Origin of the sequence: Streptohalobacillus salinus (genome assembly GCF_003201605.1) — a bacterium.
Lineage (GTDB): Bacteria > Bacillota > Bacilli > Bacillales > Amphibacillaceae > Streptohalobacillus > Streptohalobacillus salinus.
Genome location: NZ_QJJR01000012.1, coordinates 1 through 57,671 on the forward strand (window position 1 = coordinate 1; position 57,671 = coordinate 57,671).

A 57,671-nucleotide genomic window follows, 5' to 3' on the forward strand; every position below is an offset into this window, starting at 1 on the left:
CAATATAATTGAAAGAGTCATAATAACTCTGGTTAAAGCACTAGCTTTACTTACTTGTTTTTCTTAACATACTGTGTGTTTTGTTCAGTTTTCAAAGATCAATGTGTTGTCACTTTTTCCGCGACAGCTTTTATATTATATAATAGCTGATCAGTAAATGTCAACAACTTTTTTAACTCGCTTCTATTAAGAAGGTCACTCACATTTTACAATGTATTTTTGCGACTTGATTAATATAACACGCTCACCAAATGAAATCAACTCTTTTCGCTAAAAAAAATCACACGTGCCACATTTAAATGGCACGTGTTTGTATAAGCGCGCTATATCCTATCTCTTAGTGAAAAATTAGTCGCGATTGCGCATTTGTGGAAATAGTAACACGTCTCGAATCGATGGCGCATTCGTTAGTAACATAACTAAACGATCGATTCCTATTCCTAATCCCCCTGTTGGTGGCATACCATATTCTAATGCTTCTAAGAAATCTTCATCCATTTCGTGCGCTTCATCATTACCTGCCTCTTTTTCCGCCACTTGCGCTTCAAAACGCTGGCGCTGATCAATCGGGTCATTTAATTCCGAAAATGCATTCGCGTGTTCACGACGCACAATAAATAACTCAAACCGGTCCGTAAATCGGCCATCTTCTTTATTTTTCTTTGCCAGTGGTGAAATTTCAACTGGATGGCCATAAACAAATGTCGGTTGAACAAGATGTTCCTCCACTTTCTGTTCAAAGAACTCATTTAAAATATGACCAAATGTCATTGATGGCTTCACATCCACACCATGTTCCTTAGCAAGCGCATGTGCTTCATCGTCCGTTAATGCTTCAAAGAAATTAACGCCCGTATATTCTTTAACAATATCAGCCATATGGACCCGCTTCCAGCGCGGCGCTAGATCAATCGCATCGTCCCCGTACTGTACGGTTGTTGAACCCGTTACATCTTTAGCAATAAATGCGACCATGTTTTCAACAAGATCCATCACGTCATCATAATCTGCGTATGCTTCATAGAGTTCTAACATCGTAAATTCTGGATTATGGCGTGTCGATACACCTTCATTCCTAAAGACACGACCGATTTCATAAACTTTCTCTAGACCGCCAACGATAAGGCGTTTTAAATGCAACTCAATCGCAATCCGCATAAACAACGGCATATCTAAAGCATTGTGATGTGTTGTGAAAGGGCGAGCCGCAGCCCCACCAGCGATGCTATGCATCATCGGCGTTTCGACCTCTAAGAATCCTTGACCATCAAGGTATCGACGCATTGCTTGAATAATCTTGCTCCGCATAATAAAAGTTTCTTTACTTGTTGGATTCGTAATTAGATCAAGGTAACGTTGACGATAACGCTGCTCTACATCCTTGAGACCATGAAATTTCTCTGGTAATGGGCGTAAGGCTTTTGTTAAAATTTCAAAACGATCTGCTTTCACTGATAATTCTCCAACATTTGTTTTAAAAACCGTACCACTTACACCGACGATATCTCCTAAGTCAGCCGAGTTAAATATTTCATAAGCCTCCTCACCGACACCATCTTTACGCACATAAAGTTGGATTTGGCCTGATAAGTCTTGGATATGAGAAAAACCCGCTTTTCCTTTCCCACGTTTAGTCATGATCCGACCCGCAACCGTTGCACGTATGCCCTCCGCTTCTAACTCCTCTTTTGTGAGTGCATCGTAGTTTGCTTTTAGTTCACTTGCCAAGTGTGTCCGCTCAAATTTAGCGCCGAATGGATCGATGCCTTGCTCCATCATATGATTCATCTTATCGAGACGCACCCGCATATGCTCATTTACTTCTTCTGACATTTGTTTCACTCCCGTATGTTTTAATAGTAGATTAATATAATCAATGATTTCTTTCACTTTGCTACTATAGCATAGTGAGCCAGTCTGTAAACTATCTTTTCTATTGTATACTTAACGATTGATTTGCTCAAGTTGCGTGACATAGTCGCTTAGTAATGCCTCTAATTCAAATCGAGTTTCTACTTCATTGATTTGTTTGCGAATTTTACCGTTACCTTTAAGTCCTTTTAAGTACCACGCTGCATGTTTTCGCATTTCCATAATCGCTACTTTTTCTGACTTAATTTTAGTCAACCGGTCTGCATGAAGTAAGCAGACTTTCACTTTTTCTTCAGGCGAAGGTTCATCAATTAAAATACCCTTCTCAATATATTGGGTAATTCGATACATGATCCACGGATTCCCGAGAGCTGCGCGACCAATCATCACCGCATCTACACCTGTTTCATCTAATCGTTTTTTAGCTATTTCGGGTGAGTCAATGTCACCGTTACCGATAATCGGAATATTCGCCTGTTGCTTCACGCGTTTTATGATATCCCAATCCGCTCTACCTTCATACATTTGCTCACGGGTTCGACCATGTAAAGCAAGTGCTTTCGCTCCCGCTTCTTCAGCAGCTTTCGCATTTTCAAGCGCAAAAATAGAATCATCATCCCAGCCAGAACGCATTTTTACGGTTACTGGTTTATCAACCGCTGCTGAAACAGCAGAAACGAGTTCATAAATCTTTTCAGGTTGGAGCAACCAACGTGAACCTGCATCACATTTTGTAATCTTCGGTACGGGACACCCCATATTGATATCAATAATATCTGCATTCGTGTGTTGGTCCACAAACTGCGCCGCTGTAATCATTGAATCCTTTTCTCCACCAAATATTTGTAGACTCATCGGTTTTTCCGCATCATCAATATACAACATGTCCATTGTTTTTTTATTCTTATTTACAATCCCTTTATCACTGACCATTTCTGCACATACAAGTCCAGCGCCGAATTCTTTCACCGTTAACCGAAATGCCCAGTTGCTAACACCCGCCATCGGTGCAAGTACAACTCGATTCGGAATTGTTATATCGCCAATCTGAAACATCTGCCTTCCCCTTTCGCCACACCCTATATTTTATCTATATGTTCTTATCATACCTTTGCATCAAATACCTCATGTCATTGCATCAACCAATTGACAGGCGTTTTACATCCAATCGGTCTTGTGCCGGCACAGCCGCCAATGCCTTCTCCACTGTTTGATCGACACCTGGAATGATAGCCCTCGGTGCAAGTTCCGAAAGAGGGACTAGCACAAATGCTCGTTCCTGCAAACGTGGGTGTGGCACCGTTAGCTGTTCGGTGTCAATGACTATTTCTTCAAACAGTAATATATCTAAGTCAATCGTCCGCGGACCCCATCGAATAGCTCTTTTTCGACCTAGCATTTGTTCAACGGCCTGCGTTGTCTCGAGTAACGCTTCAGGCATATAGTCGGTCTCGATTTGAATAACTTGATTTAAAAATTTTGATTGTTCTGTATAACCTACTGGTTCTGTTTCATAAATGGATGACCGAGCAATCACCTTCACTTGCGGATCTGCTTCGAGCTGTTTTATCGCCTCTGCTAAATAATCAACCCTCGGTTCAATGTTTGATCCCAGCGCAATATAAGCTTCCATTCGTCAACCTCGCTTCCGGTAAATACTAACCGCTACTGAGTCATAAATGCCGTTGATTGGTGGGTTTGGTTTTGTAACCTTAACGGTCAAGGATTCAATTTTTAAAAACCGGGTTAACAGCGCTGTACTGACGGCTTCTGCAACTGCTTCAATAAGTTGATAAGGTTTCCCTTCAACAATATGTTTGGTTTCATCGTAAACTTCACCGTAATGCACCGAGGCATCAAGTGCATCATTTCTTCCGGCTTTTGATAAATCAACGTCGAGCTCCAAGTCAACAACAAATCGTTGTCCCAATACATTTTCTTCTTTAATCGCACCATGGTAACCGTAGAACATTAGCCCGTTTAAATGAATTTTATCCGTCAAATCCCACACCTCTTCCCGCCAGTAGATCAGCCATTACACTGACGCGTTTATTCAATTTAACATTATGCACGCGAACAATTTGAATACCTTTCATTATGCCATCAACCGTCGTTGCTGCGGTTGCTTCATCGCGTTCATCCACACTTAAACCTGTCGCGTAACCAAGAAATGATTTTCGCGATGTCCCAAGTAGAAGTGGATACCCTAAACTGTTCAACTCATCTAAACGCCGAAGCACAGATAAATTATCTTGTTTCGATTTTTGAAAACCAATACCAGGATCTAAAATGATCTGTTCATCCTTCACACCCCGGGATTTTGCCATTTCAATACTTTCGATTAAATCACTTTTTATGTCTTGAATCAACTCTTTATACTCAGAATCTTTACGATTATGCATTAAAACGATTGGGCAAGCATAGTCAACGGCCACATCAAGAATCTCAGGATCGTCTTTTCCACCCCAGACATCATTAATCATATCTGCCCCCGCAGCGATCGCTTCCCGCGCTACCGCACTTTTATAGGTATCAACTGAAATTAATACCTCACTCTCTTTACGAATTGCCTTAATAACGGGTACAATTCGAGCAATTTCTTCCTCAATCGACACCGGTGTGAAACCGGGCCGGGTTGATTCTCCACCAATATCGATAATGTCTGCTCCATCACCAATCATTTGTCGCACTTGGGCAAGTGCTTGCTCAACCTCCATATAAGAACCCCCATCAGAAAATGAATCTGGGGTAACATTTAAAATTCCCATTATCAATGTTGTTGCTGTTTTATTTCCTCTTAGTTTGCTAATCTTCTCGATTGGCTTCACTTAACACTCATCCCCCTAAACACAATCATTTTATCACTATCATACCATGAATCGAATCATCGTTGTTTAGATAAATCCTTCAGCTACATAGAGAAAAAAACACGCACCTAAACGCTAGGTACGTGTTTCTAATATAAACGCTATTCAGCTTAAAGATTAGCTCTTATTCTTCATCAAAATGATACAACGGTGTTGATAGATAGCGTTCACCATTGCTTGGAATAACAGTTAAAACTTTTTTACCTTTACCTAGTTTTTTAGCAATTTCTTTCGCCGCATAAAGCGCTGCGCCAGATGAAACGCCACCAAGTAAACCTTCTAGACGTGCAGCTTCTCTTGCCGTTTCGTAGGCTTGATCATTTGTTACAGTAAAGATCTCATCATAGATTTCTGTATTCAATGTTCCCGGAATAAAGCCAGCGCCAATCCCTTGGATTTTATGCGGTCCTGGTTCATTACCTGATAACACCGCTGACCCTTCAGGTTCCAGAGCATAAATAGTAATGTTAGGGTAGTTCGCTTTTAAAACTTTCCCTGCGCCTGAAATCGTTCCACCTGTACCAATACCGGCAACAAAAGCATCGAGAGAATCGCCCATGGCTTCTACAATTTCTGGTCCGGTTGTCAATTCATGCACTTTTGGATTGGCTTGATTTTGGAACTGTTGCGGCATAAAATAACCATTTTGTTCAGCCAGTTCCCCTGCTTTCTTAATTGCACCCTTCATTCCTGCCGAACCAGGTGTTAAGATTAAGCGCGCGCCATAAGCACGCAATAAATTACGACGTTCTAAGCTCATCGTATCTGGCATAACCAACACAGCTTGATAGCCTTTAACGGCTGCAACCATAGCGATACCAATCCCTGTGTTACCACTGGTAGGTTCGACAATGGTGTCACCGGGTTTAATAACCCCATCTTTTTCTGCTTGTTCAATCATTGCCAGTGCAATGCGATCTTTAACTGAGCTACCTGGATTCATGTACTCTAATTTCGCGTAGACATCTGCATCATTCTCACCTGTTAAGCGTTGAAGTTTCACGATCGGGGTTTTACCAATTAAATCTGTTATTGTTTGTTCAACAGTCATTATTAAAACGCCTCCTAATTCCGAGTATTCTTATTTGAATTTATTACATTGTAGCGCAATTGGACGATTTTGTCAATAAATCCACTCAACATTTTGCTCATCCCATAAGCTTTTTCTATCCGGCATGTAAGTGAATGTTTCTAAGGCAATCTGACGCCTGATATGATCAGTTACTTCATCTTTCGCTAGTTGAATCGCCTCAATGTCACGGTGTAAGTACACCAATATATATTGACCATTCTCCGAAAAAGGCTCACTGTAGCTGTAAGGGGATAATGCTGTTACTTCACTGATATAATCATCTGACAAAAACGTTGATGAATCAGCATAGAAACCGAGATACCCTCCATTTTCTAGTGTTTCTTCATCTGTCGCATGCTCACGAGCTAACGCATTAAAATTAGCACCCTCTTCTAATTCTTGATAAATGGCCTGAGCAGTTTCTGCGTCACCCACACGAATCTCAGAGATTTCTAAGCGACGGTTAAAATCAAAGTCCCCATCATTTTCAATATAGTAGGCGTCGACTTCATTGTCATCTACCTCAACATCTCGCGCAAACAGTGCTTCAGTCAACAATCGCGACTTGATCTGTTCACGCCAAATCACTTCTTGTTTGGCTGCTTCCTCTTCGCTTAATTGTCCATGAATCGTGTGCATATGCGCAACCTCTAAATCAATCAATCGTGGTTCAATTGAAATGTTCTCTTCGTCACTAATTTCTTGCGCAACACGATCAGTAATCAAATCCTCTAGCGCAACCTTTCCATACTCATTCTCTAAATAACGCATCCAATCATCAAAGTGAACAGGTTCTTCATTAATTGTTGCTACTGGCTCTTCTCGGTCAACTGTTTCACTTTCTGGATAAGGCTGACTTGTTTGATCTTCCGCTGAACGGGCGAAAAAATATGTTAAACCATTAGTAATCAACAATAAACCAAGTATCACGAGTAATCGTTTTTTCATTATTGATAGTCTCCTGCCTGTTTTAGTTCTTTAAGATCTTCAACATTTAGATGATAGTGCTCATTACAAAAATGACATGTCGCATCTGCCCCACCGTCTTCTTCAATCATCATATCAATCTCTTCATCACCTAAACCGCGGACTGCATTTTTAATTCGCTCGCGTGAACATGAACAATGAAAGCGGACTGGCATATGCTGCAGAACATGTACATTTTCTTTACCAAAGAGACGATAAAGAATTTCTTCCGGCGATATGCCTTCTTGAATAAGCGATGATATCGGTGGAATGCTTGCTATATTTTGTTCAATGGTATCAATCATCTCTTCTGTAGCGCCTGGCATGATTTGAATAATAAAACCACCGGCAGCTAGAATGGAATGATCCGGATTCACAAGTACGCCTGCACCCACCGCAGAAGGAACTTGTTCTGAACGAGCAAAATAATAGGTAAAATCTTCACTTACTTCGCCTGAGACAATCGGTACTTGCCCAGTGAAATGCTCTTTTAAGCCGAGGTCTTTGACGACACTGAGAAAGCCTTCTGTCCCAACGGCGCGACGCACATCAAGCTTTCCTTGTTCACTTAACTCAAAGTCTACATGAGGGTTCGTAATATAACCTCTTACTTCACCTTTTGCGTTAGAGTCTGCAACAATTGGACCTGTCGGTCCATTACCTTCTAATTTTACCGTTAATTTATCGTCACCTTTTAACATCGTACCCATCATTGCTGATATCGTCATCATTCGACCTAATGCCGCTGATGCCGTTGCCCATGTATCATGACGACGTCTTGCTTCTTCTACCAACGCTGTCGATTGAATGGCATATGCTCTCACTGCCCCGTCATAGGCTGTTGCTTTCACTAAATAATCACTCACTCTAAAAACTCCTTTTATGTTTGTCTATTCATTTAACTTAGCTATTCCGCTAACGGCCTCACCGTTAAACGTGATCTATTGCTTACGGCTTAACAGATTGATAAATTTCCGCTAGCCCTTTTAAGGTTAAGACCGGATCAACCACATCAATTGTTGCTGATTCATCCGCAACTAGATCAGCCAGTCCACCGGTTGCAACAACCGTTGGTTCACTTTTACTTTCTACCTTAAATCGACGCACAACTTCATCGACTTGACCAACATAACCGAAGTATAAACCTGACTGCATCGCTTCAACCGTTGATTGACCAATGATATTCTCGGGGTGCTTGATTTCTACCTTTGGTAGTTTAGCGGCTTTGTTATACAAAGCATCCATCGAAATTTTAATACCAGGAATAATTGCACCTCCGACGTAACTTTCTGTTTCATCGATGTAGCAATAGGTCGTTGCCGTCCCAAAGTCTATTACGATTAGTGGTGCACCGTATGTTTTGATTGCACCGACTGCATTAACAATGCGATCTGCCCCAATCTCTTTCGGGACCGGGTATTTCATATTTAAATAAGATTCGATTGGCGCTTCTCCAACGACAATTGCTTGTTTATCAAAATATTTCAGTGCTAACTTCTCTAATGCATACATAATTGGCGGCACCACCGACGAAATAATAATATCGTCTACACAATCAAATGTTAACTCATGTTGAGCGAATAAAGCTGTCATTAACACAGCAAATTCATCTTCTGTTTTCTCACGGTCGGTCTTGATTCGCCATTGATAAATGATTTCTTTATCTTCTAGCAAGCCCATCACTGTATTTGTGTTCCCTACATCCAAAACAAATAACATATTTTCACCATCTTTTATTAAATTTACTTAGCCTTGTTCTATTTTACTGTTTTTTTAGCGGAACAACAAATTTGAATTACTCCACCTTAATTTCTTACGACATTTGAAGATGGAGATTCCTAAGAACACCGACCTAGCGGTCAGTTATGGGTTAGGCTATCTCCGAAGTCCCTTCGGTTAGAAGCCTTATAGCTTCGGCTTCACTATTTTTACTTGCGTTCAAATCCCTGTCGTGATGGGTAGGGCACGTTGGACATAGCCATTCACGCAAAGCAAGATGCTTAACACTTGTTTGTATAGCGATACTGTCCACTTCTTTGAGCCACTCGTATTCTTTTTTTAGCTTGGGAAGTTGAGAGGAGCAAGCGTAATCACTAAGCCCTTTGCCTGTTTTCTTGTAAGTATCATTCCCTACCGAAAGGAAATGATTAAACACAAAACGAGAACAGCCGATGGTCTTTGCAATCAGGGTTTCCTGTTCACTATTCGGATAGATGCGAAACTTATAGGCTTTATTCACCAACATTGAAATCCGCCTCCTTTACGACATGATGTACCTATTATATCGCATATTCAATATATTTTATCTATCATTTTAGATGGTTTTCATGGAAAAACAGTCCGTTGTATTAAGATTCTCAAAAACACTTTTGAATAGCATGGACAAAAACAAAGATGAAAAAGGGTTTGGCACTCGTACACAAGCTATTTTTCACCTAATACAAGTAGCCCTCGACAAGTCGGGCAATTAAGATGGAGAGGCCCCATCCCTTGCCCGAAGGCGATTCATCCCCCACTTACTCATTGGGATAAGCGCTTAACATTCCTTGAAGATGGGGGGTCTCGCCTAATTTAGATAAACGCTAGAAAGATTTTCAGAAAAGAAAAGACCAGCTTCCTCTTTAAGAAGTGGTTACCTCTTAAAGCATGACTGGTCTTTATCATTTATTCGTCGTTTTTCTTTTCTTCTGTTTCTTCTTCTTCAGCTTCAGCTGCTTCTTCAAAAGATGCAGGTTCTGCCTCAGTTTCTTCTTCAGTTGACGTCTCAGCCGTTTCTTCGCTAACAGGTGTTTCTTCACTCGCTTCTCCTGATTGCTCTGAAACAACTTCTTCTGGAAGCTCGCCATCTTCATATAATGATTTAATTTGAGCGGCATCGAGGGTTTCAACTTCAAGTAACGTCTGTGCGACTAACTCCAACTTATCACGTTTCTCAGTTAAGATATCTTTCGCACGTCTATAACAGAGATTGATAATGCTTTGCATTTCTTGATCAATGATATACGCGATTTGATCGCTGTAATTTGATTCATTCTGCATGTCACGACCTAAGAATACTTGACCGCTGCCATTACTAAATTGCAATGGACCAATCTTGTCACTCATGCCGTATTCTGTCACCATCTTACGTGCAATGCTTGTCGCACGCTGGAAGTCATTGTGTGCACCTGTTGATGCTTCACCAAAGATGACCTCTTCGGCAACACGTCCACCTAAGAGTCCAGTAATCTTATCTAAAAGTTCTGGTTTCGTCATAAAGTAACGGTCTTCACGCGGTAACATCACAGCATAACCACCGGCTTGTCCACGAGGGACAATCGTTACTTTGTGAACCATATCAGCTTCATCTAATACCATACCAATAATCGTATGACCACTCTCATGGTAGGCAACAATGTTGCGTTCTTTTTCTGAAATAACCCGACTCTTCTTAGCCGGACCAGCAATGACGCGATCAATCGCCTCATCAACATCTTCCATCTCAACCTTAGTTTTATCTGTACGGGCTGCAACGAGGGCTGCTTCATTCAGCAAGTTCTCTAAGTCCGCACCAGAAAAACCTGGTGTACGCATTGCGATTGTTTTAAGATCCACATCATCCGCTAACGGTTTATTACGCGCATGTACTTTCAAGACTTCTTCACGCCCTTTTAAATCGGGACGATCTACAGTAATTTGACGGTCAAAACGACCTGGACGTAATAACGCTGGATCTAAAATATCAGGGCGGTTAGTTGCCGCGATAATTATAATGCCTTCATTATCACCAAAACCATCCATTTCAACGAGTAATTGATTTAAGGTTTGCTCACGTTCATCGTGACCACCACCAACACCTGCGCCACGTTGACGACCGACAGCATCAATCTCATCAATAAAGATAATACACGGTGAGTTTTTCTTCGCATTTTCGAATAAATCACGAACACGCGACGCACCCACACCGACAAACATCTCAACAAAGTCTGAACCACTAATTGAGAAGAATGGCACACCTGCTTCACCAGCGACGGCACGTGCAAGTAATGTTTTACCTGTTCCTGGAGGTCCAACGAGCAAGACACCTTTAGGAATAGTTGCACCAATTGCAGTGAATTTTCGTGGGTCTTTTAAGAAATCGACCACTTCAACGAGTTCTTGTTTTTCCTCATCTGCACCTGCTACATCAGTAAAGCGTACTTTTTTCTTTTCTTCGGAGTACATCTTCGCCTTACTCTTACCGAAGTTCATCACTCGGTTTCCTCCACCTTGTGATTGGTTCATTAAGAATAAGAAAATAACGACCACGATTATAAACGGTGCGATTGCAGTAATAAAACTAAGAATCGCACTCGGTTGTTCTTCGGGTTGAACTTCTAAAATTTCTTGACTTGCACCTTGTCCTTCAACATAAGCAACAATTTCTGATTCTAAAGGAATGTGTGTAATGAAGCGTGTTTCTTCCTCATCTTTTAACACCCCAGTGACTTGCATGACACCATGCGCTGGGCGCATCAGCATTTCTTCTATTTCTTCATCTGATAATACCTCGATGAATTCATCGAGACGATATTCTTTTGTTTGATTTGTATTTCCAGTAATCAACTGCATCAATGAAAGCAATACGAGAAAGATTACGAAATAGAAAATCAAATTACGGGTTAAACGATTCATGACATTCCTCCTCCCAAACGAGAAAACTATAGTACATCTTATCATAAAAAAATCACTTATAGCAATTTATCCGACTCGATGTTTGATCGTTATCGTTTTGGTTAATTTTTTGTTTTTTTAATCATTCTATTCTAAATCGCCACCGTAAACATGCGGTTTCAATACACCGATGTAAGGCAGGTTACGATATTTTTCTTGATAATCTAACCCATAGCCTACGACAAACTCGTTTGGCACTTTAAACCCAACAACATCAGCAGAAATTTTCGCAGTCCGTCCTGACGGTTTATCTAATAAGGTTACAATTTTAATTGAACGTGCTTTGCGGTATTTGAATAAATCGACCAAATAGCTAAGGGTAAGACCGCTATCGATGATGTCCTCAATGATTAAGATATCGCGTCCTTCTACCTTCGTATTTAAATCCTTCTCAATTTTAACCTCTCCCGATGAGGTCATTCCTCCACCGTAACTTGATACATCCATGAAATCCATTTCTAAATATGTATCCATGTGTCGAAGAACATCAGACATGAATGGAAGTGCACCTTTTAAGACACCGACAGCAAGTGGGAAGCGATCACGGTATTCTTCTGCTAACTGTTGGCCTAGCTCCTTGCATTTTTCTTCAATTTCTTCTGTTGTCACTAATATCTTCTCGATGTCGTTATGCATCTTTGGTCCTCCTACTAAATCACAAATTATTTTTTTGATACGTTATCTTCACATACTGATTAGTATTCATTCGTTTATGCGCTTCACTTTTCGCTAACCCAATGACCCATAAAATTTCTTCGCCTTGGACAAGGATTGGCCATGTCTTCCGTAGCTCTTGATCGACTTTTTGATCAATAAAAATTCGACTAATTTTTTTATGCCCTTCTAACGAAGCTAAATAGATACGGTCTCCATCTTGCCGTGTCCGCACTGAAATGGGTTCACCCGTGTCAACGAGATAAACTTCCCACGGCGAGGCAGCTGTTGTTTGGGTTACTCGTTCACATAGCACGCGATCGCCACCAGGTAATCTTGTCACACCTGGGACTGAAAGTGTAACGTCAAAAGCGTCTTTAACCTGTTTAAACGTGAACGTGACGCCTCGGTAAACTTTACGCATCAGACCACCTTCAGGCAGGTTGAATGATTGCTGAGCGGTTTGTGCGTGAAGCAATGAATAAAATTGTTCTTCATGTTTGTAACTTAAATCAGTTGGAACGGTATCATACAGATAGTTTAATATTAGATGAAACAGCCTTCTTTGTAAAGCACGGGGCTGGTTTTTCACCGCTTCAATTTCAAAAGATATTTCGAAAGGGGCCGCATTAAAGCTGAGCACCTTTTTTTGCAACACTTCTGTTTGTTGCGCAAGATAACTTTCATCATCGCCAAGGTGTTCTCGTAGTACCGTTAAGGTTTGGTTAAGATTTGGATTCATTGCTTTTAACTTTGGCAAGACATGCAAACGAAGCGCATTTCTACGATAAGCATCTTCTTGATTCGATGCATCTTCACGAAAGGATAGCTGATGCGCTTTTAGATAGGTATAAATGGCTTCTTTTTCGATATCCATGAACGGACGAATAAGCTCACCACCAAAAAAGGCGCGCTTGATCGGCATCGCTAAAAGTGCTTCTGGCTCAGTTTGTCGCACAAGTCGCATAAGCAACGTTTCTGTTTGGTCATCTAGGTGATGCGCGAGAGCAACCTTGGTCGCACCAACAGCTTCCATGACTTCAGCTAATGCTTTGTAGCGTAACGTGCGTGCGGCAACCTGCGTACTGATCTTCTGTTCTTTTTTGTACGGGTACACATCTAATGTCACAGCTTTAAAGGTGAGCGCATGCTGCTTTGCATAAGCTTCTACAAACAAAACATCCGCTGCAGACGTTGCTCCACGGAGTCCATGATCAATCGAGCAGACCGTTAAATTTAACTGATACTGTTCCTGCAAGGCTTCTAAACAATGGAGTAATGCCATTGAATCAGCACCACCACTGACAGCAACTAAAACATGGTCGCCTTGTTCCAATAATTGATTCGCCGTAATTGTTGCCTTCACTTTTTCTAGCATGACAAACCCTACTTTACGTTTAATTTGACTGTTACATCGTACCAAAGATCAACGCACCATGACAACTATAACCCATCATTAAACTGAAACTTTCTTTTGAAAACTATTGACACAAGGGAATGGCTATTGTATTATATCACTTGTGACTTTCTTATGGCGGTGTAGCTCAGCTGGCTAGAGCGTACGGTTCATACCCGTGAGGTCGGGGGTTCGATCCCCTCCGCCGCTACCATTTCTAAATTTCAATAAACATTAGCTACTAATAAATAACCGAGGTGTCTCTACGAATAGAGACACCTCTTTTTTTGTTTTATCCATCACTGCATTAAGCGTTAATAAAAAAACGAGGATTAGCTACACGAGCAGTTTAGCTACTGCTGAAAAACAAAGACAACCACCATCAACATCAGGAGAAATAAAGAACCAAAGACGTCTTGCTTTTTCCACTTTAATTCCCGGTAGTGGCTTCGCTTTTGATTGGATTGATAACCTTTCACTTCAAGTACATCCGCCATATCTTCGGCTCGTTTCAATGAATTTTGAAATAAGGGCAGCACAAGGGGAACTAAAGCTTTCATTTGATTGATTAAGGACCCTTGGCCAAACACCATTCCTCTAGCTTTCTGAGCGTTCATCACTTTATCTGTTTCATCTAAAAGATTAGGAATAAATCGTAAAGCAATCGATAACATTAAACTTAAGTCTTCAATCGGTACCTTAATGTACTTCAACGGTTTCAATAGAAAATACAAGGCATCGGTGATTTCAACGGGTTTTGTTGTTAGGGTCAGCACCGTTGAAATAAAGATAATCATCACAAACCGTAAAAACGTCTGCAATCCTAACGTTAAACCGAACGAAGAAATCGCAAACGGACCATAGCGCAGATAGACATCTCCCCCACTTGTCGTCATTATCCGTAACGTTACCGCAAAAAGAATTAACCAAATTAACGGTTTTACACCCTTGACATAAATCGCTAGCTTTACCCCCGTTTGTTCCATTAATAATAAAGTCAGTACAAAAAACAATAAGTAATAGAAGGTCGATTCAAGAAAGAACAGTAAACCTACATAGATGAGGGCAAAAATTAATTTGAAGCGTGGGTCGAGGTGATGAATAAAAGAATCACCCGGAAAATACCGACCGAAAATAAGTTGATTCATACCCAGCCCTCCTCAATCATTGCTCTAGCCAACTCATCAACCGTCTTCGGGTGTGCACGTAATGGCTGACCTTTGGCCTGTTCAATTGTCTGCTTTAAGCGCAAGACTTCAGGTAATTCAAGTCGGTATCTTTTTAGTAAGGCTTCTTGATTGAATAACTCCGCAACCGACAAATGCGCTTTCACTTCACCTTTAGCCATCACAATCACATCATCTGCATAGTGGACCACATCATCCATGTCATGTGTCACCATTACCGTTGTTAAGCCTTTTCGTTGGTGCAAGTCTTTAAGCATATCAAAAATTGCACGCTTGCCCTCTGGGTCCAACCCAGCAGCCGGTTCATCTAACACTAAGATTTCTGGTTCTGTCGCAAGAACTCCAGCAATTGCAACACGGCGTTGCTGACCACCGGACAAATTAAAAGGTGAGCGCGTAAACAAGTGCCGCGCTAAGCCAACGGTCGCGCTCGCTTCTTCAACCAAGCGTTCAACCTCTACCTCAGTGAAACCAAAGTTGCGCGGACCGAAAGCAATATCGTCATAAACCGTCTCTGCGAACAATTGGTTTTCAGGAAATTGAAACACCATGCCGACATTTTTCCGAATGGCATTTAGCGTCTGTTTATCAACATTCTTTTCTAAGGTATACTCACCGACCTGCAGGTGTCCTTTCGTTGGTAACAATAACCCATTAACAAGTTTCAACACACTCGATTTCCCCGCGCCGGTTTCACCAATAACCGCCGTAAATGCACCTTGTTCAATCGAAAGGGAAAGCTCCGATAATACATTTGTCTTACGGAAAGGACCCACACTGTAGTCAGCACTTACCTCATTTAATTGGATTTGCATAGAAAATTCACCAACGCTTCTTCTGTTAAATAGCTTTCAGAAATACCTCGACCTCGCGCAGTAAGTGCACGATTTAATCGCTCGACCATCGGTGGCTCAAGGCTCTCATCTGCTGCAAAAATCTCTGTCAGGCTCCCGTCTCTAAAGACGGTTCCTTGTTTTAATTGAATAATGCGATCACTATAAACCAATGCTTCGCGTTCATGAGAAATCGATATGATCGTTAAGTGATGTTTTTCCTTCAAACGATGCAATAGCTCCAGCAGATCCCGTCGTGCTGCTGGATCAATCATCACAAATGCTTCATCAAAAATCATAATTTCAGGCTGTAAGGCCAAGAGACCTGCGATTTGTACCCGCTGTTTTTGCCCACCTGAAAGTTGCTGTGGATCGAGCTTACGCTCTTGCCACATCCCTACTTCTTGTAACGCCTCTTTAACCCGTCGCTTCATATCTGATCGTGTTAAATTTTGATTTTCCAAACTAAAAGCAACATCGTCTTCTACAGACGTTCCGATAAATTGATTATCCGGGTTTTGAAACACCATGCCAATCCGACGCCGGAATAGTGGGACGGTCTCTTCTGATAAATGAACACCATCCAACTGGATGATGCCTCGCTCTACTGGGTATAAGCCAATCATGACACGTGCTAATGTTGATTTACCTGATCCGTTGTCACCGATAACCGTCACCCATTCGCCTCGGTTAAAGTCTAGACTGATCTGATTTAACTGGTAATCGTTTGTTCTTAAGTCATAACGAAACGATAAGTCTTTAATAGTAAGCACTGCTTCTTTCAACATCTTTAACCTCCTCGATGATCTGTTTAGCTCACGTGCAGGTCTTCTTAGTTAATAATCAATGCAAGCAAAAAGCTTAAACTTACCGCACCATTAACAAGGACTAAGTTTTTAACCGAGACAACGAACGTTTCCGCTTTTTCTTGTTTACGATTAAAGAGACGTACCTGTTTAAAAACAGGATAACCCGCGAGTAGACTTAACAGCACAATAGAGGGCACAATTTCTGCAATGACACTCGCGATAATTGCGATAAAACTAATCACATAGAGGGCATTAAATAATTTAACAGCCACTCCTTTACCGATATAATACGGTAACGTATAACGATGGTTATAGATATCTTCTTCTAAGTCACAAATGTTATTGGCTAACATTAAATTCGCAATCGTCAAAACACTTGGTAGCGCAATTAAGAAAATTTCGAGTAACAAGAGTAAATTCGCTTCAAATATCAAAGTGGGGCCATCAAGCCCTAAATGGACAATCCCCTGATCATATGCATTAACATATACGGCCAGAAAAATAATGCCAAACCCCATCGTCATGCCAGAAAACACTTCGCCTAGTGGCATTCTAGAAAGTGGAATTGGACCAAATGTATAGAAGATTCCGATTGCGAAACAAATCACCCCTATTAATAAGACAAAAAAGTCGGTACGGAAACTTAAAACAACACCGATGCTAGAAGCCGTGACCAGCAAGGTAATAATTGTCACAAATACCGTTTTTGTTGAAATGTTTTCTTGTCCAATAATGTTTCGGGTCTTCCGGTACGTATCTGTACTCGCCTTTAAATAATCCATAAAATTATTGATTGCTGTTGTCGCTAAGTCGAACAGTAACATCGCCACAAAAAACAACAATGTATTCACTATGTTTAGCTCTTGGTAGCGCAACAAGACAAATAAAATACCAATCGTAAATGGAAACACACTCGCTATCTTTGTCTGAATTTCAACTAGTTTTAAAAACGATTTAATCGTCATTTCGATTACTCCTCTTCTATTATCGTAAATTGCTCATTTAACAATTCAAATTGATCGACTAAACCACTTGTTAGGATCACTTCTTGATCTTTCGTTACGAAAATAGCTTCTACTTCCTCAAGCGATTCAATGATTTCTTTTCCACCATTCACACCATTAGCAAAGACCGCCGTCGAGAGTGCATCACCTTGTACCGATGTTTCACTAACAATCGTTACGCCAGCAATCGTGTTATCGAAAGGATAACCCGTGTCTGGGTCTAGTAAGTGATGGTAGGTTTCACCATCCACTTCTAAATAACGCTCATAAATTCCTGAAGTGACGACCGATTTATCTACCGCTTCAATTCGTCCAATTAACTCACCGCGGCCTAAAAACGGATTCTGTACCCCAACCGTCCAAGGCGTACCTGTCGGGCGATTGCCTTTCACGTATATATTTCCACCTAAATCAATGATTGCTGTCGTCACACCAGCTTCATCAAATAGTTCATTAACCCTATCTGAGATATAACCTTTAGCAATAGCGCCAAGATCTAATTCCATGGCTTCCTCTGGTAAAAAAACCGTTTGGTTTTCTTCATCTAATACAATCGACTGATGATCGATGATGGCTAACACCTCTGTAATTTCTTCATCACTCGGTTTTCTCGCATCGTCATAACCAATCCGCCATAAATTCGTTAACGGACCAACGGTAATATCGAAGCCTCCATTTGATAGCTCGCCGTAATCAATGCTATCCTCGATCAATTGAAAGACTTCTTCGGAGACTTTAACGGGATTAATCCCTGCTTGTTGATTGATTTGGCTGACTTCTGATGTTTCAATTTCATCACTGAGTAACTGCTCATACTGATCAATCATCGCAATTGCCTCGTCCACTGTCGCTTCACTGTCTTTGTCATAAACCGTTAGGTTAACTACGGTACCTAATAAAAAAGACGTTTCTTTAACCGGTTGGCTTCTCAAATCGCTCTCTTCATCATTACACGCTGTTAAAACCAATAACAGACTTACTAAAATAACTATATACCCTAAACGTAAGTTTCTCACAAGACTCTTCCCCTTTTTGTATTATCGTTAGAGACACTAGAAAAGATAGCCCTCTTCGTCTTCATCTATTTTCGTGTGCATTTTTTCACATACTGATTTCGTAACGCATCATACCACGATTTAAAACGGTTGTCGATGATGATGGTTCTGGAAGCTCACTGTATATTTTAGACTTTTTTCTTCAAGATGTGAATACTTAGCTAACTTTTTTGTTTAAAAAAACAATTAAACATGCGTGTAACGCTAAACCACTCTTCCATTGTGACCCGGGATACGTCGCCCTCGAGTACTAAGTAGAGTCCGGTACATTATTCTGAGACCTCTATCTAAATGCGTCCTTTTATTCTTACAGACAATTCGAAGGCTGAGTCAAGAGCCTGTGTGGCCACTTCTATGGTTTTAATCTTTTTCCACGTTCAATTTAAACAACGAAAATTTATTCTTCTATTATAATATGAAGCAAACCGTTAATTGCTTTAAGCAAGGTGACCTTTTTACTGCGATTGATTTATTACCTGTTCCAAATATAGACATACCTACGTAAACTTGTATAAAGAATGACTATTTTTGTTAATAGAATGACCAGAATCAAAACTTTTTATATATTTTCTTATATAATCTTTAAAAAAGGCTAGACATCACCCGGTGTGAGCGTTAGAATATAGGATGGTTGTTCACAAATTCACAACAAGTCTCGAATTTGAACGATTTGTGAACATTTTATGAACATTTGCATTAATAAATTCTATTATAGGAGTGAAATTTTAATGGCTAATAAAGAAATCGTCATTATTGGTGCCGGCTACGCTGGTGTCCATGCCGCTAAGAAACTAGCGAAAAAATTTAAAAAAGACGATAGTGTAAACATTACGCTTATCGATCGTCATTCGTATCACACAATGATGACAGAATTACATGAAGTTGCTGCACACCGTGTAGAACCTGATGCAATTCAGTTTGACTTGCGTCGTCTTTTCAACCGTACAAAAGTGAATCTTGTCACAGACAATGTCACTAACGTTGATCACGATGCGAAGAAAGTAATCACTGAGCACGGATCATTCAACTTTGACTACCTTATCTTAGGTATGGGCGGGGAACCAAATGACTTTGGTACACCTGGCGTTAAAGAACATGGTTATACGCTATGGTCATGGGAAGATGCCGTTCGCATGCGTGAACGCATTGAAACACTTGTTGAACAAGCAGCACATGAGCATGATGAGAAAAAACGTCGTGCATTGTTAACCTTCACCATTTGTGGATCTGGTTTCACTGGTGTTGAACTTGCAGGTGAATTAATTGAATGGAAAGATCGTTTAGCTAAAGATCATAAACTAGATGTTGATGAAATTTCAATCTACGTGATTGAAGCTGCGCCTACAATCTTAAATATGTTAGAACGTCGTGATGCTGATAAAGCAGAAGCTTATATGCTTAAGCATGGCGTAAAAATCATGAAAGATTCACCAATTGTTGAAGTCCGTGAAAACGACATCGTACTAAAAAGTGGTGAAACCATCCCGACACACATGCTTGCTTGGACGGCTGGGGTTAAAGCAAATACAGATACAGATTCCTTTGATTTAGAACAAGCACGAGCAGGGCGCTTGAAAGTAAATAAACACATGGAATCTGAAACACACGAAAACGTTTATGTTGTCGGTGACCTTGCTTACTTTGAAGAAGAACCAGGTACACCAACACCTCAAATCGTTGAAGCAGCAGAACAAACGGGAACAACCGCTGCTAAAAACATTATTGCTGACATTAAAGGCACTGAAAAAGTTGCTTATGAAGGTAAATATCACGGGATTATGGTTTCAATCGGTGCACGTTATGGTGTTGCCGACTTAATGGGCTTACATTTAAGTGGTTGGTTTGCCAACTTCGTTAAGCACATGGTTAACTTGTATTACTTCTTTGGTATTAGCAGTGGTTACTACATGACGAAGTACATTGAGCATGAATTTTTCCACACGAAAGATAAGCGTAACATTTTCCGCGACTTCTTGACGCGTTATGGTAACGTCCTTTGGAGCGTACCACTTCGGATATTCGTTGGTGGGTTCTGGATTGTTGAAGGTGGCGCTAAGCTTTGGGGTTATGAGAAATGGGGAGAAGCAACATCAAGTCTTTCTAACATCGGCACCCTCTTCACTGGTATTGGCGAAGATTCATGGATTAAATCCGATACATTACAAATCAACTTCCACTGGTTGCAAGACCCTACAACAGCTGCAAGTGCTGAAGCAACGGAATGGGCAGAACCAATTCTTTCAGAAATGCCATTCTGGTTTGAGTGGATCATGCGTATCATGGTACCAACTGAAGGCATTGCCTTATTTGCTCAAAAAGCAATGGTATTTGTTGAAATCGGTATTGGTCTTGCTTTAATCGCTGGTCTCTTTACTTGGTTAGCATCTGCTGCAAGTGCCGCATTCTTAGTAATGTTTACCTTAACTGCTATGCTTGGTTGGGATAAAGTTTGGGCATTACCTGCTTCAATCGCTTTACTCAACGGCTCAGGTCGTACGTTCGGTTTAGATTACTGGGTGATTCCATTTATCCAAACTAAATTAAGTAAATGGTGGTACGGTGAACCGCAGGCAATATATAAAGATCATAAATAAACACCATGATTGCGATGGCTTTCTTAATGAAAGCCATCGCAATCTACTTTATATTGATTAATTTTCAGGTATAATGGACATGACAGTTCACATTTCCCGCGCTAACAGCTTCAACTTTTGATTATCATGAAAGGAAGTGAAGAAATGCAAGCATTCTTGCGTATCATAAAACCCGGTGACCTTTTGCTCATCGTTGTCTTATTGATTATTTCTTTTCTTCCTTTTGGGATATTCTATTTACAATCACAATCAGATGGAGACCGCATAGCGGTCATTTCTCTTGACGGGGAAAACATTGAAACTGTTAATTTATCAGCCCATCCTAATCATGATATATTTAATGTAGAAACGGCTTCTGGTGAAACAAATACCATTGCTGTTTCTGATGGTACGCTGCGCATTTCATCAGCAACCTGCCCTGATCAGGTCTGTGTTCGAACAGGCTTTATTGAACACGCTGGCGAAACCATTGTTTGTTTACCACACCGGCTGGTTATCGAAATCAAAGCTGAATCAGAAGATCCACCGCAAGATATTGACATTATCAGTTCATTCATACATTTTCATTAAAGGAGCGCTATTTCCATGACTAAAAACCAACGCCTCGTTTATATTGCCTTGTTAGCCAGTCAAGCGGTGGTGATTGGTCTCGTTGAGCGAGCAATCCCTTCACCGTTCTTTTTTGCTCCTGGGGCGAAACTCGGTCTTGCTAATATCATTACGGTAATGGCCCTTTATACACTCCCCACTAAAGACACAATTAAAGTTGTCGTCATTCGACTCTTATTACAAACATTACTTGGCGGTACTCTGTCGACTTTCTTTTATAGTGCTTCTGGTGCTGCCCTTAGTTTTATTGGGATGTGGTTCATTAAGTTGCTGCCTCAAAAAGCTGTTAGTTTAATTGGGGTGAGCGCAACCGGCGCCGTTCTACATAATGTCGGTCAGTTGCTGATTGCGAGCGTTATCGCTCAAACGTTTTCAGTTATGCTATACTTACCTGTCCTTTCACTGATCGGTATCTTAACAGGCATTGCCATCGGTATTACTGCCAATTATTTATTAACACATATCGAACGCTTGCATTACTACATGGACTTACGCACACTAAAGCGTGATCTTATATAAATCGAATTGATGAAAGAGGTTATTAACGTTATGGTAAGTACACATCCACTCTGGCATGATTACCCTAATCTGTCACAGAATCTAAACCAAGTTGAAGCTGTGATCAATCAGCATATTCGCATTAAAAATAAAAAAATAGAAGCACAAATTAGACGTGTGGCAGAAAATAGCGGCAAGATGCTGCGACCTGTCTATGCACTCTTATGCAGCCAAATCGGACCGGATTATGATGAAGAAAAAGCGATTGCCATCGCAGCAGCACTTGAAACCTTGCATATGGCAACACTTGTTCATGATGACGTGATTGATGAAGCTGATTTAAGGCGTGGACAAGAAACGTTACACGCAAAAAAAGATAATCGCTATGCTATATATGCAGGTGACTACCTCTTTTCAATTTGTTTTACTATCTTAGCTAATCATACCAACTCTGTCAGCATGCTTGAATACAATGCCCGCAGTATGGAAAAAGTTTTAATCGGGGAACTTGATCAGTTAGAGTCACGTTATACATCACCTAAAAGTATCAAACGTTATCTTGCGCGCATTTCAGGAAAAACTGCTCAACTTTTCGCCCTTAGCTGTTATACTGGTGCAGTTGAAAGTAACGCGTCAAAACGACAGACCCGACTCGCCTATAACGCAGGTCACTATATCGGAATGGCCTTTCAAATCATTGATGATATTTTAGATTATCAAGCAAACGATAACACTTTAGGCAAACCAGCCATGGCTGATGCAAAAAACGGCATTTATACTTTACCTTTAATTTATTCCTATCAAAACCATGCAACTGAAATTGATGCGCTCTTAACTAAACAATCGTTAACCAGTGAAGATCTGCATGACCTTCAAGCCCTAATTGATCAAGCTGATGGTTTAAGTAAAGCATTGCAATTGGCCAAACGTTACACTAAAAAAGCACTATCAACAATAGATAAATTACCGAACGGCGAATATAAAGCGATCCTAAAATCGATAACTGAGAAGATGTTAGCTCGCACTATGTAAGTAAAAGCAACCGACATGACTTATTAGGTCATGTCGGTTGCTTTCTTTTATAAGCGTAAAGTTAATTAATGCACTGCCATCAATTAAAAAAGCTTAGACCAGGTGGTCTAAGCTTTTAGCGCTTTATTCTTCGACTGATGTTTCGCCTTCAACTGTACCTTGAATATCACTTGACGCTTCATAGTCTGCGTTAGCAAATACGATATCACCTGTTACAGTTGCTGATTCATGTAATAAGAAACCATCTGCTTCTACATACACATCACCGTCAACAGTACCACCTTGGAAGTTTAAGTTTTCACTTTGAACAACAAGGCGTGGCATAGTTAGGGTCCACTGATCAATGATATTACGCTCATCATCTTGTGTATAAGCTGCAATTTTACGGTAAATATCGCCGTCTTCTTCGCCGCCATCACGGAATTCACCAGCAACAACAAGATCTTCTTCAAAAGTCATATCTTGTGTTGGAATAACAATCCATGTACCGTCTTCTGATGCCGCTTCGTGTAAGCCTTCTGCATCGTCTGCTTGTGACGCTGCTGTTACCGTATCTGTATCTTCATCTGCACCATTGTCATCTGAAGACGTGTCATCAGATCCACACGCAGCAAGTAATGCTACGGAAAGGATCATCGCTAAAAATAATTTGAATTTCATCTGAAATTCCCCCTGTATTTATATTGTTTGTACAAAACCGTACAACTCCTATTATAACATATCACTCTACTTTTTCTACCTTAAAGTTAAACAACTCACAAACTTTTCTTTCATGTCTTTTTCAACAGCTTCGTCCACTCAACGCGTAAGATCTGTAGCGCTACTGGATTTAAACGCAATAAGCAAAGCCATTCTTTGGCGCGCTAATCAAACCGACTAACTTTTTTAAGCCAGTTATCAATGATCATCACTCCCTCCTTTCAGGTTATTACCGTTGCCCTTTTATTAAATGCATGAATAAGAGTAAACGAAAAAACGACGTCAGTATACTGTACCACCTCACGATTAGATAAAACCTCATTCTTTCCATGGCGAATCTCTTTCTTCAACAAAAGCGCATCCGTTGACAGGTCTCTCAAACATCTTTATAATTGACTTGTCAACAGTTGATTAATCATACATGGAGGTTTCTTATGTGCCCAAGACAAAATTACAGTGAGCTGTTCTTCTTAATCAAACAAGTCGATTTGCAATTGACACAAGTATTTGAAAACAAACTTGATATTAGCGTGACCCGTTATGAAATGTTGCTGCACCTATTGAGTGCAACGGTCATGACCCAAACACAGTTACAGCAAAAAATGCGCATCAACCAAGCGGCAATTACCCGACATGTGAAAATTCTTGAGGACAAAGGGTTAGCGATACGCGCGCGTAATCCGAAAAATAATCGGGAAGTGCTTGTTCAAATCAGTTCTGCCGGAAAAACGTTGCTTACGCGCTGTGACGAAAAGAAACATGTCATTATTGAGCAATTGTTTGATCATTATAGCGAAGAACAAATGGCACTGTTTAAGGCATTTCTTACCGATGTAAATGAGCGATCAACAACACTGTTGAACGATCACACGATTTAGAGGAGGACTAACCATGAGCAATACATTTAAAGTAAACGATTTTTATAACCTATTAGACGGTCGTCGTTCCATCCGCGTCTATGACGAAACGATTAAGATTCCGCGCGAAGAAATGACCGAAATGCTTACAGAAGCAACGAAAGCACCGTCTTCCGTTAATATGCAACCGTGGCGCTTTGTTGTGGTTGAAAGTGATGAAGGAAAAGACAAGCTCCGTCCACTGATTCGTTTTAACACCCGCCAAAACGACACGTCATCAGCGATGCTTTTAATTTTTGGTGATTTAGAATGTTACACGTATGGTGAAGAAATATACAATAAAGCAGTTTCTGAAGGGAAAATGTCACCTGAAGTAAGAGATGAACAACTGAGCATGATCATCCCCTACTATAAAAGTTTTCCTAAACACGTGATGAGCGATATTGTTAAGATTGATAGTAGTTTAGTTGCCATGCAGCTCATGTTAGTAGCACGCGCTTACGGTTATGATACGAATCCAATCGGTGGCTTTGAAGCTGACCAACTTGCTGAAGCCTTTGATCTTGATCCAAAACGTTATGTTCCCGTAATGATTCTTTCAATCGGGAAAGCAAAAGAAGACGGCTACAATTCTGTGCGACTAGACGTGGACACGTTCACAAATTGGAAATAATCAATAGCCATGTCATTACTTAATATGCACACGTAAGCAGGGCCCCGGAATTAACAACAATACCGGCGCCCTGCTTATTCTTTTATGAAGACTCCATCTGCCTTAGAAGCTCATGTTTCTATTCCCTATGTGTCATCAGCATTACCGCTACGACTCTTTGTTTTCCGTGGAATCATTGTACTTCGTGCGCGTGTTCATTCAAAACGAATGACTTAAAATTGACTTTCCCCGAGCCTTTGTAGCAAAAATAAAGCGCCACTTCTTTATTTTTTAAGTCCACACTGCTTCTAAAATAGCTATATCTGTTACTTTTGTTTACCGAAATCTCCGCAATCGGTTCACTCGATAGCGCTGTTGACACGTACATCACACCCACACCTGTTGACTGCACCTGAACCGCTATTTCTTGTAAGTCTTCAATTAGGAAAGATTTAAACCCCGCTACCGCACCATCTCGCATATTAGCAATGTATTGAGTTGGATGATTTTCTCTGTCTTTACCGGTTTGAGTGAAGTACGGGTGCGTTCTAAATGTGAGCGCACCAAAGTATGTACCATATCTGCCAGCACCGTGCTTGGCCATCAAATGGCAAGCAATTGCCGCTTGATATTCTCCCTTTCCTACTAGCGGACCATTCGTTAAACCACTACTACTCATGCCCACTTGTGGAATCGTTCCATCTGCTTGTATATCAATCGGCTCTGCAAGACCTTGCCGCGAATAATGATGGCGGTTCGTTTGGCGATGATAGAAGACATACCATTGATTCTTTACACACACAATACTTCCGTGATTATTCCCAATATAATTATAAGCTTGACGGTCTTTAGAGCATCCATTAATGAATAAATCACCATTACTGATAATTGTTCCACGATAGGTAAAGCCGCCCGTCGGTCTTTGGCTTGTGGCATAACATAGTTCATGGCCATTAATCGAAGAATAAATGAAATAATATGTATCGGCTATTTTTCGAATCGAGCTGGCCTCAAAAAATTCATGACCTTCAAATCCTGTGCCTTCCGCTTCGCCTACCTTCGGGAAAATGCAAACAGGCTCAGTTTTTACTGTTTTCATATCGGACTCAAGCTCGATAACATAGCCACCTTTTGTGCTTCGCTTTTTCCAACCCGTTAAAAAGAATGGCACATCATTTTTAGGAGCAAACCCTGAGTATAAGTAAACACGTCCATCATCATCGACAAGAACACCCGGATCAAAGAGTAACGGATCCTTGTGATTATTCCAAAACAGCTTACCACTGGCATCGCTAAGGTAACCGTAAAACTGATAGTGTCCAGCTGGTGTGTCACTAACTGCAATAGCAATGACACTTTGAAAGGCTAACGTATAATACAAATAGTAGCGCCCATCTGAACCTTCAACCATATCCGGTGCGTACATTTGATAAAAACCTAAGCGATTCATCGGATCTTGATTCTTTTTGTAGATCACGCCTTCACATCGCCAATTACTTAAATCATCGACTGGTGCCGACCAGCAAACGTAATCATTTAAACAAAACAATTTACCATTAAATTTATCATGTGAACCATAAACATAAAGCCGGTCGCCAAACACATAGGGCTCTCCATCCGGAACGTATTCATAACTCGGTAAATACGGATTTTTCGCTTGTCGCTTCATCCTACCCCTTCTTTCTGCCCCTGTCCTTTGCTCTTTCTTATGTCTCGCTTTCCTTTACGAACATTAAGTGTTGTTGTTTCCTACGCTAACAAATCATCAACAGAAAAAAGTTACCCTCTTCAAAAGAAGAACGTAACTTTTATTTGTGTATCTTTACTTAAGGACTAAAGACTAACTAGCTTTTTTTAGCGCCTCGGCCACCACGTTTAGACTCGGTGTGCTTACGTAATGACGCTAAGCGATCTTCTGAATCTTTTAAGAATTGATTCATTTTCGATTCAAAGTTCTCTGGACGCTCAGGTTTGCGTTTTGGTTGACTTTGGCTCGGTTTACGACGATTAGGTGCCGGATTATCCTTGGCCTTTTTAATTGATAAACCAATTTTACCATCAGCCTCAACATTTAGTACTTTAACCGTTATCTCTTCGCCTACTTTTAAATGTTCGTTAATATCTTTGACATAGTTATCAGCAACCTCACTAATATGAACGAGTCCTGTTTTACCTTCTGGTAACTCTACGAACGCGCCAAAATTTGTGATCCCCGTTACCTTACCCTGCAGCTTGCTGCCTACTTCGATTGACATAAAAAAAATGCTCCTCCTTAAGAATGAAAAAAAGATATAATACCTACTACTCTATATTATAGCCAAGCTATAAAAACAATGTCAATAAGATGGTGTCTCTTCAGTAAGTTTGAAGACAATTTCACCTTCCTTTGTGAAGAAATAATTCGTTTTTGCTATCCGAAGCACATAATCCTCATCTTGAAGCAGCTGTATTTCTTCCTTGAGCGCTGTCTCTTCAGTTTCTAATGTGTTCATCTCTTCTTGTAACACCTCATACTCTGTTTGTTTTTGTGCATACAATTCTCGTTTTTCGAGGTACTGCATCGCAAAAAAGACCACAGTTATAAATGAGATAACCATAAAAACCATCAGACGACCGCGCAATAAACGTTTCCGCTTCTGTTGTCGTTCCATGTGAGCATCGTATTTATTCATGTATCTGGAATTAATACGTTTGACTTTATCTGTGCGAGTGTCCATCACGGCAAGCCTCCTTCATGATGTTTATGACTGATGTCTCTATTGTACTACAAAATAACAAAAAAAGAATGATTTCTGCGTGATGAAGTCAATTTCTTTTTTTGAGCGCATGCATTTTTAATAAAGCATCGTCATTCTCAAAGGTCATCAAATAAATTCCCTATTTTAACTGGATTAAAACATAGAAGCAGCCCTTCTGTATATGGAAGTGGCTGCTTAAGCTTAAAAATCAGTTGGTTCTTTCTTAACGGGTTCTTCGTTTAAAATGGTATACAGCGAAGCTGCTTCATCTTTTTTTACATTCTCTCGCAATGAATTAATTGTTAACGTTACTAGCTTTTGGCCAAACTTAATGACTAATTCATCTTCTGGCTTTACCGTTGTCGATGCCTTAGCTGTATGACCATTGACGGTAATACGTCCCTGGTCCGCTACTTCTTTTGCCAAGGTTCTTCGCTTAATTAATCGAGAAATCTTTAAAAACTTATCTAAACGCATCATGTCACTCCTCTATTTTTTTGAAAAGCTAACCGTTAGTTAGCCATTAGTCTGAATGCTTTATGACCTCATTTAAAGCGCCAGTTAAAGCAAGCTCTAGGTTTACTTTATCATAGCGCGCAAGCGTTAATGTTGCAACCAATAGCGCTCCGTAGCTTTGTGCTTTTTCTTCTTCGCTTGTCGCTCGTTGCAGGTGTTTAAGTTGTTGGTCTAGCTCTCTGATCACGATCTCTTTGTCAGGCAATTGTGCTTGTCCATCTAATATTTTGATAACTTCCTTACCTTTTAACAAAGCACTGCTTGATTTAGGAATCCGCGCAAAAGGCTGGTCCTGATCTTCTGCTTTGCCTTTTTCCGCTTGCTTAATTTTTTGCCAATTCACAATCACGTCTTCTTCTGAGTCCACTTCAACATCACCAAAAACATGCGGGTGACGCCGAATCATTTTCTCAGTCAAGCCTCGGATAACATCGTCGATGGTGAAATACCCTTCGTCTTCACCAATTTGACTGTGCAGCATGACTTGTAGCAACACATCGCCTAATTCCTCAACCATGTGATCGTCATCTAAGGCATCGATTGCATCAATCAGTTCATACGCTTCTTCTAACAAATGACCACGTAAAGATGTGTGCGTTTGCTTTTGATCCCACGGGCAACCACCGGGTGCGCGTAATTGATAGATGATATCTCGCAAGGCATCGAATTGATGATTGAGGTACTCAGGTGCTACTTTAGTAAGGTAAACACTCGTTAAATTCGATAATTCAACTGCCTGGTCTAATAAGGCAAGCTCCACCGTTTCCATTCGTTCCTCACTTGTCCCCACTGCTTCAACAATGGTCACTGGATAGTCACTTGGTAAATCCTCCAGAAGCGTTAATTTGAGCTCCGAGGCGATCATTTGGTCATAGACTTGACAAAATACTTGATGTTGATGATAGTTCAATTCTTGCCTAGAAAAAGCGGTGGCATCAATGAAACTAAAACCTTCAATTGGATCCAGCTTTAAGGCGGTGAACAAATCATCAAGGTAACTTTGACCACCTAAAATTTTCACCGTTACCGCTGTTTGTTCAAGTAGTAACTGGACCGTCCGCTCAGCCAACATCGGATGCCCTGGGACACAGTAAAGCACGTCTTCTTCTGAGGCAGCTGCTACTAATTGTTCCACAATCACCTGGTAAACATCCTCAAATTGGTCATGCGCTTCATAAACACGATCAAAGCTCTCAAAGCGCACGCTCTCTTCTTCTAAGGTGCGGATGACCGGATGATCTAATGTTCTTGTGAATATCTTTTGCTTCGTTTTCGTTAATGTACGATAGAGGCCGAGCGAGAGTTGTTCAATGTCTCCTGCGCCGAGCCCGATGATCTGAATGGTTTGCATAGGTTTCACCTTTTCATTTAAATATTTAAGCATTTATATAACCGATAGCAATCACGTTCCCCCTACCAGTTATATGCGATTAGCGTTTTCGGTCTTTTAACACCCGTTTGATGTCCGGATCTGTTTTACTAAGGACGTAAGCAAAACTTGCTGTCCCTACTGTAATGATAACGATGAGATAAAATAATTGATGACTGCGTACGCCAGTAAAGAATGATTGAAACAAGCCTTCAAATACGCTAACGCTAACGATGAGTGTGGCTAAACTATATAAAAGCGGACGAAACGAAAACCGCGATATCCGCACCTTTTTGAGATGCTCGGTTAATCGCTTCGCATGAAGTAAGAAAATCAAAAGACTAGCCAAGACTGTCGCTAACGCTGCACCATGTAATTCAAAGTGTGGAATCAATAAGAGATTAAACAAGGCTTTACTCAGGACACCTATAAAAACATAGCCTGCAGTTTTATACACGTCATTAAACCCTTGAAGAATGGTTGCTAGCGTCACGCTTAACGAACTAAAGACAATCGCAAACACAAAAATTTGCAAGCTCAATGTCCCTGCGGTGTCTTTAAATAAAAGCATGTTAACCTTAGGCATCAACAGCACCAAACCTGCTGTCGCAGCAACTGATAAATATAGCGATAATTTAAACGCATACCAAATCGAGTCGTTAAATTGTTGTTGGTTTTTATTCTTTCGTGCCGCAGTTACCCGGGGCACAAGACTTAAAGTAATTGATGAACTGGCAACCACACCTAATTGGCTTAGTGGTTGGGCGCGGTCTAGTACACCTTTTAGAAGTTGAGCATCACTTGTGCTATAGCCCACACGGTGTAATAAAGGAACAAGACTGACGACATCAACAGTTTGAAGCAACAACAAAATCATATGGTTAATCGCCATCACCATACCAAAAAGGACAATTTGGTTGAATAGCGTTGACATCGGTATCCGATTGGGCTCCCCTTCAAGCAGACTGTCGGACACTTGTTCATTTCCTTTCATGACAATACGCGCAACGATCACACCTAATACAGATGCCAAGACACTCAAACTCGCAATCCATTCAACAGATTGATTGAACTGAGTGATTAAGTAGGCACTACTAATGATGACCGAGACGCGAATCAGTTGCTCCGACAATTGTGACTTTGCTGTTGGCCCCATATTTCCACGCGCTTGATAAAGACCGCGTTTTAATGATAAGTTCGGCACTAATATAAATAACAACCCGCTTAACCGAATGGCAAGAACCAAGGACGGGGTACCCATTAACCTACTCAACGAGGGCGCGATGAGATACAACAAGGCTGCGATGCTTGCACCTAGGCCTAGCACAAGGCGGCGAATCTGGCGAGTAGTTGCTTGATTTATTTCACGTCCGGTAAAAAAGCGCGAGACGGCTTGCGGCATCCCGTACAGACCAAATATGGTGGCCATTCCAATCAAAGGATAGATTTGTTGATAGATAAAGAAACCGTAATCTCCGGTTATATTTTGCAGAGGAATACGGTACAAGGCACTGAGCACTTTGCTTAGAAGACCGGCATAAGTCAGCAACAAGGCCCCTTTAATAAATCGTTGCTCTGTCATTTGTGTTAATCCCTTTCTGCTTTAATGAACTTCACTTATTATAACATATTCATTCAGCGCGCTAGATATAAAAAAAGCCTCATCCATGGCAAGGATGAGGCAATCATAGCGTTGGTATACTAAATCGATCGAATAAATTGACTTACTTTAATTTAACAACATCAGCTTGGCCTTTATCGACGTTACCTGCAGTAACATCAACGGCTTTGCCTTCTTCTAAATTAGTAAAGATAATTGGCGTAATGGTAGAAGCGGCGTGCTCAGCAATGTAATCAAGGTCCATCTTCATAATGACGTCACCTTTTTTAACTTGTTGACCTTCTTCTAACACTTGTGTGAACCCTTTACCTTCTAATTTCACTGTATCAATACCGATATGGATTAAGATTTCTAAGCCATCTTCTGATTCAAGACCAATTGCGTGTTTAGTTGGGAAGATATTTAAAATCTTACCGTTTACAGGACTTACAACTTCGCCAACAGTTGGCTTGATGGCAAAACCATCACCCATCATTTTTTGTGAGAAGACTTGGTCAGGAACTTCAGTAATCGCCATCACTTCACCGGTCATTGGGCTTGCGATGTCAAGTGATTCAATGCGAACGTTCGGTGAGTTTTTTTCTGGCTCCACTTGTTTACGCGGTGCTTTTCCATCAATAATATCTTGCATTTGACCACGAATCGTATCAGATACGGGACCATAAATGGCTTGAATATTATTACCAACTTCCATCACACCAGATGCGCCTAATTCTTTCAGACGTTTCTTATCAACATGTTTAATGTCGTTAACACTTACACGTAAACGTGTAATACATGCATCAAGATTTGAGATGTTTTCTTCCCCACCCATAGCCGCTAATATTTCGTATGGACGGTCATCTTTACTTGCAGTAACATGCGCTTCATCCGCTTCATCATACTCTTCACGACCTGGCGTTGCTAAGTTAAACTTAGTGATCGCAAAGCGGAAACCAAAGTAATAAATAACTGCGAAAATTAAACCAATGATGATTACCCACCACCAGTCGGTACGGTTAGGCATAACACCAAAGAGAATAAAGTCAATCAGACCACCGGAGAACGTCATCCCGATTTTAACATCTAATAGATACATCGTCATAAATGATAAACCTGCAAAAATCGTGTGGATACCGAATAGAATTGGTGCCACGAATAGGAATGAGAATTCTAGTGGTTCAGTAATACCTGTTAGGAATGACGTTAAAGCTGCAGAAGCCATCAAACCACCCACAAGTTTTTTCTTTTCAGGGCGTGCAGTGTGGTAAATAGCAAGTGCTGCTGCTGGAAGACCAAACATCATGAATGGGAATTTACCCGTCATAAAGTTACCAGATGTAAAGTTAACACCATCACTTAATTGTGCAAAGAAGATGGTTTGGTCACCACGGACAACTTCGCCTGCTTGTGATACATATTCACCAAATTCAAACCAGAATGGTGAATAGAAAATGTGGTGTAAACCGAACGGAATAAGTGCACGTTCAATGACACCAAAGACAAACGTTGAAAGCGTGCGGTTTGTATCTAACATAAAGTGAGATAATGCATTTAATCCATCTTGTGCAAATGGCCATAAGTAAACCATCACAATACCAAGAAGTAATGACGTAAACGCTGTAATAATCGGTACAAAACGCTTACCAGCAAAGAATCCTAAGAATGGTGGCAATTCAATATTAAAGTATTTGTTGTACATCACCGAAGCAAGGACCCCGACGATAATCCCACCAAACACACCTGTTTGTAGGGTGTTGATGCCGAGCATTGATGTATAAGCAGGTTGACTGATCATCTCAGCATCAACGCCTGCAAAAACACCCATGGTTACGTTCATAATTAAGTAACCAATGATCGCCGCTAAACCAGCGACACCGTCACCTCTAGAGAGTCCAATCGCAACCCCAACAGCGAATAAGAGTGGCAAGTTTGCAAAGACAACCCCACCGGCTTCGTTCATCACCAATAGGATCAGTTGAACAGTTTCATTACCAAACCATGGAAAACGGTCAACCCAGCTTTCTTGGGCGAAACTCGCACCAAATGCTAACAAGATACCCGCCGCAGGTAATAACGCAACCGGTAACATCAACGCTTTACCAATTTTTTGTAGTGTTCCAAAGAAATTTGACATACTCATTTTTCCTCCTTTTTTTTGCCTTACAGAAAAAACTAAAACGCATACATTTTAACCACACGTGAATGACTCGATTATTTTAAAAGTGCTTAAATCTTAAAATAAGGGAATGAGAAAACAAAAAGGCATGAGTAAAAAAGCTTTTTTACGCACGTGGTGCGCAACAAAGAATCTTCTTTACTCATGCCTGATCGAATCAGTTACACGTGTTATATTTTATTGGTTAACCGTTGCAAATGAATCGTTAAATACAAGACTTCTGATTCATCAACGGTGCGGTTTAGTTGCTTCTGCATGACTTTAACTAGCTTCCAGGCTAAATTATAGCATGTTGGGTACGTCATTTTCAAGACTTTTTTTAAACTATTTTCTTCACCGAGTAAATTCCCCTGGTCAACACGGTCAATCGCACGATGTAAATGCTGTATTAAACGGTTATAGTTTACTTCATGCTTTTCTAAAGTGACGTCTAAATTTTCTTCGATTAAATCTACCATCTTAGTGATTAGTAGGTGGTGTTTATTCAAATCCCGAATTTGACGATTGGTAATCGCACTATGGATGTGCAAAGCAATAAAGCCAATCTCACCTGCAGGAAAGTCAACGGCTAATTTCCCCTTAATCTTTTCGACAATTTCTGTCGCAACTTGATATTCCTTTGGGTAAAGCGATTCAATTTCAAATAGAAAAGGGTTATTAAAATGAATCGCCGAGTCTGCTCGCTTAATCGCAAACGATAAGTGATCGGTTAACGCGACGTGAATGTGCTCGTTTAACGGTTTATCCATGCGTTGTTCAATATAAAAAATAATATCATTTAAAAATTCAATAAGTTCAGGTTGTGTATGCTTTAGTAAATACTGATATTGTTCCATTTCTTTTTTATCACTTAATAAAAATGTCTTTTCGGCGTCACTGGCTTCAATTGTATCTCCTTTTTTTCGGTTAAAACCAATACCTTTACCAATAAGGACAACTTCATCAAGAACAGGGTCCTGGGCTATGACGACATTATTATTAAGCGCTTTCGAAACAGTTAACACGTGAGTCACTGCTAAACCTCCAATCTCTTAGGGAATGCTATTACTATCCTAGCGGTATTTTACGCGTTTGACAAGTAAAAGCTTGCATTCGTGACCATTTGACGTGATTATACACAAAAAAGACCAGAACCATCGCAATTGACCGCATAATGGTTCTGGTATGTTTATAACTTGAATTGTGTTACTTCCTCTAAAAATCCACGCAAGTACTGATGCCGCTCTTTTTCTGAACGTTTATCAAATACAAAAGTAAAGATCACCTGGTCTTCACTAATTTTAAATTTCAACATGCGGCCATAGTCACTCACATAGCGTTGTAAGCGATCAAAAGCAATCGTTGGTGTCACGTGTTTGGACATCACCACTTGAATGCGCTGATTTGTTTCTTTGACCGCTTCAACACCTGCTTGTTTAGCCAATATGCGAAGGGTTGTCACATGTAATAAGTCACGCACTTCATCGGGATAATCACCAAAGCGATCAACCAATTCCTCTTTTATGTCCTCAAGCGTTTCTAAATCATCGGCGGCTCTAAAGCGCTTGTACATATTAATTTTTTGCTTACCATCATTGATATAGCTGTCTGGAATATAAGCATCCAGTACCAATTGTAGTTCTGGATTTATCGGTTGATTGACCTCATGATAGCCGTCTTTGCGACGCTCAACGGCTTCTCTTAACATTTCTGAATATAAATCAAAACCAACAGAATCGATAAAGCCGTGTTGTTGCGCGCCGAGGATGTTGCCTGCCCCACGAATCGATAAGTCGCGCATCGCTATTTTAAACCCAGAACCAAGTTCCGTAAATTCCTTAATGGCTTGTAAACGTTTCTCTGAGACTTCGGTTAACACTTTGTCTTTTTGATACGTGAAATAGGCATACGCGACGCGGTTACTTCGACCAACGCGTCCACGAAGTTGGTATAACTGGCTTAGCCCCATTCGATCGGCTTGATCAACAATTAAGGTATTCACGTTCGGAATATCTACGCCCGTCTCGATGATGGTTGTAGAGACTAAGACATCATATTCGCCGTTTAAGAAGGCTAACATTACATTTTCAAGCTCGGTTTCACTCATCTGACCATGCGCGACCGCTACGCGTACTCCCTCAACTAAACTTTGAATTTCTTGAGCTTTACGTTCAATTGTTTCAACGCGGTTATATAAGAAAAAGATTTGACCTCCGCGACTCATTTCTCGTTCAATCGCTTCCCGTAATAGGACTGGATTATATTCTAATACGTAGGTTTGAATCGGGAACCGATTCGCTGGTGGTGTTTCAATCACTGATAAATCTCTGACACCGAGCATCGACATATGCAAGGTCCGCGGGATTGGCGTTGCTGTTAGGGTTAACACATCAACATTGGTCTTCAATTCTTTGATCTTTTCTTTGTGTTTCACACCAAAGCGCTGTTCTTCATCGACCACTAATAAACCTAAATCTTTATAAACAACATCTTTTGATAATAGACGGTGTGTGCCGATAACTAAATCAACAACGCCCTCTTTCAGACGCTTTAATGTCTCGGTTTGCTGCTTGCGCGATCTAAACCGGCTTAACAAGCTAATCTCAACCGGATAATCTTGAAAACGATCGAGCGCTGTTTCAAAGTGTTGCTGCGCTAAAATGGTGGTGGGTACTAAAATCGCAACTTGCTTACCTTCAGCAATTGCTTTAAATGCTGCCCGCAGGGCTACCTCCGTTTTGCCGTAACCGACATCACCACAAAGCAAGCGGTCCATCGGACGCTTCTTCTGCATGTCTTGTTTAATCTCATCGATGCAACGTAATTGATCATCTGTTTCTTCATAGACGAATGCATCTTCAAACTCTCGTTGCATTAAGGTATCTTCGCCAAATTGATACCCGACTGACGCTTCTCTTGCAGCATAAAGTTTAATTAAATCATCGGCAATATCTTCTACTTTTGTTTGGACTTTGCGTTTGACTTTTTTCCACTCACTACCGCCAAGCTTATACAGTTTTGGCTCTTTTCCTTCGGCCCCAACATATTTTTGCACCAAATCAATTTGATCTATCGGTACAAATAATTTATCGTCACCTGTGTATTTAATTAACATAAAATCTTTATGAATACCCTGAACTTCTAGTGTTTCAACCCCAACAAAACGACCAATCCCGTGATTGACATGAACCACGTAATCGCCTATTTTTAGTTCTTGGTAACTTTTTATGCGTTCTGCATTTGACATTTTCTTTGGTTTTGCTTTGCGCTTGGTTGATTGTGACTTGAACAATTCCTGGTCAGTAATCACTGCCAACTTATACAGCGGTAGTTCAAAGCCCGTATCTAATTGTCCAATTAAAACAATGGGTTGTTTCGCTGGTAATGTCGTAGCTTCATCGCCAATGCCCGCGTCAATTTGATAATCAGAAAGGATCGCTCGGACTTTCTCGGCTCGTTCTGGTGTTGAAGTAAGAAAGACAACGGAATAGTCGCCTTTTTTATAACGTATCATTTCATTTTTTAGGATATGCATTTGTCCATGAAATTGTTGCATCATCCGTGCAGTAACATTAACAATATTTTCAGGTTGGATATCTTGTACCTGACGTAAAAACACTGAAAAATATATGCGTTGCTGGACCAGTTGTTCTTCAATGGCTTGCCAGTTATAAGAGACCTGCATATTAGGTAAGAAACGTTGGTTCATCAGTAACGATTCAATCCATTCTGTTTCTTCATGATCAAGTTGCTTCATTGACTCCAATATACGGCCCATCTCATCGAAAAAGACTAATCCGTCTTCTGGTAAATAGCTGAGTAAGCTCGCCGAATCCTCATAAAAATAGTGTGCGTATTTATAAAGATCTTCAAACGTATCGCCTGATTCCAACAACTCAATCTCATGTTCAATGGTAGCGCGTAATTCTAACTGATCACCACTACGACTAGCGACCGCTTCTGCCAGTGACGCTTTTAAGGTTCTCACTAAGTGCGCGCGATCAGCCTGGGTGAGCAACAGCTCTGTGACGGGTTGAATGCTTACCTGCGTCACCTTTTCTTTGGAACGCTGACTCTCCGGATCAAAATAGCGAATCGAATCGACTTCATCATCAAAAAGTTCAATCCGAATGGGATCCGCTTCAGTAATTGGATAAATATCTAGAATCCCCCCGCGCAGACTGAACTCTCCTGGTGATTGCACCATTTCTGTGCGTTCATAGCCCATTTGGACCAATTGTTTTATATCTTCTTCACGGTCGATATCCTTGCCTAAAGCAAACGTCAGCTCAAACATTTTCCAGTAATCCGCTGGAGGCAAGACCCGCTTTAAGGCAGCTACCGGAACAATCAGCACGCCTGACGTACTATCAATCCATTCGCTAAGTGCCTTGATGCGTTGACTTCTAAGTTCTGGACTTGATATCGCCATTTCCGCTGCAATCAATTCATTCACAGGATAGAGTTGGACACTTGCTTCATCAACAAGCTCAATAAAATCATCATAAATCTTTTGTGCTTGTGAGAGTTGATGCGTCACGATCAATGTTTTTTTGGAAGTTTTTTGCTTTACCGTGTTCATCCATACGCTCTTAAGTGAGCCCGACAAGCCCGTCGCCAGTTGTTCTTTTAGACCTTTCTCGACACCGTCAACTAACGATTCAATATCTGTAGCAGTTGATAAATATTGACTAAATATATGCATGTTATTCTCTCCCCCCTCATGCTTTATCTCTTAGGTGCAAAAACGCTTTGGCGGAAAACCAAAGCACTCATTTTTTATTTGATTTTACCTCTTCGAGGACACACAGCTAACCCTTTCTTCAGACCGCACTGACGGTAAGAAAGGGTTTATCATCAATTATGTTGATTCATCACTTCTTGGAACGTGTGCTTAAACCACGCTTCACACGCATCGGCTGCAAGCGTAATCGCTTGACTCATTTCAACTTTTTCCTCTTTGCTGAATTTGCCTAGCACATGATCAGTGACTGTCATACCCGGTTTAGGGCGATCAATGCCCACGCGGACACGGTTAAAGTTTTTTGTTCCAAGTTGATCAATAATAGATCGCATGCCATTATGACCACCATGACCACCATTTTGGCGCATCCGCACTTTACCGGTTGGTAAATCTAAATCGTCATAAATGACACAAACATCTTCTGGCTCAATCGAATAGAAATCCATTAACGGTTTAATGCTCTCGCCTGAGAGATTCATATAAGTCTGTGGTTCTAATAAGATGATTTGTTCCATTCCTAAATGCTCAATTGCATAATGCCCTTGAAACTTCTTCTTGTTTAAGCCCCAACCGTTGCGCCTCGCTACTTCTTCAATCACTAAAAACCCGACATTATGTCGGGTATCTTTATACTTCCTGCCTGGGTTACCCAGACCAGCAATTAACTTCATTTAAATTCACATCTTTCTATTTGACTTGTATAGCTTACATTCTACTTGTTTTCATCACAAAAATAAAGCTAAACAACCAAATGTTCTAAGCAAAAGCTACTATGTCCTAAGTGCTTGACATAGAAAAAGCGCTTAGGTAAGAACTTACCTAAGCGCTTGGTTTGAAAAAGTTTGTCTTACTCTTTATCTTCGCCCTCTTCTTCATCTTCTGCACCTTTTTGATCAACAAGTTCTGGTTCAACTTCTTCATCTGTCTCTTCTTCATCAAGAAGATCTTCAACATCATCTGGTGCTGTTACTGTTACAATAGTAGTATTTTCATCTTCTAAGATTTCATACTTCGCATCTGCTTTCAAATCTGAGACCATAATTGAGTCACCCACATCAAGACTAGAAACATCAATTAAAATTTCTTCTGGAATATCTGCAGGTTTCGCACGAACTTCCAACTCATAAAGTGGTTGTTGTAAGACGCCACCTTCTTTTTGTCCAACTGATTCGCCTTCTAAGTGGACATTAACCATAACATCCATCTCTTGTTTCATATCAACGACATAGAAGTCAGCATGAATTAACTGATCTTTAACCGGCTCCACTTGATAGTCATGTAGCATAACATCAACAGGTTCACCTTCAACATCTAAAGTGATAATCGCGTTACGTCCTTCATCACGAACGGTTTTTAGTAAATCAATACTATTTACTGCTACAGGTGTTGATTTTTTATCATGCCCGTAGACTACCGCCGGAATTGAACCTTCTTCACGAATTTGTTTCGTATTTGATTTCTTTAAATCTTCTCTTTTTACTGCTTTTAACTTAACTGCCATAAGTGTCAACCTCCAATAAATTTAACGCAAAAAGTAATAAAGCATTACCTTATGCATTTTCGTTTTTTATATAAACGATTCTAATGAAGTACTTTCCCTCTATCAGCTTTTGTTAAACCTAAATCTTTAAATTAATCAAATAAAACACTGACTGACAGCTGTTCGTGAACACGGATAATTGCCTCTGAAATCAGTGGTGCTACTGAGAGCGTAACAACTTTGTCTGTCTTCTTTTCTTTAGGTAAAACAATTGAATTGGTTACCACTAACTCTTTAATTGGTGACTCACCAATGCGTTCCATCGCTGGGCCAGAAAGAACGGGATGTGTACAACATGCATAAACGTCTTTGGCCCCATTTTCAATTAAAGCATTAGCTGCTAAGCTAATCGTACCGGCGGTATCAATCATATCATCAATCAGAATCGCTGTTTTTCCTTCTACTTTACCTACGATGTTCATAACTTCAGCCACGTTTGGTCGTGGACGACGCTTATCTATAATTGCAATCGGTGCCTTTAAGCGCTCTGCTAATTGACGGGCACGACTCACACCCCCATGGTCAGGTGAAACAATCACAATATCATCTAAGTTCTTTTCACTCCAGTAATCACCTAAGATAGGTACACCAACCAGTTGATCAACTGGGATATTAAAGAATCCTTGGATTTGTGGTGCATGCAGATCCAGTGTAATAACCCGATCAGCGCCAGCTACTTGGATAATGTCTGCCACAAGTTTAGCAGTAATTGGTTCACGTGCACGCGCTTTACGATCTTGTCTCGCATAGCCATAATACGGAATAACAACGTTAATCGTTGCTGCAGACGCACGCTTTAATGCATCAATCATAATTAACATTTCCATGATGTGCTGATTGACAGGCGCAGACGTTGATTGCACAACGTACACGTCACAACCACGAATACTTTCCTCAATATTAATTTGAATTTCACCATCGCTAAACGAAGATACTGAACACTTTCCAAGCGGTACGCCAATTTGCTCTGCAATTTCTTTTGCTAATTCTGGATTTGAATTTAGAGTGAACACCTTTAACGTACGATCTTGATACCCAACAGACATTTAGTCAAACCTCCATATATTTATAATTATATAATAGTTAGCTTACGCTAAACCGATACACTAAAAACCATGCTCTATTCGTTTAACAATTTATTAAAACGCTTGGCATATCCTTCTTTATTGACTTGTTTCGCTCGGGCGACTGATAACGCAATTTCTGGAACATCTTTCGTTATGGTTGACCCTGCTGCAACAAGTGCCCCACGCCCAATTGTAAGTGGCGCAATGAGATTCGTGTTACAGCCAATAAAAACATCATCTTCGATGATGGTCTTAAATTTATCTTTGCCATCATAGTTCACTGTGATCGAGCCACAACCAACATTCACATTTTTTCCAATCTCAGCATCGCCAATGTAACTTAAATGGGAGACCTTGCTGCCGGCGTCAATGTGTGACTTCTTCACTTCGACAAAATTTCCTATTTTTGCGTGATCTTCAATCGTAGTTGCTGGGCGAATATGCGTAAATGGTCCAATGTTTACTTGGTTTCCTACTTTGCTGTCATGGACGACACTTTGTTTAACAATCGTTCCTTCACCAATTTCAGCATCTTTAATTTCACTATTTGGACCAATGATTGCATCGGCCTTAATGTGTGATGCGCCTCTAATGGTGGTCCCCGGTTGAATCACAACATCTGCTTCGATTGTGACCGTCGGTGCAATATATGTTGTTAGTGGATCAATAATACTCACACCATTACGCATGTGCATGACATTTGTCCGTATTTTCATCAAACGTTCCGCTTCTGAAAGCGCAACACGGTCATTCACACCTAATATTTCATCGGCATCAGGCGTGTTAAAGGCCGCGACAGTCTCTCCTTGTTTTTGGGCAATTTCAATTACATCTGGTAAATAATACTCACCCTGTGCATTATCATTTGAAACATGACTCAACGCATCGAATAAGAAACGGTTATCAAAACAATACGTTCCTGCATTGATTTCTTTCACCTTACGTTCTTGTTCATTGGCATCTTTTTGTTCAACAATTTTTTCAACAGCTCCATGCTCATCACGAATAATGCGACCGTAGCCGGTTGGTTCACTTACAGATGTCGTTAAAACAGTAACTTTCGCCTGTTCACGCTCGTGATAATTAAATAGCGCTTCTAACGTTTCACCTGTTAATAACGGTGTATCACCACAAACGACAAGCGTGACACCTGCTTTATTCTTCAATAAGTCTTCTGCTTGTTGAACCGCATGACCTGTACCTAACTGTTCACTTTGTAAGACAAAACGCGTCACATCGCCAAGTTCTTGTTTCACTTTCTCGGCACCATGACCGACAATAGTGACAATTTCATCTAATTTCAACGTCTGCAACTGGTCCATCACATGTTGAACCATTGGTCGACCCATCACCGGATGAAGTACTTTATATAACTTAGATTTCATTCGCGTGCCTTGTCCTGCAGCTAATACTACAGCAAACCGTTTATTCATAACGAAACCTCCGCAAAAATATATTTTATATCACCTTATGTATATGTCTCTTAAAATTATACCACTAAAAAATATATCTTAAAAGGTACGGAAAAGCAATGGTGAAACAGCGATTTAATTAATTGTTTACTTTCGGCCACACAAAAAGCCTAATCAAACGATTAGGCTTTCTAAAATAATAAATAATTCAACTATGAGACCACACTTTCAGCTTCTGTTTGTTCAGCGTTTACTTCTTCATACTTCGCTAGAATAGCATCTTGAATGACTGCACGCATCTTGGCATGAATCGGATGAGCGATATCACGAAACTCACCATCTGGTGTTCGTTTTGACGGCATCGCCACAAACAAGCCATTATGACCGTCAATGACACGTATATCATGCACAACAAACGCCTCATCAAGTGTTATTGACGCGATTGCTTTCATCCGATTGTCACTATCAACACAACGTAGTCTTACATCTGTAACTTCCATTATGTTCACCACCTTAATTGTTTTAACTGCTTTAACATATGTTCAACAACCTACGGCTAAGTTCCTGCATAATTTCAACATTTTTGAAAAAATTAAAACAAAGGTTCACAATTTAGACAATTAGTTCACATAATCAAAGTAGTTACCTAGTGACACGTCAATTTTCGCGTTTTTTACATCAACATTTGATATTTGTAGTAATGATAAATAATCGGTAACGACCCGCTCATCTTCTTCATCCTCTGCTTCTGCTAATACACCAATCCCTTTAACTTCTGCATTAAATTCTTTCAATAAGCTTTTCATTCCATCTATGGTTCCGCCAGCCTTCATAAAGTCGTCAATAATACAGACCTTTGTCCCATTCTTCAAGCTACGCTTAGTGAGCACCATCGTTTGAATTTTCCGCGATGAACCCGATACATAATTAATACTTACCGTTGACCCTTCTGTAATCTTTGGGTCACGTCTGACAATAATGACCGGTACATTTAAGAAAGCAGCCACAGCATAGGCAATCGGAATCCCTTTTGTTGCGACCGTAACAACCGCTTCAATATCTAAATGACTAAAAGCCGTTGCAAATAAACGTCCTATATTTCTTACCGTTTTAGGTTCACCTAATAAATCGCTCATGAATAAGTAGCCCCCCGGCAAAATACGCGTAGGGTCTTCAAGACGATTTGCTAGTGTTTCTAGAAAGGTTAAGCTATGTTGGTCGTTATATTTCGGAATGTAACGCACACCACCAGCAGCCCCTGCAATTGATTCCAGATAGCCAATCCCTTCTTCTTTAAGCATATTATTCATAATCGTTAAGTCTTCACTGATCGATGACTTAGCTGCTTGATACCGCTCTGAAAAGAACGGTAAAGAAATAAGCTGCATCGGATGTTCCAGTACATATTCTGTCATACCAATTAACCGATCACTTCTTTTCATGCTTCCACCCCAAAACCGAATAATTTTAAGTAAATATAACATTTTATACGGTTTTTAGCAAGAGATTCCTAAATAAACATCCAAAATATTCATGGTTCTCCTTACCTTTTAAATGACCGACCACTTTAAAGAAGACACCACCGTGATGACGAATTATCACAGCTAAATTTAAGCAACAAAAAAAGCAGTAAAACGTGCTTACTGCTCACCAACTGCGACCATATTGTTTTCCTCGATGAAGTTTAACTCAACTGCTTCTGTTAAAACATCTGCATAGCTATACGAAACACGTTCAAATGCGTTCTCATCTTGATCTAATGCCACGATGAATACTGCATTGTAGGTTTCTTCAAGTGTACCATAACGTTCGACTGTCTTTTTTCTACCGCCATTAGCTATAAGCTGTAGACGTTTGCCAATCTGACCATCTAATCCACGTTTAATCTCAACTAAAGTTTTTGCCACTATACTCCACCTCATTTCTCTAAGTATAACACAAAAGCAAAGGTTACGTCAATAAAATATTTTATTATAACAGTATAGTATTTTCCTTGTCAACAAAATGTTTTCACCCTCTGTCAAAAACGTTGCTCTGCCTAGCAAAAAATAATAAGCTGCATAACACTTTTAGCCTCCCCATTTAGTCTTCGCTTGCTCCTTAGCCTATGCTCGTACAGAAACATCATAAGTAAAAGGCTGCTTCACCCCGTTAGGAAAAGCAGCCCTTAACGCTTTCACACCACAGTTATTCAAACGCATTTGCTAAGCGCGCAAATTCTTCCATCGTTAATGATTCTGCACGTCGACCCGGGTCAATATCCGCAGTAATAAAGCGCTGTTCAATCTCTGCTTTATCGTATTTATCAACAAAATAACGAACAAAATTATTCCGTAAGGTCTTGCGGCGTTGACCGAACGATGCTTGCACCATATCAAAGAAAAAGTGTTCGTTGTTTACTTGCACCGGTGGTTCATCTCTGAATGATAAATGCAGAACGGCTGAATCCACATTAGGTTGCGGCATGAAGACCGTTTTTGGGACGATTAGTGCCACATGCGCATTTGTGTAGTATTGTACAGCGATGGAGAGCGAACCGTAAGCTTTGCTATTAGGTGAGGCGCTCATTCGCTCAGCTACCTCTTTTTGAATCATGACGGTGATGCTATCTAGCGGTAAGTGATCCATTAATAATTTCATAATAATGGGTGTCGTTACATAGTAAGGGAGATTGGCGACCAGCTTAATTGGCTGTCCATCTTTGAACTGCTCTTGAATAATTGCTTGCATATCTGCTTTTAAAACATCTTGGAAGACCACATCAATGTTGTCATAATCTGATAATGTATCATTTAAAATCGTCTCTAACCGCTGATCAATTTCAAGTGCCACAACTTTATCCGCATGAATTGCTAACTGTTCAGTTAACGCACCCATACCTGGACCGATTTCAATTGCTCCCGTTTCCTTTGTGACTCCAGCCTTTTTTATGATATTCTCTAATACATTTACATCAATAATGAAATTTTGCCCTAAGCTTTTTTTAAAGGTAAAGCCATATTTATTTAAATAGGCCTTCGTCATCGTAGGCGTGGCAATGCGTTTCTCTTTAGACATGCTTGTCCTCCTCTGGTATGGCATTCACAACCGTTTCTAATTGCTCTTTGCTAATCTTAAACATTGCTAATCTTTTTAGTAATTGCTTACCGTTACAATAGCCGATTCTCAGCTGTTTGGTGACGTAATCACGGCGACGTTTCGCCCCTTCATGACCAATAAGTCCATAACGCATTAAATCGTCGCGTGTCATTTCACTTTGATACGGTGTATCATCACGTTCATAGACAGCCGCTAATGCTTGTCTAATCGCCGCGCTTGAGGCGTGTTCAATCCCGATCCCACGATCAAATTTATCACGCGCTTCATCCTTGGTTAGAAATGCATGTTTAACACCTGGTACCCGTTCAGATACAATACTGCGAATGCGTTGGCCCGGATAATCTGGATCAGTGAAGACGATTACGCCTCGCTTCTCATAAGCATGTTTAATCTGGTCCAAGATTGTTGGATTTATCGCTGAGCCATTTGTTTCTATCGTATCGGCCTCAACCGCTTGTTTAATCTTTTGTGTATCATCTTTTCCTTCAACTACAATCACTTCTTTTATCCGCACAGCTTAGCCTCCTATTGCCTCGCATTTTCTTTTACTAGTATAGCGCAAGTTCTGGTTGTTTTCATTAAAAACTATTCTGTTGCCGTGAAGTGACTTAGGGTTGACCCATGCATCTTTCACGCTACATATTTTCACAAATCACAAAAAAATAAAGCCTTACCCACCCCGAAGGGCAAAGTAAGACTTAGCCTAATGTCTCATTGTTACTCTAATATCGTTACCTTAATTTGTCGCCGACCAAATCGTTTAGCCTCTGCAATACTCCGCATATGCAAGTCAATTTTGTTTCCTTTGATTGCACCACCTGTATCTCTTGCAACCGCATAGCCATAACCTTCAACATATACACGCGTCCCTAATGGAATGACACGCGGATCTACCGCCACAACACCATCTGGATTTGCCTTCACATTATATCCTGTTGCCGTACGGCCACGACCATCACATGTCGCACAGTTCCAGTTATATGCTGTTGCATTCATTGAAATCGTTGTTCCACCCGCTGGGGCTGAGCTTGACCCACGCGAGACTGTCGGCTGTGCTACTTTGGTACCGACTGCGACTACCCGCGATTCAGCTTCTTTTTTCACGTTTTCTTCTATTAATTCACGTGAGACTTCCTCACCATTTTCAATGACAACTTTATAGTGTTTTTCAACTAAACCTGTCGACCCTGATTCAATAACTTGTTCTTTTCCTTTGCTAATAGAACCATCATTACGACGAACGGTTGAATACTGAACATCCTCTTCTACAATGTCCGTTACTTCTTCGACGCGCGTAATAGCTACTGTTGTTTGATCTGTTAAAGCTTTTGTTTCACTTGGTTCAACCCGATCTAATTCGTCGAGTGTAATGTCCTCTGCTGCTAACAACTCTTCAACTGTATCAACAGTTGTATACAACGTTTCTGCCTCATTGGTACCGTCTGTCAAGGTAACTTCAACGGCACGGTCTAACTCAATTTCGAGTCCCGCTTCGATATCCGTTTGTTTACTTGGTGTTAATGCATCATGTTCACCAACGGCTACATTAACCTCTTGTAAAAATTCAGCTACGGTGTCTTCCGTAGTCATGTAACTTTCACTGGTCTCACCATCTGTAACAATGACTTCTTGTGCCTTTTTATACTCAAGTGCCATATCTTTTTCAATTGGTGCATCTAATTCATGTGAGAGGTAATCATCCTCAGTCACTTCTATCTCTAATTCAGTTAGTAAAGCATCAACTGTCTCTGCACGTGTAACAACCACTTCTGTTTCATTATTGTGGGTGAATTCAACCTCAGCTTTCGTTACCTCAAGCGCTATGAATCCAACGACAAACAATAATGCGACGATTGTCACGATAGGCATGATGACTTTGTGTTTAAGTACCGGCATTAGCTTCGACTTAATATTCATACGTATTGCCTCCTTTTGACTTGCGTTTGTATTATAGCTGGTCAAAAAGGAGGTGTCAAACCAACGAAAAGCGTTTATGACACGAAGAAACACATGTATACCAAGGGTTTACGGTCAATAAAGTGTCTATATCTCAAATGCATTAAGAAAAGGTTACAAAACACCCTTTTCGTTACACAACGGTAACATTCCCTAATAACTAGTAGAAAAGGAAATTAACCTTGTAGCTTAAATAGACGTTGTGCGTTCGTGGTTGTTTCCGCTTCAATTGTTTCAATCGACACTTCTCTTAAGGCTGCAATCGCCTCAGCAACTAAGCGGACATAGGTCGGTTCATTGCGTTTCCCGCGATGCGGATGTGGTGCTAAAAACGGACAATCCGTCTCAATTAATAAACGATCACTTGGAACAATTTTCGCCACTTCTTTCGGTGCTTTCGCATTTTTAAAGGTAACCGGTCCACCGAGTGAAATATAGAAATTCATTTCTAGCGCTTGAGATACCTGTTCAACCTCCCCGCTATAACAATGTAAAACACCGCCGACTTCACTTGCCTTTTCTTCTTGCAAGATTGCCAGCACATCTTCAGTTGCTTCGCGATTATGAATAATAACTGGTAAATTTACTTTTTTAGCTAAAGCGATTTGTTTTCTAAACACTTCTTTTTGAACATCATGCGGTGATTTATCCCAGTGATAATCTAAGCCCATCTCGCCTAAAGCGACAACTTTTTCGTGTTGACTCAGTTCTTCTAACCAACGCAAGTCTTCATCAGTAAAGTCAATCGCATCAACAGGATGCCAACCAACTGCTGCATAGATAAATGGGTACTTTTCAACGAGAGCCATCGCCGCTGTTATTGTTTCGTGATCAAAACCGACCACCACCATTCTCTCTACACCATTTGCTCGTGCACGCTTAATTACTTCTTCTTGATCCTCTTTAAATTGGTCAACATTTAAATGAACATGTGTATCAAATAACATGGTTGCTTCCTCCTTCTATCGCGTAAATATATTTATTCATCGCAACGCACTTACAAAAAAAACCAAACGAAACGGTTCCGCTTGGTTTTTTTGATTTAAGCTTTACTATTTAACAACTGATCCATTAGGTAATGAGGGGTCTTGGACGGTCGTGAGTGATAACCGACCATCAGGATCCTCACCCGTTAAAATCATCCCTTGTGATAATTCCCCACGTAATTTCACCGGTTTTAAGTTAGCAACGACAATAACTTTCTTTCCGACTAATTCTTCCGGTTCATAATAAGCAGCGATGCCTGAAATGATTTGTCGTTTTTCATTGCCTAAATCAACATATATTTTTAATAATTTATCTGCTTTTTTCAACTTCTCTGCTTGAATAACCTCAGCCACGCGCATATCTAACGTTAAGAAGTCATCAAAAGTAACCTCTTCTTTAAAGGCTGGTATGTCTTGGTTTTGTTCAGGCTCTGGTTTTTTCATCATATCTTTAATGATCGCAACCTCTTCCTCAACGTCTAAACGTGGGAAAATCGGTCCTTCTTTTTTCACACGTGTTCCCGCAGCGATGCTATCAAACTGTGCCAGGCTTTCCCATGCTTTCGCTTCGTCTTCTGTAACACCTAGTTGGTTAAAAATTTTCTCTGGTGTCTCCGTCAAGAACGGACGAAGTAAGACGGCACTCCGGCGAAGGGCATCAACTAAGTGCGCCATTACATTGCCTAAGCGCGCTTGTTTTGTTTCATCTTTCGCAAGTGCCCACGGCGTGGTTTCATCAATGTATTTATTGGTTCGTGAAATATATTGCCAAATCGTTGATAACGCAATGCTAAACTGCATGTTTTCCATCGCTTCTTCTACTTTATCAATTGTTTCTAATCCTAATGTTTCTAACGATGTATCAAAGGCATCTTCACCACGAACGAAGGCAGGTATTTCACCATTAAAGTATTTATCAACCATCGCTACCGTGCGATTTAGTAAGTTGCCTAAATCATTCGCTAAATCAAAGTTAACGCGGTCAACAAAACCTTCCGGAGTGAAGACGCCATCAGAGCCAAACGGCACTTCCCGGAGGAGGTAGTAACGCAACGCATCAAGGCCATAACGATCCGTTAACGAGATTGGATCAACAACATTCCCTTTAGATTTCGACATTTTACCGTCTTTCATTAAAATCCAGCCATGTGCAAAGACTTGTTTAGGTAATGGTAGATCAAGCGCCATCAACATAATTGGCCAATAAATCGTATGGAAACGGACAATTTCTTTACTCATAAGGTGCACATCGGCTGGCCAATACGATTGGAATTTACCATCATCATCTGTCCCGTACCCGAGCGCGGTAATGTAGTTACTTAATGCATCAATCCATACATAAATAACGTGTTTGGCGTCGCCAGGGACTTTGATGCCCCAATCAAATGTTGTTCGTGATACAGCTAAATCTTCTAGACCAGGTTTTAAGAAGTTATTAATCATTTCATTTTTACGTGACTCCGGTTGAATAAAATGCGGATGCTCCTCATAATATTCAAGAAGTTGATCAACGTATTTCCCCATTCTAAAGAAATAAGACTCTTCTTTTACCACTTCTACCGGTCCACCGCAATCTGGACAATTACCCGACTCTAGTTGTCGGTCAGTAAAGAAAGACTCACACGACGTACAATAAGAACCTTCGTATTCATCTAAATAGATGTCGCCTTGATCAAGCAACTGTTTAAAAATTTTCTCAACGATTGTTTTATGACGTGTTTCAGTTGTTCGAATAAAATCCGTGTAAGAAATATCAAGCTTTTGCCAAAGTGTTTTGATACCACTAACAATTTCATCAACATACTCAATCGGGGTGACCCCTTTTTCATCTGCTTTCTTTTGAATCTTTTGACCATGTTCATCAGTACCAGTCAAGTACATCACATCAAACCCTTTTAAACGCTTATAACGCGCCATCGCATCTCCAGCGACGGTTGTATACGCATGTCCAATGTGCAAATTACCACTCGGGTAGTAAATCGGGGTCGTAATATAAAATGTATTGTTCTCAGCCATTCCTTGTTCCTCCTTGATTGTTGATCTATTTATTTCATACTTGTGATTAGCATAGCTTTGGTTAGAAATCGTATATCTTTACATTGTAGCGTTTTTATCGTGATATTTCCATGACTATGGTTGATTTTTTATAGCCAATCTTTTCGCGTTTTTTCCAGAGCGCGATGTGTGCCGCTTTTTCATTAAAACGTTTTAGATATCTCCATTTTTCATTTGAACATGTTCATCAGGAAAACCGTACCCTTTTCTAAGACTTTTTTGATGTTTTTCAATTTTTCTTTCATAAACTTGAATTTATTTGGGATTTTTCAATTGACACATCTAGAAATTAATGGTACCTTATACTTAGGTATTGTCGAAATATGCCGAATTTATAAAACAAAGGGGAGATTTCTATATGAAATCAACAGGTATTGTTCGTAAAGTAGACGAGTTAGGCCGTGTCGTTATTCCTATCGAATTACGTCGCACATTAAGCATCGCTGAAAAGGATGCATTAGAAATTTATGTCGATGATGAGCGTATCATTCTTCAAAAATATAAGCCAAGCATGACGTGTCAAGTTACTGGTGAAATTTCTGATGATAACTTATCACTTGCTGACGGCAAATTGATTCTTTCTCCAGAGGGCGCTAAAGCACTTATGGATGAAATTAATCAATCATTAGACAAATAAGAACGATTCCAGGAAAGAGCAGTCCAAATTAGGGTGGACTGCTCTTTTTTTATGTTTTTTATTAAACGTAGCGCTTGTTTTTCTGCTTCACGGCCGCAGTTTCCTGAAAGATAGACCCATTTAACAGCACACCGTTGGCATAAATAACCGTTTGCATGAGTTTGCAGACATCTCGTTAGCCCTCAACATGATACGCTTGATAAACATCACGCTTTTTCATTTGTCGATCGTCACTCACTTGCTTGATAGCCTCTTTTGGTTTAAAGCTTTCTTCATTAATATAATGATCCACGTGTTCAATTAGTGTTAAACCTAACCACCATTGATCCACATTATTATCTTCTTCGCTTCCTTGTTCAATCACGATGCAACATTCGCCTTTAATCACCGTCGACTCTGCCCAACCTAATACATCCGTGACTGGACCGCGAATGTACTCCTCAAATCGTTTCGTTAGTTCCCGTGCCACAGCTACCTGTCTATCACCTAGATGCTTTTCAATCAGCCATAGTGTTTGTTTCAAGCGGTGCGGTGACTCATAAAGAATCATCGTTGCTTTCTGACGTTTTAATTCCTCAAAGGCCTGTTCAATGGCCTTGTTTTTCCGCGGTAAAAAACCATAGAAATAAAAATGATCTGTGTTAAGTCCTGAACCAACTAGCGCGCAAATCGCAGCATTTGCACCTGGTAACACAATCACATGAATCTCTTTTTCAATCGCTTCTTTTATTAACAGTTGACCTGGGTCCGAAATGCCAGGCATTCCCGCATCACTCACAAGCGCTAAATCTTCCCCTGCTTCTAGGCGTTCTAAGAAGTAAAGACGTGTCCGTTCGTCACTATGTTCATGAAAACTTTTTAACGGTTGCTGAATCTCAAAATGATTCAGCAATTTTCTTGTATTGCGTGTATCTTCAGCTAAGATAAGATCAACTGCCTTAAGCGTATTAATCGCACGAATCGTAATATCTTCTAAATTTCCAATCGGTGTTGGCACGATATAAAGATAGCCTTTAGCTGAAGTTTCATAACTTTTCTGTTGATGCATCTGGTTTCCCCCGCTCTTCAATGAGTTTTAATTTATCTGATCGTGATAATTGTTTAATCCGATACTCTTCACGCATCGCAGCTTCTTTCGTCTCGAAAACTTGAACAAATACCAAAGTCAATGGTCCGCGTCCACGCGTATATTTTGCGCCCTTACCTGCGCTGTGCATTTTTAAACGATGGTTAAGTCGGTTCGTATAGCCGGTATATAACGAACCATCTCGGCAAGCCAACATATAAACCACATGTTTAGTAGACAATGGCTTTCATCGCCTTTGAATATTCGCCCGCTTCATCAAACACGTAAAAAGGAGGCAGCAAATGAACATCACTCTTGCCATCACGCACAGCTTCAATCAGCAGTATATTTGCTTCCTTGCCCTCTTTTGGATACACAAATTGAATGCGTTTCGGTTCCAATTTATAGTGACGCAGCAAATAAATAATATCAACGAAACGATTCGGACGATGCACCATAACGAATTTTCCCCCGGACTTAACTAGACGACTTGACGTTTCGATCACTTCTTCTAAATTTGTCATCACTTCATGACGAGCAATCGTTAAGTATTCATTCTTATTATGATGATTCACATGCGGTGTATCAAAATAAGGAGGATTCACCGTGACCAAGTCAAATTTATCATTGCCGAATCGATGTGGCATCTGTTTTAAATCATCATGAATCAACTCGATTTGACCTTCCTTTTTATTTAATGCCACGCTACGCTTCGCCATATCAATCAACCGGGCTTGAATTTCGACTGCTTTAATCGGTACAGGCGTATATTTACTCATTAATAAAGGGACGACACCGTTTCCTGTACATAAATCGAGTATTTTTCCGCGTTTTTTCGGGAGGCGGGCAAAATTCGCTAACAGTACAGCATCAATCGAGTAAGAAAAGACACTGGGACTCTGAATAATCTGCATCGATTGGTCGGTATATAAATAATCAATTCGTTCATCACCTTGTAAGCTCACACGTTCACCTCTTTGCATGAAAAAACTGTTCATAAGATTCAATTGAATGCTTAGTGAACAGCTTTTAAATTTATTTTGTCTTGTTTAAGAATGACAGACAAAATAGGCAATCTTCATCTTGTCTTGGGCTTCCGAAATGAACATTACAAATATGAAAGCCTTCTTCGTATAATCGCGCTAAATTGTCATAGCCCTCACCAATCGGGTCATGTTCATTCACCTGATCAACATTATCTTGATGGATTGTTTTTTCTTGTTCTACACTTTGATCAAGACGTTGACGTAGGTGATGGTTTTCATGAGCTAAACGATGATTTTCTTCTAAAACTTCACTTAAATGTGATTTTAAATCACCGAGTTGTCGGTAGAGTTGACCGATTTGTTCTTCCATATCGGAAACTTGTTCGAACACTTCTTTTTTATTCATGTTCATCTCACCTACCACCTCATCATTCTGCGGTTTATACTTTTAATACACCTGCTTCAATTAGTTCGTCCAGGGTATACTCAATCACACGTTCCTCTTCTTTAAGGTTAATTTTAATGACCCGTTCGAGGATGTTTAAACCAACGACACGACCCGCTCCGTGAGGTGTGTTGATCTTTTGGCCAAGGTCAGGTAATTGCTTTTTCGCTTCCTCATATGCATCATTTTCATATTTTAAACAGCACATGAGACGACCGCATAGACCTGAGATTTTCGCCGGGTTCAGTGATAAGTTTTGATCTTTCGCCATCTTAATCGATACCGGTTCAAAATCACCAAGGAACGTTGAACAGCAAAGCATTCGTCCACAAGGACCAATACCTCCTAATAATTTCGCTTCATCTCTTACCCCAATTTGCCGCAATTCAATGCGTGTTCGGAAAATTGATGCTAAATCTTTTACTAAATCCCTAAAATCGACACGACCATCCGCGGTAAAGTAGAAAATAACTTTATTTCGATCAAAGGTATATTCGACATCGACGAGATTCATCTCGAGCTTATGTGTCGTAATTTTTTTCTCACACGTTTCAAATGCTTTTTTCGCATTTTCTTTGTTCTCAAGAACGGTATGTTTGTCTTTATCGGTTGCCAATCGCATGACTTTCTTAAGTGGCAAGACGACATCTTCTTCGTCGACTTGTTTTTTAGCGATTACCACTTTACCAAACTCAATACCACGTGCTGTTTCGACGATGACATAATCATCTAATTTAATCGTAAACCCATCTGGGTTAAAATAATAGATCTTACCCGCTTTCTTAAAGCGCACTCCAATTACTTCTACCATCTATTTTCACCTCTGCATCTGCAGTGTTAGTTGCTCCATCACTAGCGTTGGATGTACATTCTGATCAAGTTTACGCACCGCGTGCGTGATTGTTTCTAAAATGGTTGTTAGCTGTTGTTTCGTATATCTAAATGCTTGTTGCTCCAATTGCTCTTTATAATCAAGCATCACAAGGGATGCATTATCTTCTATTTGGATATAGATTAAATCCTTAAACCAGTGGAGTAATAAATTTAATCCGATTTTTAATTGTTCTCGATCTTTAAAATGTTCCATCCATTGCTTTTCCACGAAAAACAAACTTTCATTTGAACGTGAATGAAGCATACTTACCAATTGTACCATTAATTTTCGCGCATCTGCAAACCAAGTATCTTGATCCAATGCTTTTGCTTGTTCTAACTGTGGCGCGATTGCTTGAAAAAGACGTGCATTGTGTGGACTTATTCCTTCATTTATTAACGCTGCTTCTAATGCTTTTGGACTTAGTGGGCGCAAAGCCAACAGTTGACACCTCGAGCGAATCGTATCAAGCAGACGGTATTGATTATCAGTCAATAAAATGGCTGTTGTTTCCCGACTCGGTTCTTCTAAAAATTTTAACAGCCGGTTCGCTGCATTGGTCGTCATCTTATCACTATTTTCAATCACATAGACTTTTTTATTTGATTCTAAACCTTGATAGGTGAATTCCCGTTGCAAGTCTTGGATTTGTTCTTTTTTGATTGAGGCACCCTCAGGTTTAAGCCAGTGTAAATCGGGATGATTGCCGGATTCAACCCGTCGACAATCGGTACATGTTTTGCATGGCTCTGCCCCGTGTGGTGACTTACAAAAGATACGCATCGCCAAATGAAGGGCAATGGCTTGTTTGCCTGTTCCCGGATCACCATGTAAGAGGTAAGCATGCGCCATACGATCATCTTTAATCATCCGTTCAATCATCTTCATGACAACCGGTTGGTCTTCCTTTAAACTTGTCCATGTTTTCATTGCTGACACCCTTATCTTTGCCTGTTAAAAAAGAGTGTGCATTTATGTCTGCTGCCCACTCTCTTTCTCATTATTTTAGCATAGTTCATCACCAAATGGCGATGAACTCACGAATAAAGATTAATTAATAATCCCTTGATTTCGCCAATTAGGCTCAGTAAATCAATCGAACGCTCTTCATCAGCTAAAATAGCTTCTGTTAAATCTACTAGCTTATCATCAATCGTCTTAACCAATGTTAATTTACGATTGCTACCGGTCGTGTTAAAGCTATGGCTGTGACTCAAACCTAAGCCGAAATCGACGGTTTCTTTCACAAAGTCTTTCACCATGCGCTTGTATTTGGCCAGCTCGCGAATGGTGCGATAGCGCACCACTTTATCGCCCTGTTTTTGAATGTTTTCCATTAGCTTTTCTAGCTCATAGCCCTGCATTTTTTGTGCTTGGGTTTGCACCATTTTTTGAAAATCAATGCCCTGACGTTGGCCCGTCTGTTGGACTAATTTACTTTGATCAATCTGTGCCCGGATATCTTTATTAATTTTCATTGGCAGTCACTTCCTTAATGAAGGCTAAAATTGCAAGAACTGATCAACAGGTAAGACGAAGACAGTCGCACCACCGACTTCAATATTAATTGGACGCGGAATATATGAATCAGCATTACCACCCATTGGTGAAATTGGCGCAACCATTTGCTCGCGCTTGCTCGTCTTGTTTTTAATGATTTCCAAAGCATCATCTACTGCATCAGAGTTACAACCAATCATTAGCGTTGTATTCCCTTCTTTTAAAAAGCCACCTGTTGTCGATAATTTCGTTGTCTTATACTCTTTTTCAGACAACGCATCAATTAAACGATGACTATCTTTATCTTCAATTACTGCAATAATAAGTTTCATCTTTTTTCCTCCTCTTGGCGCTCCTATTGATCAATATGCAAAATAATTTTTTGAAAAGCCAACTCACTAACTTCATCAGGCGATAGCGAGGCATCAATTTTCTTGATTCGATTATCAAATCGCTCTGCAAGTATCTGATAGCCTTTGTGAACCTTTTTATGAAAGTCTAAATCTTCTAAATCGAGTCTGTTTTGTTCCCGACCTTGGTCAGCAGCAATTCGATTCAGCCCTTCTTCTGGATCAATATCTAACCACAGTGTTAAAGAAGGCATACAGGTATCAATCGCAAACTGATTCACTTCATAAATTTGATCAATGCCCAGGCCACGGGCATAACCCTGATAAGCTAAACTTGAGTCAATAAAACGATCGCATAGGACGACTTGCTTTTTAGCTAAAGCAGGAATAACTTTCTCAACAAGGTGTTGGCGTCTTGCCGCCGCATAAAGCAAGGCTTCCGTTCGTCCATCCATTGATTTGTGTTCAGGATTAAGAATAACTTGCCGTATCTCTTCAGCGATTCTAATGCCACCGGGTTCACGTGTAAGTAATACATCATAACCGTTTTCCTTTAAGCGATCGGAAACTTTTTGCAGAACTGTTGTCTTACCCGCGCCTTCGCCACCTTCAAATGTAATAAAATTTGCTTCCACTTAATTAGCTCCTTTAAATACGAGGATTCCCTCTGTAATATCGTTTTGAATATAACGTTTCTCTAATACCATCTGTTCTACAGCAGCTTTTGCGAGTGCATCAATTGATTCTCCTTTAAGAATCAATGGGATACCTGGTGGATATGGGACAATTGCTTCTGCCGCCACATAGCCTTCACATTCATTGAGCGCTACACGCATCGTCTCCATTTCCAGCATCGCTTGATAAGTATAACAGAGTCTTGTCAGCGGTTTTGTCTTAATTGCTTTATTATTATCTATTGTATCATGTTTAGCAATATTTTTTAATTTTAGATTGATATCTTTCATTGCTTCTTTCAATCGATTCATCTCGTTAAAGTACGAAAGGCCATGGACAAATAACAAAACATGTGGTGTCATCATTTCGATATAGATGCCATGTGAAATCAAAAGATCGTTTATTTGCTTAGTATCGTAACCCGGTTCCACAACTAGCGTCAGCTTGAACGGATCCACTGACGTACTTGGTGCAACCAGTTCGGTCCCATCTAGTTCAGCTAAAATCGTTCTTACTTGTTCAATCGATTCCAGCACAGCTGTCAGCTGTC

General features: G+C 40.4%; 56 protein-coding genes, 1 tRNA gene and 1 pseudogene (1 of these 58 running past the window's edge). 8 read left to right on the forward strand and 50 right to left on the reverse strand.

Features of this window, described 5'->3' with window-relative positions:
• Positions 1-348 precede the first annotated feature (348 nt).
• The 13 genes and pseudogenes from lysS to tilS form a co-directional block, all read right to left on the reverse strand.
• Positions 349-1,833 (reverse strand): lysine--tRNA ligase, encoded by a 1,485-nt coding sequence (gene lysS, locus DES38_RS09350; protein WP_110251847.1) that lies wholly within the window; start codon positions 1,831-1,833, stop codon positions 349-351.
• A gap of 111 nt (positions 1,834-1,944) precedes the next feature.
• Positions 1,945-2,928 (reverse strand): tRNA dihydrouridine synthase DusB, encoded by a 984-nt coding sequence (dusB, locus tag DES38_RS09355; protein WP_110251848.1) that lies wholly within the window; start codon positions 2,926-2,928, stop codon positions 1,945-1,947.
• Positions 2,929-3,010: 82 nt separating this feature from the next.
• Positions 3,011-3,505, reverse strand: a complete 495-nt coding sequence (gene folK, locus DES38_RS09360) for a 2-amino-4-hydroxy-6-hydroxymethyldihydropteridine diphosphokinase (protein WP_110251849.1) — start codon at positions 3,503-3,505, stop codon at positions 3,011-3,013.
• 3 nt (positions 3,506-3,508) lie between these two features.
• On the reverse strand, positions 3,509-3,874 hold the full coding sequence (folB, locus tag DES38_RS09365; RefSeq protein WP_281267687.1) for a dihydroneopterin aldolase: 366 nt from the start codon (positions 3,872-3,874) through the stop codon (positions 3,509-3,511).
• The gene (gene folP / locus DES38_RS09370; protein WP_110251907.1) at positions 3,864-4,640 is read right to left on the reverse strand and encodes a dihydropteroate synthase; all 777 of its coding nucleotides are present in this window, start codon (positions 4,638-4,640) and stop codon (positions 3,864-3,866) included. Before folP ends, folB begins: the two co-directional genes overlap by 11 nt.
• A 223-nt stretch (positions 4,641-4,863) precedes the next feature.
• Positions 4,864-5,790, reverse strand: a complete 927-nt coding sequence (cysK, locus tag DES38_RS09375; protein WP_211305853.1) for a cysteine synthase A — start codon at positions 5,788-5,790, stop codon at positions 4,864-4,866.
• 72 nt (positions 5,791-5,862) lie between these two features.
• Positions 5,863-6,759 (reverse strand): peptidylprolyl isomerase, encoded by an 897-nt coding sequence (locus DES38_RS09380; RefSeq protein ID WP_110251851.1) that lies wholly within the window; start codon positions 6,757-6,759, stop codon positions 5,863-5,865.
• Positions 6,759-7,643 carry an Hsp33 family molecular chaperone HslO gene (gene hslO, locus DES38_RS09385; RefSeq protein WP_110251852.1) on the reverse strand — a complete coding sequence of 295 codons (885 nt, stop codon included), beginning with the start codon at positions 7,641-7,643 and terminating at the stop codon, positions 6,759-6,761. The genes DES38_RS09380 and hslO overlap by 1 nt, the downstream gene beginning before the upstream one ends.
• A gap of 82 nt (positions 7,644-7,725) precedes the next feature.
• On the reverse strand, positions 7,726-8,496 hold the full coding sequence (locus DES38_RS09390) for a type III pantothenate kinase (RefSeq protein ID WP_110251853.1): 771 nt from the start codon (positions 8,494-8,496) through the stop codon (positions 7,726-7,728).
• A 271-nt stretch (positions 8,497-8,767) separates the two neighbouring features.
• A pseudogene (locus tag DES38_RS09395) lies at positions 8,768-9,022 on the reverse strand (helix-turn-helix domain-containing protein); the annotation flags it as partial.
• A 419-nt stretch (positions 9,023-9,441) separates the two neighbouring features.
• Positions 9,442-11,430 (reverse strand): ATP-dependent zinc metalloprotease FtsH, encoded by a 1,989-nt coding sequence (ftsH, locus tag DES38_RS09400; RefSeq protein WP_110251855.1) that lies wholly within the window; start codon positions 11,428-11,430, stop codon positions 9,442-9,444.
• A gap of 126 nt (positions 11,431-11,556) precedes the next feature.
• The gene (hpt, locus tag DES38_RS09405) at positions 11,557-12,105 is read right to left on the reverse strand and encodes a hypoxanthine phosphoribosyltransferase (RefSeq protein ID WP_110251856.1); all 549 of its coding nucleotides are present in this window, start codon (positions 12,103-12,105) and stop codon (positions 11,557-11,559) included.
• A 19-nt stretch (positions 12,106-12,124) separates the two neighbouring features.
• Entirely contained in the window at positions 12,125-13,501 is a 1,377-nt protein-coding gene (gene tilS / locus DES38_RS09410) for a tRNA lysidine(34) synthetase TilS (protein ID WP_110251857.1), read from the reverse strand.
• 155 nt (positions 13,502-13,656) lie between these two features.
• On the opposite strand from tilS, the gene DES38_RS09415 reads away from it, so the two are divergent.
• Positions 13,657-13,733 (forward strand) — tRNA-Met (locus tag DES38_RS09415).
• 139 nt (positions 13,734-13,872) lie between these two features.
• Here DES38_RS09415 and DES38_RS09420 read toward each other — a convergent pair.
• The 5 genes from DES38_RS09420 to DES38_RS09440 are packed head-to-tail and all read right to left on the reverse strand — an operon-like array spanning position 13,873 to position 18,368.
• Positions 13,873-14,667, reverse strand: a complete 795-nt coding sequence (locus DES38_RS09420) for an energy-coupling factor transporter transmembrane component T family protein (RefSeq protein WP_110251858.1) — start codon at positions 14,665-14,667, stop codon at positions 13,873-13,875.
• The gene (locus DES38_RS09425) at positions 14,664-15,521 is read right to left on the reverse strand and encodes an energy-coupling factor transporter ATPase (protein ID WP_110251859.1); all 858 of its coding nucleotides are present in this window, start codon (positions 15,519-15,521) and stop codon (positions 14,664-14,666) included. The genes DES38_RS09420 and DES38_RS09425 overlap by 4 nt, the downstream gene beginning before the upstream one ends.
• Entirely contained in the window at positions 15,506-16,327 is an 822-nt protein-coding gene (locus tag DES38_RS09430) for an energy-coupling factor transporter ATPase (RefSeq protein WP_110251860.1), read from the reverse strand. The genes DES38_RS09425 and DES38_RS09430 overlap by 16 nt, the downstream gene beginning before the upstream one ends.
• 44 nt (positions 16,328-16,371) lie before the next feature.
• Positions 16,372-17,313, reverse strand: a complete 942-nt coding sequence (gene menA / locus DES38_RS09435; protein ID WP_110251861.1) for a 1,4-dihydroxy-2-naphthoate polyprenyltransferase — start codon at positions 17,311-17,313, stop codon at positions 16,372-16,374.
• Positions 17,314-17,318: 5 nt separating this feature from the next.
• Positions 17,319-18,368 carry an FAD:protein FMN transferase gene (locus tag DES38_RS09440; RefSeq protein WP_110251862.1) on the reverse strand — a complete coding sequence of 350 codons (1,050 nt, stop codon included), beginning with the start codon at positions 18,366-18,368 and terminating at the stop codon, positions 17,319-17,321.
• A gap of 767 nt (positions 18,369-19,135) precedes the next feature.
• Here DES38_RS09440 and DES38_RS09445 point away from each other — a divergent pair.
• The 4 genes from DES38_RS09445 to DES38_RS09460 all read left to right on the forward strand — a co-directional run bounded on the left by DES38_RS09445 (position 19,136) and on the right by DES38_RS09460 (position 23,140).
• On the forward strand, positions 19,136-21,001 hold the full coding sequence (locus tag DES38_RS09445; protein WP_110251863.1) for an NAD(P)/FAD-dependent oxidoreductase: 1,866 nt from the start codon (positions 19,136-19,138) through the stop codon (positions 20,999-21,001).
• Positions 21,002-21,145: 144 nt separating this feature from the next.
• Positions 21,146-21,571, forward strand: coding sequence for a NusG domain II-containing protein (locus DES38_RS09450; RefSeq protein WP_170114383.1), 426 nt, complete (start codon positions 21,146-21,148; stop codon positions 21,569-21,571).
• Positions 21,572-21,586: 15 nt separating this feature from the next.
• The gene (locus DES38_RS09455; RefSeq protein ID WP_110251865.1) at positions 21,587-22,129 is read left to right on the forward strand and encodes a Gx transporter family protein; all 543 of its coding nucleotides are present in this window, start codon (positions 21,587-21,589) and stop codon (positions 22,127-22,129) included.
• Between the two features lie 30 nt (positions 22,130-22,159).
• Positions 22,160-23,140 (forward strand): polyprenyl synthetase family protein, encoded by a 981-nt coding sequence (locus tag DES38_RS09460; protein ID WP_110251866.1) that lies wholly within the window; start codon positions 22,160-22,162, stop codon positions 23,138-23,140.
• A gap of 123 nt (positions 23,141-23,263) precedes the next feature.
• Here DES38_RS09460 and DES38_RS09465 read toward each other — a convergent pair whose 3' ends face one another.
• A complete protein-coding gene (locus DES38_RS09465) occupies positions 23,264-23,800 on the reverse strand; it encodes a hypothetical protein (RefSeq protein WP_110251867.1) in 537 nt (178 codons plus the stop codon).
• Between the two features lie 473 nt (positions 23,801-24,273).
• Here DES38_RS09465 and DES38_RS09470 point away from each other — a divergent pair, with 473 nt between their 5' ends.
• The gene (locus DES38_RS09470; RefSeq protein ID WP_110251868.1) at positions 24,274-24,717 is read left to right on the forward strand and encodes a MarR family winged helix-turn-helix transcriptional regulator; all 444 of its coding nucleotides are present in this window, start codon (positions 24,274-24,276) and stop codon (positions 24,715-24,717) included.
• Positions 24,718-24,730: 13 nt separating this feature from the next.
• Entirely contained in the window at positions 24,731-25,369 is a 639-nt protein-coding gene (locus tag DES38_RS09475) for a nitroreductase family protein (RefSeq protein WP_110251869.1), read from the forward strand.
• Between the two features lie 172 nt (positions 25,370-25,541).
• On the opposite strand, the gene DES38_RS09480 is transcribed toward DES38_RS09475, so the two are convergent.
• The 21 genes from DES38_RS09480 to metG form a co-directional block, all read right to left on the reverse strand.
• Positions 25,542-27,017, reverse strand: a complete 1,476-nt coding sequence (locus tag DES38_RS09480) for a family 43 glycosylhydrolase (protein ID WP_110251870.1) — start codon at positions 27,015-27,017, stop codon at positions 25,542-25,544.
• Positions 27,018-27,192: 175 nt separating this feature from the next.
• Positions 27,193-27,603 (reverse strand): S1 domain-containing RNA-binding protein, encoded by a 411-nt coding sequence (locus DES38_RS09485; RefSeq protein ID WP_110251871.1) that lies wholly within the window; start codon positions 27,601-27,603, stop codon positions 27,193-27,195.
• Positions 27,604-27,684: 81 nt separating this feature from the next.
• Positions 27,685-28,065 carry an FtsB family cell division protein gene (locus DES38_RS09490; protein ID WP_110251872.1) on the reverse strand — a complete coding sequence of 127 codons (381 nt, stop codon included), beginning with the start codon at positions 28,063-28,065 and terminating at the stop codon, positions 27,685-27,687.
• Positions 28,066-28,287: 222 nt separating this feature from the next.
• A complete protein-coding gene (locus DES38_RS09495) occupies positions 28,288-28,563 on the reverse strand; it encodes an RNA-binding S4 domain-containing protein (protein ID WP_110251873.1) in 276 nt (91 codons plus the stop codon).
• Between the two features lie 46 nt (positions 28,564-28,609).
• Positions 28,610-29,953, reverse strand: coding sequence for a bifunctional methyltransferase/pyrophosphohydrolase YabN (yabN, locus tag DES38_RS09500; RefSeq protein WP_110251908.1), 1,344 nt, complete (start codon positions 29,951-29,953; stop codon positions 28,610-28,612).
• 79 nt (positions 29,954-30,032) lie between these two features.
• Positions 30,033-31,553, reverse strand: a complete 1,521-nt coding sequence (locus DES38_RS09505; protein ID WP_110251874.1) for a putative polysaccharide biosynthesis protein — start codon at positions 31,551-31,553, stop codon at positions 30,033-30,035.
• A 142-nt stretch (positions 31,554-31,695) separates the two neighbouring features.
• The gene (gene ptsG, locus DES38_RS09510) at positions 31,696-33,708 is read right to left on the reverse strand and encodes a glucose-specific PTS transporter subunit IIBC (RefSeq protein WP_110251875.1); all 2,013 of its coding nucleotides are present in this window, start codon (positions 33,706-33,708) and stop codon (positions 31,696-31,698) included.
• Positions 33,709-33,920: 212 nt separating this feature from the next.
• On the reverse strand, positions 33,921-34,763 hold the full coding sequence (gene glcT, locus DES38_RS09515) for a glucose PTS transporter transcription antiterminator GlcT (protein WP_110251876.1): 843 nt from the start codon (positions 34,761-34,763) through the stop codon (positions 33,921-33,923).
• A gap of 155 nt (positions 34,764-34,918) precedes the next feature.
• Complete coding sequence (gene mfd, locus DES38_RS09520) at positions 34,919-38,434, reverse strand: transcription-repair coupling factor (protein ID WP_110251877.1); 3,516 nt, start codon at positions 38,432-38,434, stop codon at positions 34,919-34,921.
• 152 nt (positions 38,435-38,586) lie between these two features.
• On the reverse strand, positions 38,587-39,144 hold the full coding sequence (pth, locus tag DES38_RS09525) for an aminoacyl-tRNA hydrolase (RefSeq protein WP_110251878.1): 558 nt from the start codon (positions 39,142-39,144) through the stop codon (positions 38,587-38,589).
• A gap of 176 nt (positions 39,145-39,320) precedes the next feature.
• A complete protein-coding gene (locus DES38_RS09530; protein WP_110251879.1) occupies positions 39,321-39,974 on the reverse strand; it encodes a 50S ribosomal protein L25/general stress protein Ctc in 654 nt (217 codons plus the stop codon).
• Between the two features lie 131 nt (positions 39,975-40,105).
• Positions 40,106-41,059 (reverse strand): ribose-phosphate diphosphokinase, encoded by a 954-nt coding sequence (locus DES38_RS09535; protein WP_110251880.1) that lies wholly within the window; start codon positions 41,057-41,059, stop codon positions 40,106-40,108.
• Positions 41,060-41,133: 74 nt separating this feature from the next.
• Positions 41,134-42,513 (reverse strand): bifunctional UDP-N-acetylglucosamine diphosphorylase/glucosamine-1-phosphate N-acetyltransferase GlmU, encoded by a 1,380-nt coding sequence (gene glmU / locus DES38_RS09540; RefSeq protein WP_110251881.1) that lies wholly within the window; start codon positions 42,511-42,513, stop codon positions 41,134-41,136.
• 191 nt (positions 42,514-42,704) lie between these two features.
• On the reverse strand, positions 42,705-42,992 hold the full coding sequence (spoVG, locus tag DES38_RS09545; protein WP_110251882.1) for a septation regulator SpoVG: 288 nt from the start codon (positions 42,990-42,992) through the stop codon (positions 42,705-42,707).
• A 120-nt stretch (positions 42,993-43,112) separates the two neighbouring features.
• A complete protein-coding gene (gene purR, locus DES38_RS09550) occupies positions 43,113-43,934 on the reverse strand; it encodes a pur operon repressor (RefSeq protein WP_110251883.1) in 822 nt (273 codons plus the stop codon).
• Between the two features lie 198 nt (positions 43,935-44,132).
• Complete coding sequence (gene veg, locus DES38_RS09555) at positions 44,133-44,399, reverse strand: biofilm formation stimulator Veg (protein WP_110251884.1); 267 nt, start codon at positions 44,397-44,399, stop codon at positions 44,133-44,135.
• Positions 44,400-44,679: 280 nt separating this feature from the next.
• Complete coding sequence (gene rsmA / locus DES38_RS09560; RefSeq protein WP_110251885.1) at positions 44,680-45,549, reverse strand: 16S rRNA (adenine(1518)-N(6)/adenine(1519)-N(6))-dimethyltransferase RsmA; 870 nt, start codon at positions 45,547-45,549, stop codon at positions 44,680-44,682.
• Entirely contained in the window at positions 45,542-46,105 is a 564-nt protein-coding gene (gene rnmV / locus DES38_RS09565; protein ID WP_110251886.1) for a ribonuclease M5, read from the reverse strand. Before rnmV ends, rsmA begins: the two co-directional genes overlap by 8 nt.
• Before the next feature lie 203 nt (positions 46,106-46,308).
• Positions 46,309-47,508, reverse strand: a complete 1,200-nt coding sequence (locus tag DES38_RS12190) for a G5 and 3D domain-containing protein (protein WP_110251887.1) — start codon at positions 47,506-47,508, stop codon at positions 46,309-46,311.
• Between the two features lie 215 nt (positions 47,509-47,723).
• The gene (locus DES38_RS09575; RefSeq protein WP_110251888.1) at positions 47,724-48,494 is read right to left on the reverse strand and encodes a TatD family hydrolase; all 771 of its coding nucleotides are present in this window, start codon (positions 48,492-48,494) and stop codon (positions 47,724-47,726) included.
• 105 nt (positions 48,495-48,599) lie between these two features.
• Entirely contained in the window at positions 48,600-50,549 is a 1,950-nt protein-coding gene (metG, locus tag DES38_RS09580; protein ID WP_110251889.1) for a methionine--tRNA ligase, read from the reverse strand.
• A 397-nt stretch (positions 50,550-50,946) separates the two neighbouring features.
• Here metG and DES38_RS09585 point away from each other — a divergent pair, with 397 nt between their 5' ends.
• Complete coding sequence (locus DES38_RS09585; RefSeq protein WP_110251890.1) at positions 50,947-51,225, forward strand: transition state genes transcriptional regulator AbrB; 279 nt, start codon at positions 50,947-50,949, stop codon at positions 51,223-51,225.
• A gap of 175 nt (positions 51,226-51,400) precedes the next feature.
• On the opposite strand, the gene rsmI is transcribed toward DES38_RS09585, so the two are convergent.
• The 10 genes from rsmI to DES38_RS09635 form a co-directional block, all read right to left on the reverse strand.
• Positions 51,401-52,273, reverse strand: coding sequence for a 16S rRNA (cytidine(1402)-2'-O)-methyltransferase (gene rsmI, locus DES38_RS09590; protein ID WP_110251891.1), 873 nt, complete (start codon positions 52,271-52,273; stop codon positions 51,401-51,403).
• Positions 52,251-52,532 (reverse strand): GIY-YIG nuclease family protein, encoded by a 282-nt coding sequence (locus DES38_RS09595; RefSeq protein WP_110251892.1) that lies wholly within the window; start codon positions 52,530-52,532, stop codon positions 52,251-52,253. The genes rsmI and DES38_RS09595 overlap by 23 nt, the downstream gene beginning before the upstream one ends.
• Positions 52,522-53,274, reverse strand: a complete 753-nt coding sequence (locus tag DES38_RS09600) for a tRNA1(Val) (adenine(37)-N6)-methyltransferase (RefSeq protein WP_110251893.1) — start codon at positions 53,272-53,274, stop codon at positions 52,522-52,524. The genes DES38_RS09595 and DES38_RS09600 overlap by 11 nt, the downstream gene beginning before the upstream one ends.
• A gap of 52 nt (positions 53,275-53,326) precedes the next feature.
• Positions 53,327-53,683: a DNA replication initiation control protein YabA gene (gene yabA / locus DES38_RS09605; protein ID WP_110251909.1), complete on the reverse strand. Its 357-nt coding sequence runs from the start codon at positions 53,681-53,683 to the stop codon at positions 53,327-53,329.
• Positions 53,684-53,717: 34 nt separating this feature from the next.
• Positions 53,718-54,533, reverse strand: coding sequence for a PSP1 domain-containing protein (locus DES38_RS09610; protein WP_110251894.1), 816 nt, complete (start codon positions 54,531-54,533; stop codon positions 53,718-53,720).
• Positions 54,534-54,539: 6 nt separating this feature from the next.
• Positions 54,540-55,526, reverse strand: coding sequence for a DNA polymerase III subunit delta' (gene holB / locus DES38_RS09615; protein ID WP_110251895.1), 987 nt, complete (start codon positions 55,524-55,526; stop codon positions 54,540-54,542).
• Between the two features lie 107 nt (positions 55,527-55,633).
• A complete protein-coding gene (locus tag DES38_RS09620) occupies positions 55,634-56,074 on the reverse strand; it encodes a YaaR family protein (RefSeq protein WP_110251896.1) in 441 nt (146 codons plus the stop codon).
• Between the two features lie 24 nt (positions 56,075-56,098).
• Complete coding sequence (locus tag DES38_RS09625; RefSeq protein WP_110251897.1) at positions 56,099-56,428, reverse strand: cyclic-di-AMP receptor; 330 nt, start codon at positions 56,426-56,428, stop codon at positions 56,099-56,101.
• 23 nt (positions 56,429-56,451) lie between these two features.
• The gene (gene tmk / locus DES38_RS09630; protein ID WP_110251898.1) at positions 56,452-57,081 is read right to left on the reverse strand and encodes a dTMP kinase; all 630 of its coding nucleotides are present in this window, start codon (positions 57,079-57,081) and stop codon (positions 56,452-56,454) included.
• Positions 57,082-57,671 carry the final stretch of an aminotransferase class I/II-fold pyridoxal phosphate-dependent enzyme gene (locus tag DES38_RS09635; RefSeq protein WP_110251899.1) on the reverse strand. The gene runs 841 nt beyond the window's last position, so 590 of the gene's 1,431 nt are visible here — the last part of the coding sequence; its start codon lies off the right edge, out of view; the stop codon is at positions 57,082-57,084. It lies immediately after the preceding gene.

Bases quoted from the DNA above. Each gene is read 5' to 3' on its own strand.
- DES38_RS09465 (WP_110251867.1), bottom strand. From the start codon at position 23,800: ATGAAATTCAAATTATTTTTAGCGATGATCCTTTCCGTAGCATTACTT.
- DES38_RS09530 (WP_110251879.1), bottom strand. From the start codon at position 39,974: ATGGCAGTTAAGTTAAAAGCAGTAAAAAGAGAAGATTTAAAGAAATCA.
- spoVG (WP_110251882.1), bottom strand. From the start codon at position 42,992: ATGGAAGTTACAGATGTAAGACTACGTTGTGTTGATAGTGACAATCGG.
- DES38_RS09535 (WP_110251880.1), bottom strand. From the start codon at position 41,059: ATGTCTGTTGGGTATCAAGATCGTACGTTAAAGGTGTTCACTCTAAAT.
- ptsG (WP_110251875.1), bottom strand. From the start codon at position 33,708: ATGTCAAATTTCTTTGGAACACTACAAAAAATTGGTAAAGCGTTGATG.
- DES38_RS09380 (WP_110251851.1), bottom strand. From the start codon at position 6,759: ATGAAAAAACGATTACTCGTGATACTTGGTTTATTGTTGATTACTAAT.
- menA (WP_110251861.1), bottom strand. From the start codon at position 17,313: ATGACGATTAAATCGTTTTTAAAACTAGTTGAAATTCAGACAAAGATA.
- ftsH (WP_110251855.1), bottom strand. From the start codon at position 11,430: ATGAATCGTTTAACCCGTAATTTGATTTTCTATTTCGTAATCTTTCTC.
- DES38_RS09480 (WP_110251870.1), bottom strand. From the start codon at position 27,017: ATGAAGCGACAAGCGAAAAATCCGTATTTACCGAGTTATGAATACGTT.
- DES38_RS12190 (WP_110251887.1), bottom strand. From the start codon at position 47,508: ATGAATATTAAGTCGAAGCTAATGCCGGTACTTAAACACAAAGTCATC.
- glmU (WP_110251881.1), bottom strand. From the start codon at position 42,513: ATGAATAAACGGTTTGCTGTAGTATTAGCTGCAGGACAAGGCACGCGA.
- tilS (WP_110251857.1), bottom strand. From the start codon at position 13,501: ATGCTAGAAAAAGTGAAGGCAACAATTACGGCGAATCAATTATTGGAA.
- DES38_RS09430 (WP_110251860.1), bottom strand. From the start codon at position 16,327: ATGTTGAAAGAAGCAGTGCTTACTATTAAAGACTTATCGTTTCGTTAT.
- DES38_RS09620 (WP_110251896.1), bottom strand. From the start codon at position 56,074: ATGAAAATTAATAAAGATATCCGGGCACAGATTGATCAAAGTAAATTA.
- DES38_RS09495 (WP_110251873.1), bottom strand. From the start codon at position 28,563: ATGCGTTTAGATAAGTTTTTAAAGATTTCTCGATTAATTAAGCGAAGA.
- mfd (WP_110251877.1), bottom strand. From the start codon at position 38,434: ATGCATATATTTAGTCAATATTTATCAACTGCTACAGATATTGAATCG.
- pth (WP_110251878.1), bottom strand. From the start codon at position 39,144: ATGAAGTTAATTGCTGGTCTGGGTAACCCAGGCAGGAAGTATAAAGAT.
- DES38_RS09475 (WP_110251869.1), top strand. From the start codon at position 24,731: ATGAGCAATACATTTAAAGTAAACGATTTTTATAACCTATTAGACGGT.
- DES38_RS09445 (WP_110251863.1), top strand. From the start codon at position 19,136: ATGGCTAATAAAGAAATCGTCATTATTGGTGCCGGCTACGCTGGTGTC.
- dusB (WP_110251848.1), bottom strand. From the start codon at position 2,928: ATGTTTCAGATTGGCGATATAACAATTCCGAATCGAGTTGTACTTGCA.
- DES38_RS09455 (WP_110251865.1), top strand. From the start codon at position 21,587: ATGACTAAAAACCAACGCCTCGTTTATATTGCCTTGTTAGCCAGTCAA.
- lysS (WP_110251847.1), bottom strand. From the start codon at position 1,833: ATGTCAGAAGAAGTAAATGAGCATATGCGGGTGCGTCTCGATAAGATG.
- DES38_RS09420 (WP_110251858.1), bottom strand. From the start codon at position 14,667: ATGAATCAACTTATTTTCGGTCGGTATTTTCCGGGTGATTCTTTTATT.
- DES38_RS09390 (WP_110251853.1), bottom strand. From the start codon at position 8,496: ATGTTATTTGTTTTGGATGTAGGGAACACAAATACAGTGATGGGCTTG.
- DES38_RS09600 (WP_110251893.1), bottom strand. From the start codon at position 53,274: ATGCAAAGAGGTGAACGTGTGAGCTTACAAGGTGATGAACGAATTGAT.
- metG (WP_110251889.1), bottom strand. From the start codon at position 50,549: ATGGCTGAGAACAATACATTTTATATTACGACCCCGATTTACTACCCG.
- DES38_RS09485 (WP_110251871.1), bottom strand. From the start codon at position 27,603: ATGTCAATCGAAGTAGGCAGCAAGCTGCAGGGTAAGGTAACGGGGATC.
- DES38_RS09625 (WP_110251897.1), bottom strand. From the start codon at position 56,428: ATGAAACTTATTATTGCAGTAATTGAAGATAAAGATAGTCATCGTTTA.
- rsmA (WP_110251885.1), bottom strand. From the start codon at position 45,549: ATGTCTAAAGAGAAACGCATTGCCACGCCTACGATGACGAAGGCCTAT.
- yabN (WP_110251908.1), bottom strand. From the start codon at position 29,953: ATGCAAACCATTCAGATCATCGGGCTCGGCGCAGGAGACATTGAACAA.
- DES38_RS09505 (WP_110251874.1), bottom strand. From the start codon at position 31,553: ATGACAGAGCAACGATTTATTAAAGGGGCCTTGTTGCTGACTTATGCC.
- yabA (WP_110251909.1), bottom strand. From the start codon at position 53,683: ATGAATAAAAAAGAAGTGTTCGAACAAGTTTCCGATATGGAAGAACAA.
- DES38_RS09450 (WP_170114383.1), top strand. From the start codon at position 21,146: ATGCAAGCATTCTTGCGTATCATAAAACCCGGTGACCTTTTGCTCATC.
- DES38_RS09425 (WP_110251859.1), bottom strand. From the start codon at position 15,521: ATGCAAATCCAATTAAATGAGGTAAGTGCTGACTACAGTGTGGGTCCT.
- DES38_RS09460 (WP_110251866.1), top strand. From the start codon at position 22,160: ATGGTAAGTACACATCCACTCTGGCATGATTACCCTAATCTGTCACAG.
- DES38_RS09470 (WP_110251868.1), top strand. From the start codon at position 24,274: ATGTGCCCAAGACAAAATTACAGTGAGCTGTTCTTCTTAATCAAACAA.
- holB (WP_110251895.1), bottom strand. From the start codon at position 55,526: ATGAAAACATGGACAAGTTTAAAGGAAGACCAACCGGTTGTCATGAAG.
- hpt (WP_110251856.1), bottom strand. From the start codon at position 12,105: ATGCATAACGACATCGAGAAGATATTAGTGACAACAGAAGAAATTGAA.
- DES38_RS09610 (WP_110251894.1), bottom strand. From the start codon at position 54,533: ATGGTAGAAGTAATTGGAGTGCGCTTTAAGAAAGCGGGTAAGATCTAT.
- cysK (WP_211305853.1), bottom strand. From the start codon at position 5,790: ATGACTGTTGAACAAACAATAACAGATTTAATTGGTAAAACCCCGATC.
- rsmI (WP_110251891.1), bottom strand. From the start codon at position 52,273: ATGCATCAACAGAAAAGTTATGAAACTTCAGCTAAAGGCTATCTTTAT.
- DES38_RS09585 (WP_110251890.1), top strand. From the start codon at position 50,947: ATGAAATCAACAGGTATTGTTCGTAAAGTAGACGAGTTAGGCCGTGTC.
- folP (WP_110251907.1), bottom strand. From the start codon at position 4,640: ATGGGAATTTTAAATGTTACCCCAGATTCATTTTCTGATGGGGGTTCT.
- DES38_RS09575 (WP_110251888.1), bottom strand. From the start codon at position 48,494: ATGTTATTTGATACACATGTTCATTTAAATGTTGACCAATTTAAAGAG.
- purR (WP_110251883.1), bottom strand. From the start codon at position 43,934: ATGAAAAGAAGTGATCGGTTAATTGGTATGACAGAATATGTACTGGAA.
- folK (WP_110251849.1), bottom strand. From the start codon at position 3,505: ATGGAAGCTTATATTGCGCTGGGATCAAACATTGAACCGAGGGTTGAT.
- DES38_RS09490 (WP_110251872.1), bottom strand. From the start codon at position 28,065: ATGGACACTCGCACAGATAAAGTCAAACGTATTAATTCCAGATACATG.